Source organism: Herbaspirillum frisingense GSF30 (assembly GCF_000300975.2).
GTDB classification, from domain to species: Bacteria; Pseudomonadota; Gammaproteobacteria; order Burkholderiales; family Burkholderiaceae_D; genus Herbaspirillum; species Herbaspirillum frisingense.
The window spans coordinates 1-56,541 of sequence record NZ_AEEC02000013.1; the positions used below are offsets into that span (position 1 = coordinate 1).

Consider the following 56,541-nt stretch of genomic DNA (forward strand, 5'->3'; position numbering starts at 1 on the left):
CTTGGCGCTATTTGCATCGCCGCGAATCGTTGTGTTCGTCAGCAGCAGAGAAACGAGATTATGTAGCAGTTAGTTCATCGCGTCAACTACTTTTTTGCGATTCGTTTTAAATTTTTTCGTCTTCGCTTTTGCTACCGCTCGACTACTTCTACTTAAAACGCCCTTCAAACTACTTCACTACTCACCTGCCTCGCCCACCTTCGTCGCTCTGTTTTTCAACTTCGCTTCGTGTGTCGCGTCAGCAGGGGGCGAACTATAGCAACGCCCTCCACACCACGCAAGCACTTTTTGAAAAAAATTCGAAAATAATTTAGCCAATCCAGAAAGCCGACCGGGACAATCGCCCGCAAACCCAAGCCCATCATGGATTACAGGACCTTCGCGGCGCGAATTGATGAATCCAAAAGAGAGCGGGCCATCCCTGACGGGACGGCCCGCTCTCTTCTTGATTGGGACTCGGCAAAGGCGCTCGTCTCAATTGCGCCCCTACCTGGCGCGCTTATCCGGCCTTCACGATGAGGTCGCTCTTGACGTCGCGTACGCCTTCAATGCCGGCTGCCAACTGCAAGGCATGTTGCCCCAGCTCGGCACTGGGCACCGCCCCCTTGAGGGTGACAACGCCATCCTTGGTAGTGACGCTGATCTTCATGGCTGAAATCTGCTTGTCCTCGACCAATGCTGCCTTGACCTTGGCGGTAACAACTGAGTCATCTATATATGTCCCGGCCTTCTGAACGCTGGGCGCGGCGGCCCGCGAGGTATCCGCAGCATGGACAGCAGGCGCGGCGGTCATCACCAGCAGGCTGGCGGCCAGCAGATGGGAAGCGAAGGTCTTTTTCATGGCGTTCTCCTTGTAGTCAATTCACTCATTCCGACTCTGCTCTGAAAGTCTCTATATAGAGCAGCACTTGCAGCCCTAGTCGCAAAGGCCATGCCAGCAGAAGATCTTCCTTTTAAATCAATCACTTAGAAATTCAAGTGGGTGGAAACAGGCTCAAACCATGCAGCAAACCCCTCGTTTCCGTCGGCTTGCCACGACGTGCCACCGGCCTCTTCCACGTAAGCCCTTGTTTTCAAAGGATTCCATCCTGTCGCTCTATGGCGACGGGCTCCTCCCCGCCGCGGAAGCGCCGCGGATCAAGTCCGTTCTTCTGCAGCAAGCGATAGAACTCGGTGCGATTGCGATCAGCCAGCCTGGCCGCATCCGAGACATTGCCATCGGTCAGCTTCAGCAGGCGGACGAGATAATCACGCTCGAATTTCTGCTTGGCCTCGGCATAGCGCAGCAGGTCCAGGGTCGGCACCCTCAATGCCCGCTGCACCAGCGTGGCGGGGATCAAGGGTGCTGTCGACAGCGCGCACACCTGTTCCACCACGTTGTAGAGCTGCCGCACGTTACCCGGCCAGTGCGCCAGGCTCAGCACCTCCAGCGCATCCGGCGCAAACCCGGTCAGGCGCTTGGGATACTTGGCAGCGATGCTCTTGAGGAAATGATTGGCCAGCAGGGCGATATCCTCGCGCCGCTCTTCCAGAGCGGGCAACTGCAAGGTCACCACGTTGAGCCGGTAATACAGGTCTTCGCGGAACTGACCTTCGGTCATGGCCGCCTCCAGGTCGCGATGGGTGGCGGAAATCACCCGTACGTCCACCTCGCCGGACTGGTTGGCGCCCACCTGGCGCACGGTCTTCTCCTGCAGCACGCGCAGCAGCTTGACCTGCAATGCCATGGGCATGTCGCCGATCTCGTCCAGGAACAGGGTGCCGCCGTCGGCCGCCTGGAACAGCCCTTCCCGATGTTCAACCGCTCCGGTGAAGGCACCCTTGACGTGGCCGAACAGCTCAGACTCCAGCAGTTGCTCGGGAATGGCGCCGCAATTGACGGCGATGAACGGCTTGTCGGCCCGCGGGCTGGCCCGGTGGATGGCACGGGCCAGCAGCTCCTTGCCGGTGCCGCTGTCGCCACGGATCAGGATGCTGGCATCGGACGCTGCCACCAGGCGCGCCTCGGCCAGCAGCTCATCGACCCGCTGACTGCGGCTGATGATATCGGCGCGCCAGGCCTCATCCGGCGCTTCCTGGGCCGGTGCGGACAGGCTCAGCGCCTGGGCCACCTTGTCCAGCAGCACATGACCATCGAAAGGCTTGGTGAGATAGGCGAAAGCGCCCTTGGTCGTCGCATCGACCGCATCGGGGATGGTGCCGTGCGCGGTCAGCAGGATCACCGGCAGGGCCGGATAGCGGCTGCGGATCTCCGCAAACAGCGCCAAGCCGTCCATCCCCGGCAGCCGTACATCGGTGATCACCAGTGCCGGCAATGCAATGGCCAGCTGCGCCAGGGCAGCCTCGGCACTTTCCACGGCCAGGATGCGGTAACCGCTGGCGTTGAGGCGCAGGGTCAACAGGCGCAGCAGGTCGGGATCATCATCGACCAGCATCAGGGGGGCAGTTTTTCCCATCGGGACTCCAGTTCCAGTAAAAATGGAACGGGCCCCGACGGCGCTGGCCTTACTTGCCGCCGGCCGGCAGGGTCCGTTCGATGTTCTTCAGCGCTTCCAGCTTGTCATTGAGCTGGTCTACCTTGCGCTGCGCTTCCTTGAGTTGCACCGAAGACTTCTCGGCATTGTCGGCCACCCGGCGCAGATCGGCATAATGACCTGCCAGCAATTGCGCCAACGGCTTGAGCTTCTCCGCTTCGACGCTGCGATCGGCCATGACGTTCCATAGCTGGGCTTCGGCCTTGGCCAGATCGATGGGGTCCCGGGTGAGCGAAAGCGCCATCGCACGGCGTACCGTCGTGGCAGGGCCGGCCGGATAGGCGTTCAAACGCTGCACTTCGCGCCCCAGTTCGGCCGGCGACATCTTGCGCAACTGGGCGTTATAGGCCAGCAGTTCGTCGATGTTGCTACTGGACTGGATGAGCTGGACGGTCGAGGTGGGTGCTTGCGGCTGCGCCGTACACGCCGCCAGCACCATGCAGGAAGCCAGGATCAGGATCTTATTTTTCATCAGGCAACTCGATTCGGAAATGCGCCCCGCCCTCACGCGGGACCAGATAGACCTTGCCACTATGGGCTTGCACATACTCGCGCACCACCGACAGGCCGATACCGTTGCCACGGCGCGCGCCCGGAGGCTGGTGCAGGCCCTGATAGAACGGTTCGAAGATGCGGGCCGCGTCCGTCGGCGCCACGCCCGGCCCCTGATCGATACACTCGACCCGCACCAGGCCCGGCGCCTCAGTCAGCATGAAACGGATAAACCCGCCCTCGGGGCTGAAGCGTACGGCATTCGAAAGCAGATTGGCCAGCACGATGGCCATCTTCTCGGGGTCCACCACCACGGTACGTGCCGCCCCTTCGATCTCCACCTTCAGCTGGCGCGCCAGCCATTGCAGCCGCTGGTCATCGATCACCTTGTGCAGCAAGGCACGCAGGTCGACCGGCACCGGATGGATGCGCTGGGCATCGAAGGACACCTCGTTATAGCGCAGCAGGTCCTCGATCTGCGTCTGCAGCGACTGCGTATTCTGGCGCAGGATGCGGGCAATCTCGCGCTGGTTCTCGCTCAACTGGCCGGCCACGCCGTCATCGAGCAGCGCCGCACCCTCGCACAAGGCCGACAGGGGCGTCTTCAGTTCATGCGAAACATGCCGCAGGAAGCGCGACTTCTCGGCCTCCAGATCGGCCAGGCGCTGGCGCAGCCAGTCCAGTTGCTGACCCAGGCGACGGATGTCGGCCGGGCCGCGCACGTCGATAGGCTGATCGAAGCGATTGTCGCCCAGCCGGCCGATGGCCTGCTCCAGCCGTGCCATCGGCCGCGACAGCCACAGGCCGAAGCAGAATGCCAGCAACACCGCCAGCACGATGGCGCCCACCACCTGGGCAGTAAGCAGCTGGCGCTGCTGTTCCAGGGCCGCGGACAGGGCATTGTTGCGACGATCGACCTCGCGCCGGCTTTCCAGCGCAATGCGCTCGTTCAGTGCCGGCAGGCGGGCAAAGTCCTGGAACAGCTTGGCCTGCTCGCCCTTGTCCTTGCGCGAATCGGCTTCCAGCACGGCCGCCGCTTCATCGACATACAGGCCCCATTGACTGAACATTTCCCGCGGTGCCATCGGCAACGCGTCGGACAGCTCACCCACCGCCTGCCGGGCCTGGTCGCGCGCTTCGTTGAAACGGTCGTGGAAAGCGGCGTCATCCAGCACCAGATACTGGCGCGCACTGCGCTCCATGGCCACGGTGCGCTCGGCCAGGCGCTGTGCCGCCTCGGTCAGTTGCACCGCCTGCCGGGCGGTGTCCCGGCTGTTGGCCGACATGCGGTCCAGCGTGAACAGGGCGTGGATGGAGGTACCGCTGAGCAGGGCCGCAATCAGCAGGAACGCCGCCAGCAGCAATTGCCGGAACGACAAGCCGAGATAGCCGGGCTTGCGCGTGGCTGCCGATGGGGGCGGATGGGTGTGCTCGATGGCGTTCAACATGCGATTGATCTCGGTCCCTCAAGACTTGCTTCGTTACCCGGGCAAGCAGGAAGCCTCCCGGCCCGGAAGATGCCGACAGGAAATGTCGGCCATCAGCGCGCGGGCACACATTGTAATCATTTGTCGATCCGGCGGCGATCCGGCCAACTTCCCGGCGGGCAACTTCAATTCACGCCCGCCAGGCGTCGCACTCAGTCCTGCGGCCCGAGGAAGTCCAGCAGCATCAGCGCCACCACCTTGGTGGCCTTGCGCAGGTCGTCCAGGGCCAGGTTCTCGTCGGCCTGCTTGGCGTTGGATTCCATCAGCGTGCGCGGACCCGCGCCGAACAGCACCACCGGGATGCCATGCTCGCCGTACAGGCGGGCGTCCGTATAGAGCGCCGAGCCGTTGGTGGTGAGCGTTTCGCCCATGACCGTCTCGGCATTGCGCAGCAGGCTCTGCACCAGCTTCTCGTGACCCGGCAGCGGGCGCAGTGCACGCGCCAGCAGCAGGCGGCGGATTTCCACGCGGATGCCCGGCAGCCCCGCCACCGCATCCTCGATCAGCTTGCGTACGCCGGCCTCGACCTGCGCCGGGTCTTCCTCGGGGATCATGCGACGATCCATCTTCAGCACTACCTTGCCCGGCACCACATTGGTATTGGTGCCACCATCGATGCGGCCGACGATCATGGTCGGATGGCTGATGCCGGGGATGGAGGAACGGATGTCCTTCAGGCCAGGCAAGGCGCCATAGATGGCATTGAGGACGGCATTGGCGGCCTGCAGCGCATCGTGGCCGGTCTCCGGCATGGAGCCGTGGGTGGCGCGCCCATGCACGGTCACCTCGAACTGCAGGCAGGCATTGTGGGCGGTCACCACGTTGTAGCTGAAGCCGGCCGCCAGCACGTAATCCGGCTGGGTCAGCTTCTGCTCCAGCAGCCAGCCGGGGCCGAGCAGGCCACCGAACTCCTCGTCGTAGGTGAAATGCAGCTCCACCGCACCGCGCAGCGAAGCGCCCAGCGCCTCCAGCGCGCGGGTGGCGAAGATATAGCTGGCGAAGTCACTCTTGGAGACCGCCGCCGCCCGGCCATAGATGCGGCCATCGGCCACTTCACCGCCGTAGGGGTCATGCGACCAGCCCTCGCCCGGCGGCACCACGTCGCCATGCGCATTCAGGGCCAGTGTCGGGCCGCCCTCGGCATAGGGGCGGCGCACGATCAGGTTGGTGATGCTCTGCATGCCATAGTCACGCACCTGCTCTTGCGGGACCGGAAACTTCTCGGCATTCCAGCCCCAGGACTGCACCAGCTCGGCCACCACATCGGCGTGCGGGGCATTGTTGCCGGGGGGCGTATCGGTGGGGATGCGGATCAACTGCTGCAGCACGCCGACCTCCTCGTCGAAATGCTGATCGATCCACGCGCACAGGCGCTCCGACAACTGCTGTTTGGACATGCTGATGACTCCGTGATCAAAACGCGCCAGCCACGCCAGCGCAAACCGCCATCATAGCGCAGCCGCCCCGCTCGTGACCGCCGCCAGCGCGCTTGCACGTTCCCCGCTATCATTGTGCGGCGCTGCCCAGCCGGGCCGCACCTGTCTTCATTGCAGGATTCCAAGAGCAAACAAGCGGCGGCAGAGCTCCGGCATCCGGTGCCACGCCAGCACGCACACCTTCGCCAGATACCCAAGACCCATGTCCACGCTGCCCTCCTCCCCCGGCGCCACTGATCCCAAACACCACATCGTCATCGCAGGGGAAGGCTTGCCGCCCGACCAGCGCGGCCGCGCCATCCTGGCGCTGGGCATCGCCGTCGGCCTGGCCACGCTCGACACCGCCATCGCCAACACCGCCCTGCCAGCCATGGCGCTGGACCTCAACACCACCCCGGCCGCCTCGGTCTGGATCGTGACCGCCTACCAGCTGGCGATGATGGTGTCGCTGCTGCCCCTGGCGGCGCTGGGCGAGATCGTCGGCTATCGCCGTATCTACGTCTGGGGACTGGTGCTGTTTACCGCGGCCTCGCTGTTGTGTGCAGTGGCGTGGTCGCTGCCTACGCTGGTGATGGCGCGCTTCCTCCAGGGCCTGGGCGGGGCCGGCATCATGAGCGTCAACACCGCGCTGATCCGCTTCATCTATCCGACCCGCTCGCTGGGCCGCGGCGTGGGACTGAACACGCTCATCGTCGCCATCGCCTTCACGGTCGGTCCCTCGGTGGCCTCGGGCATCCTCGCCATCGCACCATGGCCATGGCTGTTCGCCGTCAACGTGCCGCTGGGTGTGCTGGCAGTGGTACTGGCCCTGCCCTCGTTGCCGCATACCACGCTGTCCACCCATACCTTCGACCTGCGCAGCGCAGTGCTCAACGCCGCCGCCTTCGGCCTGCTGATCCTGGCCATCGGCGAAGGCGCGCACCAGGCCCAGGCCAGCGTGGTCGGACTGGAACTGGCGGCCGCCATTGTCTGCGGCCTGTTCCTGCTCAAGCGCGAACTGTCGCATCCGGCGCCGATGCTGCCGGTGGACCTGTTCCGCCATGCGATGTTTTCGCTCTCGACGGTCACCGCCATCTGCTCCTTCGCCGCGCAAGGCCTGGCCTTCGTCTCGCTCCCCTTCTTCTTCCATCATGACCTGGGACGCAGCCAGGTGGAGATCGGCCTGTTGATGACGCCCTGGCCGGTGGCCGTGGCCATCATGGCCCCCATCGCGGGACGCCTGTCGGACCGCTATCCGGTCGGCATCCTCGGTGGCGTCGGTCTGGCGCTGCTGTGCGCCGGGCTCTTGTCGATGACCTTCATGCCGGCCGCACCCACCGTCTGGGAAATCAGCTGGCGCATGCTTCTGTGCGGCATGGGCTTTGGCTTCTTCCAGTCACCCAACCTGAAAGCGCTGATGACCAGTGCGCCCCCCCATCGCAGTGGCGGCGCATCCGGCATCGTGGCCACAGCCCGCCTGCTCGGTCAAAGCGTGGGCGCAGCGCTGGTCGCGCTATGCTTCAATCTTTCCGAAACGCAAGGCTCGCGCCTGGCATTGGGCTTCGGCGCCGCCTTTGCAGGGGTCGCGTGCATTGCCAGCTTCCTGCGTCTGCTGACCAAGAATCCCTACGCACCACCGTTGAAAAAATAAGTTTTTCTCACCATTCCTCACGGCCGCGGCCTGCCGGATTCTCAGGCGGCGGCTATCTTTCCTCAGCATTTTGTCAGCTTCGGCGGGCGCTGCATTCTCACTCTTTTCCACACACCAACATTGGCGAGCGCAAACGGAAATTTCGACCGTTAATCCCCGCTTAATCGACCTCAAGCAAAACGCATTCTGTTACGATAATTTCAGCTAGCTTAGCCATGCAAGCGAGTTCTGCCACGTGGGAGACACTACCAATAATAGGCGTCATTTCATCAGGGAAATCGAACCGCTTTCAAAGCGGGAAACAGTGACAGGCACAGACCTGAATTCGATATGTTGAAATCCATCGCCTTAGAACAATTGCGTTTGGGCATGTATGTCCACTCCATCCCCGGGGGATGGATCAGTCATCCTTTCTGGCGCAAATCCTTCAAGATCGAGAGCCTGGAAGACCTGCAGACGCTGCGCGACTGTCCGATCGACCAGGTCACCATCGATACCGCCAAGGGCCGCGACATTGCGCCGGACCACCTGGAAGACGACCCGGAAGATGCTCACGAAGAGCATGACCCTACCGCAGCGGTCGCCGTGGCCGTACGCAAGCCGGCCCAGCGCACCGAGTCCGCGGTCGAACGCGAACGTGCGGCACGCATCATTTCCTCTTCCAAGTCCACCGTGCTCAACATGTTTTCCGAAGCGCGCATGGGCAAGGCGGTGGACGTCAAGGATGCCGCCGAGCTGGTCACCGAGATCACCTCCTCGGTCTCCCGCAACGCCGACGCCCTCATCAGTCTGGCCCGCCTGAAGACCACTGACGATTACACCTACATGCATTCGGTGGCCGTCTGCGCCATGATGATTTCCCTGGCCAACCAGCTGGGCATGACGCAGGAGCAGACCAAGCAGGCCGGCATGGCGGGGCTGCTGCATGACGTGGGCAAGATGGCCGTGCCGCTGGACATCCTCAACAAGCCGGCCAAGCTGACCGAAGAGGAGTTCGCCTCCATCCGTTCGCACACCGTACAAGGCCACAGCATCCTGCAGCAGATCGAAGGCATCGGCGAGGTTCCGCTGGATGTCTCGCTGCACCATCACGAGAAGATCGATGGCAGCGGCTATCCCTTCAATCTCAAGTCCGACGGTATTTCCATCATGGCCAAGATGGGGGCGGTATGCGACGTCTACGACGCCATCACCTCCAATCGTCCCTACAAGGCGGGCTGGGACCCGGCCCGTTCGATCCGCCACATGGCCAGCAGTGCCGGGCATTTCGACCCGGTGACGATGCAGGCCTTCGTCAAGGCCATCGGCATCTACCCGACCGGCTCCTGCGTCATCCTGCAGTCGGGTCGCCTGGGCGTGGTGGTGGACCAGCGTCCGGACCAGTTGCTCACGCCGCGCGTGAAGGTGTTCTACTCGACCACCAGCCGCATGCCGCTGAAGTCCGACATCGTCGACCTCGCGCACGGCAGCGACAAGATCGTCGCCTACGCCGACCCGGCCAAGTGGGGCATCCGCAGCCTGCCCAGCATCGACCTGCTCTAGGGCCCGCCCAAAAAGAAACGGCGCCAGTTTCGTCCCTGGCGCCGTTGCTATGTCAGTGCTGCCGCAAACCCCGTTCAGTCACGTTGCGCAAATGCCGCCGTCGAGGCCAGTTCATTCAACAGTGCCACGGTGGAACAGCAGGACACCTCGTAGGGATTGAGCTCACCGGTGACCGAATACTTCAGCAGCAGGGAACGATTGATCTTGTCCAGCCGGATCTTGCCCATGGTCCAGGAGGAATACTGGCGTTCGTCGATCGACTCATAGGCCAGCAGGATCACATCCTGATGTCGCGCATCGCCCAGCAGCCGGCCGTACAGTCGGTTGACCTGATCGCGTCCGCCTTCGAGCACCTGCACGAAGATGGTATCGCTGTAGCACAGCACCCCGGTGATGCCCTGTTGCGGATTGCGCTGACGCGACGCCGCCAGGATGCCTTCGATGGTCTCGTGGGTGATGGTCTCGCGTGCGCGGCTTGCATAGATCAGACGAACCAGCATGATTAACCTCGTTGACGTTGGGAAATCAGCGCCAGGAATTCACGGCGCAGGTTGGCGTCACGCAGGAAAGAGCCGCGCATGACGCTGTTGATCATCTTCGACTCCACGTCCTTGACGCCGCGCCAGTGCATGCAGAAGTGGTCGGCTTCCATGACGATGGCCAGGCCGTCCGGCTGCAGCTTCTGCATCAGCAGGTCGGCCGCCTGCGAGACCGCCTCTTCCTGGATCTGCGGACGGCTCATCACCCACTCCAGCAGGCGCGCATACTTGGACAGGCCGATCAGGTTGGAATGCTCATTGGGCATCACCCCCACCCACACCTTGCCCATGATCGGGCACAGGTGGTGAGAGCAGGCGCTGCGCACCGTGATGGGGCCGACGATCATGAGCTCGTTGAGGCGCTCGATGTTGGGAAACTCGGTCACCGGCGGCGCCACCTGGTAGCGGCCCTTAAAGACTTCATTGAGGTACATCTTGGCCACGCGCTTGGCGGTGTCCTGGGTGTTGTGGTCACTCTCGACATCAATCACCAGGCTCTCCAGGACAGCGGCCAGCTTGGACTGCACCTCGGCCTGCAACTGCTCCAGTTCACCCTCCTTGATGAAGGCGGCGATATTGTCGTTGGCGTGGAAACGCACGCCGGCCGCCTTGATGCGCTGGCGAATACGGGCCGAGACCAACTGATCATGCATCGTCGGTGCGGCTGCGGCTGCCTCGGCGCTCACCGCGGCCTGGTTTTTTTCTGTTGCCATGATGGTATGCGATCACGCACGACGGGATCGCAGAGTTGGGGGTGGCGCCATTATGCACGGAAATGCGCGAGCGCATTGCCGCCCAACCTGCGTCAAGCCCGGGTCAATCCACCGGCTCGCAAGGTCTGCACTTAACTCTCGTTGAAGATTGTTTGCCGCACTTTACAAGGACCTAACCGCTGCTTACACCGTTACCCACCATCATCCCTGCCAGTGCCGCCACGCCTGCAACGGCGTCGGTGGCCACGCGCGCCGGGCATCCAGCCAGGCCGTCCAACGGGGGGATCGTCATGTCATTCCAGTTTCGCCTTGCCGGCGCCTGCGCGCTGGCCGTTTCGCTGTCGGCCTGCAACAGCCCGGCACCGATGGTCAACGGACCTACCAGCGTACGCCCTGCCTATCAGGTGCCCAACGTGGAAAACAATGGCGCCATCTTCCGCGTCTCCAGCGCCCAGCTGTTCGAGGAGCCGACCACCTACAACGTCGGTGACATCATCAAGATCGACATTTCCGAGTCGATCAGCAGCAGCAACAAGGCCGCCACCAACAACAGCCGCGACAGCTCCCTCACGCAGAAGGGACCCGGCTCGGGCGCACCGCTGGGCGGCCTGTTCACCCAGCTCTACGACGCCAACTATTCGGCCTCCGGCAACAACACCTTCAAGGGCTCGGGTGACAGCAGCAATACCAACACCATGAGCGGCACGCTGATGGTCTCCATCGTCGAAGTGCTTCCCAACCGCAACCTGGTGGTGGCTGGAGAAAAACGCATCGGCGTCAACGGCAACATCAACACGCTGCGCTTCTCGGGCGTGGTGCGCACACGCGATATCCGGGGCGGCATCGTGGCCTCCTCCAACGTCGCCGATGCCCGGCTGGAACAGGTCGGCGGCGGCTCCATTGCCGACGCCAGCACCGATGGCAACTTCTTCCGCCGCCTGCTGACGATCTGGTAAGCACGTTGACAGCGAAGGCAACAAAAGACAAACGGCAAGCCTGGCTTGCCGTTTTTCATTGCGTACTGGATAGCATTGGATGTACGGGCCTGATGAACGCCCAGCCGCTTCGTCTCAGAATCCGTTGGCGGCACCGCGCATGTTGTCCGGCGAATTGTCCGCCACGATGGGATTGCCCGGGAACAGCGCATCGATCAGGGGCGCCAGCTTGTCACCGGCAGACGCCCACTTGTCCTGGCCGAAGGAGCCAAGCCGGTATTGCGCCGTACCCAGTACGCGACCATCGCGCCGCAGGGTCAACGCGGCATAGGTGAGATAGGGGGTATAGGCATCGGTGAAGACCTTAGTATCCCATTTGACGTAACCGACGTAACTCAAGGTCACCGGGCAGGCCAGCGCCTGGGTACCGGCATCATAGACCCGGCTTTGCACCCCGTGCTTCTGCAGCTCGCCCTGCAGGCCCGGCACGAAATCGCTCAGCGCCACCGAGCCATTCCACTCGATGCAGACATCGCGGATCGGATCCTTGCTGTAGACGATGGGATTCTGGGTGGTGTTGGGCGTCATCGCCTTGACGCTGGACGCCGCCGAGCCCACCAGGCCCACGGCATCCACCAGGGCATTGCCGGAAGTGACGACGCAACCCGCGAGCGATGAAACCAGCAAGGTGGCAGTGATGATGGTGCGCATGATGCTCTCCCCCGAGCGCAATCCGATGTGCCGCATCCCGCATGGCGCGGGTGGCCGGATCACAGGCTGCCCATCATAGCGGCGCACGGCAGGGCGACTGTTCCGTTTTACCTGTATTTACGCTGGCCGCTTGCGCGCTTTACAGCAGGCAGCAAGACGCAAAGCCGCGCCGGCACGAACGGATGCAACATGGCCCACGGTGCTGGCACAATAGCCGGCTGTGGCCACCTGTGCCATGCCCACAAGGAGATTTCCATGTCCGCTTTCATCCCCCGCACCCTGCTGGCCGCGCTGGCCCTGGTCGTGCTGCCGGCCGCTCAGGCCGATACCCTGAAGTCCGAAACCGAGGTGCGCGCCCTGACCGACAAGATCATGGCCCAGGCCGGTGCCGGCCGTACCGACGACGCCTACGGCATGCTCTCGCCATATGCGCTGGTCGACATCCGCGCCTTCGAAACCGCCCGCACCAACGCCCGCAGTTCGCGCATGGCCATCGAAGCCCTGGTCGGCAATTCGGTCGGCTATGAATTCATCCGTTCGGAAAAGGTCGGTGAATCCCTCATCAAGCTGACCTACATCGAAAAGACCGAGCGCCAGGCCATCCCCTGGATGTTCATCTTCTACAAGGCGCCGGCCGGCTGGGCGGTCAGCACCTTCAGCAACGGCGCCGACGTCGACGCGCTGTTCGATCGCTGACGGCAGCCCGGCGACGCTCCACTCAGATCACGCGCTGCGGCTCCAGGTCGGCACTCTCGATCTCGCTGGCCACGCCCGATATCTTGTCGGCGATCAGACGCGAGGAACCGCAGGCCGTGGTCCAGCCATTGGAACCATGGCCTGCGTTGAGCCACAGATTCGGATAACGGGTCGCGCCGATCAGCGGCGCGCCATCCGGGGTCATCGGTCGCAGGCCGGCCCAGTATTCCACCTTGGCCAGGTCGGCGCCCTGTGGATAAAGATTCTTCAGCGACTTCAGCGCGGTGGCGCAATCGCGCGGCGTGACGCGTGTGTCCCAGCTGCCGATCTCGGCCGTGCCGGCGGCGCGGATATGCTGGCCCATGCGGGTGATGGCCACCTTGTAGTATTCGTCCATGACGCCACTGCGCGGCGCGCTGGCAGGGTCGGCCACCGGCACCGTGATGGCATAGCCCTTGACCGGATAGATGGGCAGGTCCAGGCCCAGCGGCTTCAACATCGGCACCGAGGCACTGGCGCAGGCCACCACGTAGGCATCGGTGCGCAGCGTGGCGTTCCGGGTGCGCACGCCGCTGACCTGACCACCGGCCACCTCGATGGCCTCTACCTCTGTGGACAAGTGGAACTCCACCCCGTGCGCCTGCAGCCAGGCCGCCAGGGCGCGCGCGAACAACGGGCAGTTGCCGGTCTCGTCCAGGGGCAGCAGCAGCCCCCCCTTCAGTTCGTGACGCGCTGCGTGCAGGCCGGGATCGAAGGCCACGCAGCCATCGGCATCCAGCAATTCGAAAGGCACGCCGGCTTCGGCCAGCACCCGGGTCGACAGGCCTGCATTGTCCAGTCCCTCCTGGGTACGGAACAGCTGCAGGTTGCCGCCGGTGGTCTGTTCGTAGCGGATGTCCAGGCGTTCGCGGATCTGCTTCAACTGGCCATGGCTGTAGCGCGCCAGACGCCCCATGCGGGCCTTGTTGATGGCATAGCGCTCAGGCGTGCATTGCGCCAGGAAGCGCTGCAGCCACTTCCACTGGTGCGCATCCAGGCGCGGTGTAAAGCGTAGCGCCGCCTCGATGCCCAGCCAGCTCTGTACCGACCACTTCAGCGACTTGGCCGGCATGCCCGGTGCGGCCCAGGGCGTAGCATAGGACGGACAGACGTGTCCGGCATTGCCCACACTGGTCTCGGCCGCCACTTCGGCGCGGCGCTCGACCACGACCACTTCATGGCCGCGCTCGCGAAGGAAATAAGCAGTGGTGACGCCGACGATGCCGGCGCCCAGCACGATGATGCGCATGGTTTGGACTTCTCGAAGAAAGTTGAATGACGTAAATCTTATAAATTATTTCGTGGATGACAGCATGTGCACTACAGCGTCAGGCCACCATCCACATGCCACACCTGGCCGGTGACATAGGACGCCGCCGGACTGAGCAGGAAGCCGATCACATTGGCGATCTCCTGCGGCTGGCCCAGGCGCTGCATGGGAATGCGCGCCAATGCCGCCTGCCACGCTGCCGGATCGATGGCCGACTTGGCCGGATCACTCTTCTGAACGTAACCCGGCGCCACCGCGTTGACCGTCACGCCTGCCGGCGCCAGTTGCACCGCCAGTGACTTGACCAGCGCCTCGATGCCGGCCTTGGCCGCCGCCGACGCCGGGAAGCCCGATTCGCCCAGCCGATACACATGGGCCACGAAGGAACTCACCGCCACCACCCTGCCCTGTCCACTGGCCATCAACGGCTCGCGGCAGGCCGTGACCAGACGGAAGAAGCCGCTCAACAAGGCATCCAGCGAACGCGACCAGTCCGCCTCGGAGAGCTCGCCGATGCGCTTGCGATCGGCAAAGCCGGCATTGGCCACCAGCGCGTCGAGCCGACCGTGCTGCGCCAGCGCCGTATCACGCAGATGTACAGCTGTCTGCGGATCGGCCAGGTCGCCCAATGCCAGGGTGCAGCGCGCACCCAGAGCGCGGCAGTGTTGCGCCACCGCCTGTAGCTCGGGGGAGTCGCTGCGCGCATGGAGGATCAAGGCCACGCCGGGCGCGGCCACGGTGGTGGCGACCGCCGCGCCAATGCCACGGGCAGCGCCCGTGATGAGAACGGTACGGACGGTTTCGCCATCGATGGCGGGGGAAGATGCGCTCATGGTCCTGAAGAAAAGAAGGCGCGTTCCCGGATGCCGGGAATTGACGTGGATGCACGTCAGCGCAATCCCGCCATTTTAGCCAAAGCCAGTCGCGGCGTGGGCTTGCGGGCTGTCGATTGCCGTCCTGCGCGATGTGCCGGCCGACCGTTCTCCATTACAATGGCCGGATTTGCAGGATTCACGGCATGCGCCACCGGCCATGCTGGTCCATGTGATGACGCCCCTTCCCATGTCCGACCTTCTACCTGACCCATGCCAGCATGCGCCCCGGGCGCACAGGGCATGGTTCGTGCATGCGATGCGGGCATCCCTCTTCCACGGAGCCGGCCCCCGCCCTTCGCTGGAATCACGCGTTTCGTAACCAAGGAAAAACACAGATGTATCAATGGGACTTCGGCTCGCTCTGGCAATTCAGGAGCATCATCGGCATCGGCTTCGTCTATACGCTGAGCTATACGGTTGCCTGTATTGCCCTTGGCTTGCTGGTGGGCCTGGTGGTCGGTCTGGGTCGGCTGTCCACCAACCCCTTCATCTCCGGTCCGCTGCGCGCCTTCGTCGAAGTGTTCCGCTGCACCCCGGTGCTGGTGCAACTGGTGTGGTTCTACTACGCGCTGCCGGTGCTGCTGGGCATCGAGATGTCGGCCGGCACCGCCGCCATGCTGTCGCTGGCGCTGTACGGCGGCGCCTTCTATTCCGAGATCATCCGCGGCGGCATCGTCTCCATCGACCTGGGCCAGTCCGAAGCCGGCTGGGCACTGGGCATGACGCGCTTCCAGCTGATGAAACGCGTGATCCTGCCGCAAGCCTTCAAGCGCATGACCCCGCCGCTGGTGAACCAGTCCATCATGCAGTTGAAGAACACCTCGCTGCTGTCGGTGCTGGCCGTGCCGGACCTGCTGTACCAGGGCCAGATCATCGCCCACGAAACATATCGTCCGCTGGAAATCTACACGCTGGTGGCGATCATCTATTTCATCATCCTGCTGCCGGCCACCATCTTGGCCAAGCGCCTGGAAAATCGCCTGTCGGCGCAGCATGGTTGAGGAGAACAGGATGAACACCCAGGTCAACAACAACGCCAACGCGATGATCCAGATCAGCAATCTCAAGAAGGCCTTCGGCGAGCACGTGGTGCTCAAGGACATCTCCATCCAGATCGGCAAGGGCAGCGTGGTCGCCATGATCGGGCCATCCGGCTCGGGCAAGTCCACCCTGCTGCGCTGCCTGAACCTGCTGACCGTGCCCGACCAGGGCGCGGTGCGCATCGGCGAGCGCCACTTCGAATTCGACGGCCGCAAGTCGCGTCTGCCCAAGGATCGTGAACTGGCCGCCTTCCGCGCCCGCACCGGCATGGTGTTCCAGCACTTCAACCTGTTCCCGCACATGACGGCGCTGGAGAACGTGATGGAAGGCATGGTCACCGTGCTGCGCACGCCCAAGGCGCAGGCCCGCACGCAAGCCATGGAACTGCTGCAGAAGGTCGGCCTGGCAGACCGTGCCGACATGTATCCACAAAAGCTCTCGGGCGGCCAGAAGCAGCGCGTCGCCATCGCCCGCGCCCTGGCCATGCAACCGGACGTGATGCTGTTCGACGAAGCCACCTCGGCACTGGACCCGGAACTGGTGGGCGAGGTGCTCAACGTGATCCGCAGCCTGGCCGCCGACGGCATGACCATGATCCTGGTCACCCACGAAATCGCCTTCGCCCGTGAAGTCGCGGACCAGGTGGTCTTCATGCGCGACGGTGTGGTGGTGGAAGCCGGACCGCCGTCACAGGTAATCGACAATCCGCAGCAGGCGGCGACCCAAGCCTTCCTGTCACGTTTCAATGCTTGATTGCTAGGGCCTGTTCACATTTAATCTACGAGTGCGAGAGGGCGCCAAGCGTTGACTGCCTAGGCGCAGCGACGCGCCGTAGTGGTGCTACGGCAAGGAGCTGCAACAACGGCAGGCGACGCTTGGCGGCCTCTCCCGGAGGGTTGGCCCCAGAAGGCGCGCTAGCGGCGTTGCACGTCAGGGCTGGTGGCACCACCACCAGCCCTGACGCGCGCCTTGCCACCACGCCTTCTGGGGCCAACGCATCTCGCAGATTAAATGTGAACAGGCCCTAGTTACACTGAATTACGTTCAACGTAACTCATGAGAATGGCGTGTCACCTGTTTCGGTGGCGCGCCATTTTCATTTCAGGTGCCATCGACAGGCGGGAGGGGCGCTGAAAAAAATCGAGTTCTTGTGCAGTTTAGCCAGTGCCGACTCGACATGGTTATCCGGATCAGGCAGCGTACCGCTTTCCCGCAACCGTCCTCTCAGGAGAAACGCAATGAAAACGTCTGCCAACGAAACCATCGTGGTCAGGGCGACCACCCGTGAAAAGCTGGTCATCTCCGCCAAGGCGCGCAGGCTCGGCCTGGATGTACCGGACCTGATGTGCAAGGGCGCACTGGCCTACGAAGGCGGACAGATGGATGAGGCGCTGGGCGAACTGGCCAGCCTGGCCCGACAGGCTGCCGAGCGGGCTTGTGCCGCCATCGATGAGACGCTGGACTTTGTTGCCGCCAGCAACGCCCGCCTGGCGGCACTGGAGGCGCAACGGCAGGTCAGCGCGGCGAGGTCCTGATGTTCGGTCTCACCGGGCGGCTGTGGACGGCATTGACCGCCATCATCAAACTGGAAGACAAGGTCACGCGACAAAGCGAAGCGATCCGCCAGCAACAGGCCAGGATAGAAAATCTGACCGAGCGCATGATCAGGCTCGAGACCCTGCTGGAAGTGGTGATCCGCTCCAGCGAATTCAAACGCCTCAATTGACGACAAACGCCCGGCCTTCGACGGGCAGTTCCACCCCTCCCCCGAATCAAGCACAGTTCTCAACCCGGTCCTGCACAGGAAAAAAAAACCGCACCATCGCTGGTGCGGTCCGAGTGCAGGCGCGCGGGGACGCCGACCTGTACTTACAGCGGAATCTGCGGCGGCACATCTTCCGGCTTCACGCCGGAGAGCTTTTGCAGGTTGCCCAGCACGGTTGGCTTGATCTTGCCGGCAGCGCGCTCGGCCACGATCCACTTGTTGATGGTCTCGACCCAGGCCTTGTCCTCTTCCTTGGGGACGCCGATGTTGGTGGAGGTTGCTTCCAGCGGTTGCGGCACGTACATCTTGCCCAGCGCCGGGTTCTTCTTCAGGATGTTCAGCGCCAGCAGCCACACCAGCACCTGCGCGTCGACACGACCGGTCTGCAGCGCCAGGGTGGCATCGTCAGCCTTTTCCAGGCGCACGATGGTGGCGTTGGGACAGACGCGGCTGATCATCTGGTCGTGCGAAGAACCGATGTCCACGGCGATCTTCACTTCCGGCTTGTTCAGGTCGGCCCAGGTCTTGAATTCCTTCTTGGAGACCACGGTGAAGGCATTCAGGAACAGCGGTTCGGTAAAGCCGATCACCTCGCGGCGTGCCGGGGTCGGGTTCATGCCGAAGAACAGGTCGATCTTGTGGGTCTGCAGATCCAGCACCGAGTTGCCCCAGGTGGTTTCGGTGATGTCCAGCTTGACGTTCAGGCTAGCCGCCAGGCTCTTGGCGAAATCGATCATGAAACCGCCCCACTCACCGCTGGCCAGATCCTTGTTGTAGTAAGGCGCAGCACCACGCACGGCGCCGATACGCAGGGTCTTGGTACGCTGCACGCGGGCCAGGGTCGGTTCGGTCGAGCCGGTCGCAGCGGCGGCCTGGGCGAAGACATTCGGAATGGCGCTGGCAGCGGCAAGGCCGGCCACGCTGGTGATGAAACTGCGACGGTTGGTCATTTCTCTGTTCTCCCTGATTTGGCGGATGGCGCGGCCGCCGCGTGGACGGCAGCGTTGCGCAAGTGGTCTGCGCCCGGCCCACGCCGGACGGCGTCGACGATTTTAGCCCAGCCGCAGGCGGCCCGCCCGGGCAATTGCCGGCAGCAGGGACCCGAGTGGGGCTGCCTCCCAGCAGGCAGGAAAAATTTCCCGGCTACCGCACAAACAGTGGCGGACTCACACCGTTGAACGAAATCTGACAGCCTGCGCATGCGTGCAAGCCGGGTTGAAGATTTTCTTACAGCCACGCCATCCGGGTAAAACCGGGTAAGGCCGACGCTCCACGGAAACCCGTGCGCTTAATCTGGGACATCTCGCATCGATGCCGCACGGCAATGCCACGATTGCCATGCACACACACGCGAGGACCAGTCAACGGGGGGATTTCATGCGTATTGAACAAACCAGCCAGCATAGGGGCGGCATCGTGCTCGCCTGCCTGAGCGCCGTCGCCCTGGGTGGCTGCGCCAACTTCAGCGAAGTCAGCGCCGGGCAGGACGAGCTCTATCAGGTCTCGGCCACGGGCGTGAGCTACACCATGTCCATCCCTGCCCTCACCGCGGCAGCGCGTGAAAAGGCCCGCGACTTCTGCGGCCGGCAGCAGATGCAGGCCGACCTGCGCCAGCTGGTGCGCGGTTGGCGACCGATGCAGGTGGACCTGTATTTCCGCTGCCAGCCCACGGGCGTGAGCTTGCAGGCGCTGCTGGACTAGGCCTTCGGGAAATCGCGCTCGCGCAGCGGCTGGCCATCGGCATCGATCGCCTCGGCCAGCTTCACTGCGGCTACACCCAGCGAAGCGACGGCATCGGCAGCATCGAACAGGGCGACCTGCACATCCCCGTCGACAGGCTGTACCGAACGCGCCAGGAGTCCCTGCGCACCCCGCAGCACGACCTGCAGCTGGATCTCGCCCTCTGCATCGTCGATGGCAAAGAAGGCGCTGGCCTGCGCGGCCTGCACACCTGCCTGCGCCAGTCCAACCTCCAGTTCCGAGAGCATCTGCAGCGTGCGATATTCCGCATTGCCGGTCTGCTTGGCGCCGTGGAACAGGTCCTGGTACAGGAAGTGCAGCTGGCACTGCGCCGCCTCGCCGGATTGCCCGGTCAGGCATTGCTGCATCAGCGGCGTGATCTGCTCGCTCCACTGGCGGAAGCGCTGCGCGCGCGCTTCGAAATAGGCATCGGCTGCCGCCTCTTCCGCCGGAATGGCATAGAAGGGATCGTCCACATCCTTCAAGGCAAAGCCCAGCAGGAAGCGTAATTCGAGCGCCTCATCGTCAGCCCCGAAGGCGCCCTCCGGCCAGCCGCGCATGCTGCGCTCGATGGCCGGCACGCTCAGTATCTTCTTGTCGGTGAGCGAGGCGAAGGCGTCGCGGTTCATGGCCTCGACTTCGCTGAAGCTGAGCGCATTGATTTCTTCAGGATGATAGAGATGGTGCACCAGCACCACGCGCGCGCCGGGGCTTTCCAGGCCGGCCTCCTGCAGGCTGGTGCGCAGCGCATCGAAGGCATCGCCATCGGCCAGCGCCAGCGCTTCCTTCAGGCCGCCACGGGTGCGCACCAGCAGCGGGATCAGGAAGGCGTTGATCTCCAGCTCCTTCTCTCCCCGTCGCAGCACGATGATGTCCGCGCCCTCTTCCACCACCTCGCGCAGGAAGGCATGACCACGCTGATCGTCGTAGCGCAACTGTTCCAGTGCTTCGTAGAGGGTATCGTCGTCGCGCTCGCGCAGGGTATTGCGCACCATGCGCTCCAGCTCATCCTGGCCGGTACGGCGACCGCGACGGTCCGGCGCACTGGCGGCCACGGCGCTGGCCAGGGCCACCATCTGCTGCACACGCAGTTCGTCTTCGTCCAGGCTCTGCGAGGCCGCGTGGGCCTGATGCTGGCGCCGACGTGCCGCCTCGGTGGAGACGTGGGTGCGGGGCTTGTCGCGGACCGGGCCCTGGGCGGCCGGCTTGGCCGGCGGGCGGGACTGGCCGGCAGCCGGTTTCCGGGGTGCGTTCGAGGGTGATTTGCCGGAGGGGCGCTTGGCTTGATTCATGTCTTCCTCGCTCAATGCAGCGGTAATTTTTCAGAACTGGAACGGCCAGGCAAGGTCGCCAGGAACATTCCCGCCAGGGCCACCGCAAAGGCCGTGGCCTGCAGCGCCGACAGGTTCTCGCCCAGCGCCAGCACACCGACCACGGCAGCCGATATCGGCAGCATCACCGTGAACACGCCCGCGCGCGCGGCCGGCACCACCTTCAGGCCGGTCATCCACAGCCACACGGTCCACACACTGGCCGCCAGCGCGTAGAACACCAGCAACAGCCAGATGTTGGCCGGCACCGAGATGAAGTCGAACTGCAGAGCGGTATAGAGGCCCATGGGCGTCATCAGCAGCAGTCCCCACAGGTTGATGACGGCGCTGATGCGCTTGGGCGTAAGCACGGCGGTCAGCTTCTTGCCGATGACGGCATAGGCGGCCTCGCACAGCACCGCACAGAACACCAGCACATTGCCCAGCCACGCGTATTGGCCGTGGCTGGTTGCGGCCGCTGCTCCGTGATGATCCTTGGCCAGCGACAGCAACCCGATACCGATGGCGCCGCAGGCCACCGCACCCCAGACGCGCAGGCTGATCTTCTCCTTCAGGAAGACCCAGCTCATCACCGCCACCACCGCCGGAATCGCCGACATGATCACGCCGGCCGAGACCGCGTTGGTCATCGACACACCGGTGATCATGCACAGCGTGAAGAGAAAATTGCCGAGGAAGGATTCGAGGAAGACCAGCCAGCGCGATTGCGGGCTCAGCGGCTTTTCATCGGCCGGCTTCTTCAGCCAGCGCAGCATGGCGATGGCGCCGATGCCAAAGCGCAGCCAGGCCAGCAGGAACACCGGCAGCATCGCCGCCAGCGGTTTGGTCAGCGCCACGTAGGCGCCCACCATGGACATGCTCAGGATCAGGCAGCCGTAGCCCATGGGGCGGCTGGGGGTGTAGCTCATGTGCGGTTTGATGTTTGTCTCGGGACCAGGCGCCATGAAATGTGGCGCGCTGGGGGAGCCAGCATTTTACCCGTTCAAGAGCAATGACCGAAACGCGAGGGCGCGACTTGTCCGGCGGTCAGTGCAACAGATAGGCCACCAGCCGCTCCGCACCGACAAACAGGGCGATAAGCAATAGCAGTCCGATACTGAATACCTCCCACGCCACAGGTGCGGAGTGGATTTCACCTTTGCATAAATCCCGCCAGAGTTTCCGAAAGAAATTCCTCATGTGCCTGCCTTCCGATGTGATTGTCGATGTTGGCGTCATCCTGGGGTTCGACGCGCCATCGGAAAGGTAAGCGAATATCTGCTGGAAAAAGGCAAATCCTCTTGGAAAGGCCGCGGTGTCAAAACATTTCGCACCGCGTCCAAAATTACTGCGAGATCGATCCTGCCGATGTCACCACGCCGCCAGAATCCCGCCCTTGAATTCCGTCTCGATGTACTGCTTCACCTCCGGCGACTGATAGGCCTGCACCAGCTTGCCCAACCATGGCTGGCCGCGATCCTTCTCGCGCACGGCGATCAGGCAGGCATAGGGGCTGTCGCCGCTTTCCACCACCAGGCTGTCGCGGGCGGGATTGAAGCCGGCCTTGGAAGCATAGTCGGCGTTGATGGCGGAGGCATCGAGGTCGTCCAGCGTGCGTGGCAGTTGCGCAGCGTCGATCTCGACGAACTTCCACTTCTTCGGATTTTCGGTGATGTCGATGGGGGTGGCGTTGGTGCCGATGAGCGGGTCGATGCCGGCGCGCAGCTTGATGACGCCATGCTTCTGCAGCAGCAACAGCACGCGGCTTTCGTTGGCGGGGTCGTTGGGGATGCCGATCTTGGCACCAGTGGGGACGTCCTCAAGTTTGCGGTACTTCTTCGAATAGATCGCCATCGGGCCGATCATGGTCTTGCCCTCGGCATACAGTTTGTAGCCACGTGCCTTGATCTGGGCATTGAGGAAGGGGCGATGCTGGTAGCTGTTGGCGTCGAGTTCACCCGCATCGAGGGCGGCGTTGGGCTGGATGTAGTCGTTGAACTCGATGATCTTGACCTTGTAGCCTGGGTTGTCGCGTTCGAAGACGCGTCGTGCCTGCTCAAAGATCTGTGCGTGCGGTCCACTGGTGACGCCGACGCGGATCACCTGATCCGGTGCGGCCTGTGCCGTCCCGCCGATGCTGGCGAGCGCGCACAGGGCGATGCCGGAAATCCATTTCGCTGCGTTGAACTTCATTCTCTTCCCCGATTGAAAAAGGTCCAATGTAGCGACCGCTCAAGCGGGGCGGAAGGAATCATTTCCGCTTTGCATATGTGCTGCGCGCATGTGCCAGCACGTGCCAGCACGCGCCAGCACCCGGGGTGGAATCAGGCGTGTTCGACCGCAGCGGCCCTCCGGAAGCCCGCGCCTACATGCTCTTGCGGCAGGGTCGCGGCACGCTGGAAGAGTTTTTCGCGCAGGCTGCCCTGTGCGTATTCGCGCTTGTAGGAGCCGCGCTCCTGCAATACCGGAATGACCAGGTCGACGAAGTCTTCGAAGCTCTCCGGCGTCACCGTGCGGGTCAGGTTGTAGCCGTCGATGCCGGTGTCGGCGACCCAGCTTTCCAGTTCGTCGGCGATGCGATCCGGGGCGCCGACGATGCTGGCATAGCGGCCACCCAGTTCGAGTTGCTGCAGCAGCTTGCGCTTGGTCCAGTTCGACTCCGGTTGCGTGACCGCCTTGGTGAGCGACTGGATGGCGTTGGTCTTGGCAGGGCGGATCGGTTCATCCAGGTCGTAACGCGAAAAGTCGATCCCGGTGCCGGCCGAGAAGTGGGCCAGGCCGGCTTCCGGGCTGGCGTAACTGGCGTATTCGCGATAGCGGTCCTGGGCTTCCTGTTCGGTGCGGCCGGTGACCACGGTCAGGCCCATGAAGATCTTGATTGCATCCGGATCGCGCCCTTCGCGCACGGCGCCATCGCGGATGCTCTGCACCAGCTTGCGGGTGGCATCCTTGCTCTGGCTGGAGATGAAGACGCACTCGGCATGACGCGCGCCGAAGGCCTGACCACGCCCGGAAGAACCGGCCTGGTACAGCACCGGCGTGCGCTGGCGCGAGGGTTCGCTCAGGTGGATGCCTTCGACGTGATAGTAGTCGCCATGGTGGGCGATCTTGTGCACCTTGGCCGGGTCGGCATAGATGCGGCGCGCGCGGTCGCGCAGCACGGCACCGTCTTCCCAGCTGCCTTCCCAGAGCTTGTAGACGACTTCCATGAATTCGTCGGCGCGGTCATAGCGCTGATCGTGTTCCAGCTGTTCGTGCAGGCCCATGGCACGGGCGGCGCTGTCCAGATAGCCGGTGACGATGTTCCAGCCCACGCGTCCCTTGCTCAGGTGATCCAGGGTGGACATGCGGCGTGCGAACAGGAACGGGGCTTCGTAGCTCAGGTTGGCGGTGATGCCGAAACCCAGGTGCTCGGTCACGGCAGCCATGGCCGACACCAGCATCATGGGATCGTTGACCGGCAACTGGATGGTTTCGCGCAGGGTGAGGTCGGTATTGCCCTGGTAGACGTCATAGACGCCGACGATGTCGGCCAGGAACAGGCCATCGAACTTGCCGCGTTCCAGCAGGCGCGCCAGGCCGGTCCAATAGGCGATATCGGTGTAGTCCTGCGAGCGGTCGCGAGGATGCGTCCACAGGCCGTGGTTGATGTGACTGACGCAGTTCATGTTGAATGCGTTGAGGCGGATTTCCTTCCTGCTCATGATGGCTCCCGGATGGCTCAGAGCGCGCCGTGGCGCGGTGGCTTCTGGCCGTTGAGCACGTAGTTGCCGATGGCGTGGTATTTCCAGCGCACCGGATCATGCAGGGTGTGGGTACGGGCATTGCGCCAGTGGCGATCGAGGTTGTGCTCCGCCAGGGTGGCCTGCGAACCGGCCAGTTCGAAGAGCTTGCTGCCGGCGGCCAGCGAGACATCGGTGGTCAAGACCCGCGCTTCGGCCACGGCGATGGAGGCAGCGGCCACACTGTCTTCGGTCGGCTCTGCCGCAGCGGTGTCGAGCCGGTCACCGGCACGCTGCAGCAATGCCTCGGCGGCATGCAGCTGGATGGTCAGGTCGCCCACTTCGCGCAGGGTCAACGGATCGTCACCGGCACGTTCGACACCGCTGTCGATCCAGGGACGCGAACGGGTACGCACGAACTCCAGCAGGTCGGCATAGGCGGCGCGGGCGATGCCCAGGTCGATGGCGGCGTGCAGGATCTGCGCCAGCGGGCCGATCTGGGTCGGGCGCGTGAAGGCCGAGGCAAACCCGATCACGGCGTCGGCCGGGACCTGCACGTTGTCGAATACGGCACTGCCGCTGCCGGTGGTGCGCTGGCCGAAGCCGGACCAGTCATCGATGACGGTCAGGCCGGCGGCATGGCGCGGGACGATGGCCAGTTGCTGCACGCCCTGTTCGTCGATCACCGAGGTCGGGACCCAGTCGGCATAGAGTGCGCCGGTGGCGTAGAACTTGCGACCGTTGATGCGGTAGCCCGGTCCGTGCGGGTTGCGTGTGAGGCTGGTCTTGCGCTCGTGCGAGGTACGGGTGCCCAGTTCGGCCAGGGCATTGCCGAAGCGGTCGCCCTGCAGCACGCGCTCGAAGAAGAAGCGTTTCTGCGTTTCGTTGCCGTTGACGCGGATGAGCTCCACCGCATAGAAGTGATTCTGCGGAATCTGTCCGAGCGAGCCATCGGCAGCGGAGATGATGGCGATCACCTCGGCCAGCGTGCCATAGGACACACCGGCACCACCGTATTCACGCGGCACGCTGATGCCCCACAGGCCGGAACGCACGTAGCGCTCCAGCTCGTCCCAGGGCAGCTTGCGTTCACGGTCGCGCAGGCCGGCTTCACGGCGGAAATCCTCGGCCAACTTGCGGGCAGCGGCCAGCGCCTCGGCTTCGTCGCGGATGCGGGCGACCAGGCGGGTGGAGGTCGCCGAGGGCGGCGGCAGGGTATCGAGCAGGGTGGCGGAAGCAGCGGCAGTCTGGGTCATGGCGGGCGATCAGGTTCGGGGGAAGTCAGGGCAGGGTCGGGGCCAGCTCAGTAGAAAATGGGAGACCGGTGGCGCAAGCCTTGCGTCAGCAGACGTTCATTAGAGCAAAGCGACCTGTGAATCCGAACGAAGCATTACGCATGTGCTTGTTTGCTTTTCGCATGCTGCCACTGGCGCAGTCAGCGCCCGCCCCCGGGGTTGATGCCCTCCGGCAAGCGCGTCAGCACTGTATTTCCAACCAGTATTCGGGGGCGAAATGCGTTAGAATGCGCCGACGTTTCAGCTTAAGTCTTTATCAAGAATCACCGCCATGCTCACCCTCACCGAACTCGAAGATGCAATCAACTACTGGCGCCAGCAGCGTCCGGCCAGCGGAGAGGAGTGCGCACTATCCCCCGAAGTCAATGCCCTCGCCGGGCTGTACGCGCTGATGATCTTCCATCGCCGTCATGAGGTCGACCTGGAACAGATCGATGCACAGGCACGTCAACTGATCGAGGCCTGGCTGGCCAGCTGATCGGTGCCGCCGGGCATTTGCCGGCACTTGCATATTGGTCCGGTCACGTTCCCGTAAGCGCGCTATCCTAGACTCCTTGACGATGTGGTCGCCCTGGCGGTGACAGGCACTCCCTGAAAGGATGAACGATGCGCAAGGACCCCGAACAGACAGCTCCGTCCGCTCCCCGCAAACCCGCCAGCCGGTCCGCCGTGCCGGCGGTCAAGCCGCGCGTGGCACTGGTGCTGCAGGGCGGCGGCGCGCTGGGGGCTTACCAGGCCGGTGTCTATCAGGCCTTGCACGAGCACGACCTCACGCCGGACTGGGTGGTGGGGACCTCGATCGGTGCCATCAATGCCGCCCTGATCGCCGGCAACCCACGCGAGACCCGCATCGCCCGTCTGCGCGAGTTCTGGGAAACGGTGGCCCACCCCGACCTGTTCGACCTGCGCCAGGTGCCCGATGCACTGCGCCCCTGGGCCACCCGCGTGACTACGCTGGATACCTTCCTGCGGGGTGCACCCGGCTTCTTCCGGCCGCGCCCGCTCAATGCCTTTTCGCTGGGCCTGCCGGTGTCACCCGAGGACGCCAGTTTCTATAGCACCGCCGAGCTGGGCGAGACCTTGTCGCGGCTGGTGGATTTCGATTACCTCAACAGCCAGTCCGGCATCCGCATGACGGTGGCGGCGGTCAAGGTCACCTGTGGCACGCTGGTCAACTTCGACTCCCGCGAACAACCCCTGGGGCCGGAACACGTCATGGCCAGCGGCGCCCTGCCCCCGGGTTTCGCACCGGTGCGGGTGGACGGCGAGCTGTACTGGGACGGTGGCCTGTATTCCAACACGCCGCTGGAAGCCGTGCTCAACGATGAGCCCCGCACCAACCTGCTGTGCATGATGGTGGACCTGTGGCATGCCGACGGTCCCGAACCGCGTACCCTGGAAGAGGTGCAGACGCGCGAGAAGGACGTCACCTTCGCCTCGCGTTCGCAGCGCCACATCGATGCCTACCTGCAGCAGTACCACCTGCGCCGCGCCGCCCATGCGCTCTACAAGCGGCTGCCGCGTGAAATGCTGACCCAGGAAGACAAGCAGATGATGGCCGAGCTCGGCGCCGACAGTACCATTCACATCGTGCGGCTGGCCTATGCAGGACGTGACTGGAACATGGCTTCCAAGGATGTCAATTTCGCCCGTGGCTCCGTGTTATGGCGCTGGGAACAGGGTTATCAGGATGGCTTGCGCGCCATCGCCCTGGGCAAGGGCTGTGCCTTTAGCGAGACCGATGCCGGCATCGTGGTGCATGACCTGCCCAGCGGCCATACGCAGGTGCAGCCGGAGAAAACGACCGAACGTTCGGCTTGATCGCCCGCAAAGCCGCTGCGGGCGCGGCGTGGCATAATTTCAACGACCTCGCCACTATTTTTGTGCGTCGCACAAAAAACACTTGATTTCACCAAAGAAGTGCATAAAATAGGAATTGTTGCGGCGCACAAATCATGATTGTTTGTTGATTCTGGTCGAAAGCCGCTCTCGAAAGCCGATTGTTTGATCGTCACGCTCGTCGGCAAGCTCATTTGTCATATCTATCACCTAGGAGATGAACATGTTTTCGTACCAAGATCAGTTTTCCGCCGCTACCAAGGCCAACCTGCAAGCCCACCTGGACCTCATCAACAACCTGACCGCCAAGGCCTTCGAAGGCGTGGAAAAGATCGTTGAACTGAACCTGTCGGCCACCAAGGCCACCCTGGAAGAAGCCACCGCCGCCGCCAAGCAGCTGGCGGCCGCCAAGGACCCGCAGGAACTGCTGTCGCTGGCCGCTGCACAAGCCCAGCCGGGCGCCGAGAAGGCCACCGCCTACAGCCGTCACCTGGCCGGCATCGTGTCCTCGACCCAGGCTGAATTCACCAAGGCGGCCGAAGCCCAGATTTCCGAAACCAGCCGCAAGCTGTCGGCCCTGATCGACGAGATCAGCAAGAATGCGCCCCCGGGTTCGGAACAGGCCGTGTCCATCCTGAAGGCCACCCTGACCAACGCCAACGCTGCCTACGAGCAACTGTCCAAGAACTCCAAGCAGGCTGTGGAAACGCTGGAAGCCAACCTGGCCAACGCCACCAAGCAATTCACGGCTGCAGCTGAAAAGACCGTCGCCTCGGCCCGCGCCAAGAAGTAAGCCAGACAGCAAGCCAACGCGTCAGGCAATACGCAGCAAGGCAAACGAAAAACGCCGCTCCGGGCAACCGGAGCGGCGTTTTGCATGGGCGGTCCGACAATCAGGCCTGCGCCACCATGTCCAGCGCCAGCGCCTCGGCCACACGGATACCGTCGATGGCGGCCGACATGATGCCCCCGGCATAACCGGCACCTTCACCGGCCGGATACAGACCCTTGGTATTGAGACTCTGCAGGCTATGGTCGTCGCGCTTGATACGGATGGGCGATGAGGTGCGCGTTTCGATACCGGTCAGCACGGCATCGTGCATGGAATAGCCGCGGATCTGCTTTTCGAAGGCCGGCAGCGCTTCGCGGATGGCCTCGATGGCGTAGCTCGGCAACGAAGGATTGAGGTCGCCCAGCTTCACGCCCGGCTTGTAGGAAGGCTCCACGCTGCCCAGTTGCGTCGAGGGACGATTGGCGATGAAGTCACCCACCAGTTGCGCCGGCGCGTCGTAGTTGCTGCCACCCAGATCATAGGCGCGGCTTTCCCACTCGCGCTGGAAGGCGATGCCGGCCAGCGGATGACCGGGATAGTCGGCCGGCGAAATGCCCACCACGATGCCGCTGTTGGCATTGCGCTCGTTGCGGGAATACTGGCTCATGCCGTTGGTGACCACCCGGCCTGGCTCGGAGGTGGCCGCCACCACCGTGCCACCCGGGCACATGCAGAAGCTGTACACCGAACGTCCGTTGGAAGCATGGTGCACCAGCTTGTAATCGGCCGCGCCCAGGATGGGATGGCCGGCCCCGGGACCGAAGCGGCACTTGTCGATCAGCGACTGCGGGTGTTCGGCGCGGAAGCCGATGGAGAACGGCTTGGCCTCGATGTAGACACCGCGCTCGTAGAGCATCTCGAAGGTATCGCGGGCGCTGTGGCCGATGGCCAGCACCACATGGTCGGCCTCGATCTGTTCCCCGGTGGCCAGGGTCAGGCCACGGATGCGGCCATCCTCGATCAGTACATCCTCGACCCGCTGTTCGAAGCGGAATTCACCGCCCAGCTTCTCGATCTTGTCACGCATCAGCTGGATCATCTTGACCAGACGGAAGGTGCCGATGTGGGGCTTGCTAACGTACATGATCTCCGGCGGCGCATCGGCGGCGACGAATTCGGACAGCACCTTGCGACCGTAATGCTTGGGGTCCTTGACCTGGCTGTAGAGCTTGCCGTCGGAGAAGGTACCGGCACCGCCTTCGCCGAATTGCACGTTGGACTCGGGCTTGAGCTCGCGCTGGCGCCACAGGCCCCAGGTGTCCTTGGTACGCTCGCGCACGGTCTTGCCGCGTTCCAGGATGATGGGGTTGAAGCCCATCTCGGCCAGGATCAGCGCGGCGAACAGGCCGCACGGCCCGAACCCGATCACCACCGGGCGCTTCTTCAGGGTCGCCGGGGCGCGGGTGACGAAATGATAGGAAGTGTCGGGCGTAGGGCCGACATTGGTCTTCTTCGCGTTGCGCTGCAGGACTTCGGCTTCGTTCCTGAGCGCGACGTCGATGGTGTAGTTCAGGGTGATGGCCGTCTTCTTGCGGGCATCGTAGCTGCGCCGAAACAGCGTGAAGGACAGCATCTCGTCGGCCTGGATGCCCAGGCGGTCGAGGATGGCGGCGTTCAGTTCATCTTCCGTATGATTCAACGGAAGGCTTAGCTCAGAGATGCGCAACATGTGCGGAGACTTTCAACAAGGCTGGGGATGCAGGAGGTGGCGCGCCACGGCGGCCGGTAGGGTCACGGCGGGCGGGCTGCGCGAAAGGCGACATTCTACTCCAGCAGGCTGGCCGCCCCCAACCCGACGCCGCCCAACGCCAGTTGCGCGCGCGAGACAGCCTGGCGGGCGGCCCGCAAAACTGGTTGCACTACGCAATCATCTGGTCGTACATTGATTGCATATCGCAACCATATGACTGAACCGGGAGAACACCATGGACTACGACGGCCTGCAGCTACCGTCACGGGAACACACCATCCGCCAGTTGCGGGAGCTCTCCCGCAAGCTGGTGCGCGAGCTGGGCTTCATGCGCAGCACGCTGGCCGGCAGCGACATGGCGCCCTCGGCGGTGCACGCCATCATCGAGATCGGGCTCAATCCCGGCATCCAGGCGCGCGATCTGGGCGAGCTGCTGTATCTGGACAAGTCCAACACCAGCCGCCAGCTGGCCAAGCTGGAAGCCCTGGGCCTGGTGCGCCGTACGCCACTGGAAGCTGACGGGCGGGCCTTCAGCCTGGCGCTGACCGAGGCCGGGCAGGCCCTGCGCAAGAAGATCGACAAGTTCGCCACCGACCAGGTCTCCGCAGCGCTGCGGCGGATCGTGCCGGAAGACCAGCAAGGCCTGCTACGCGCACTGGCGCTGTATTCGCAGGCCCTGTCGCGTGAAAACCCGAACGCCGCAGCCTCGCAAGAGAAGCAGCCGATACCGTTGTGCCTCGGCTACCAGCCCGGCTGCATCGGCGACATCGCCAGCCTGCATGCGCGCTATTACGCCGAGGCGGCCGGTTTCGGCGTGTTCTTCGAGCACAAGGTGGGTAGTGAACTGGGGGCCTTCGCCCAGCTGCTACCGGTCGCCGGCAAGCAACTCTGGACGCATGTGGAGCAGGGACGCACCCTGGCGTCGATCGTCATCGATGGTGATCCCGCCAGCGGGGTGGCCCACCTGCGCTGGTTCATCGTCGATGACAGCCTGCGCGGCGCCGGCGTGGGCCGGCGCCTGCTGGAGGAGGCCATGGCATTTGTCGATGCGCACGGATTCGAATGCTACCTGTGGACTTTCCAGGGGCTGGATGCGGCGCGCCACCTGTATCTGGCGGCAGGCTTCACGCTGGCCGAGGAGTCGCCCGGGGAGCAATGGGGCAGCCGGGTGGTGGAGCAGCGCTATGTGCGGGCAGCACGTGGCAAGGTGGCTGAAGTGACTGAACCGGCCCGGCGCTGATCAAGCCGGTATCGCAAAGTATCAATCTGCCCGGAGTTGTTACGGCAGCCGGATGCAGTGCTGCGCCCGCGCCCATGCCGGCGCAGCGCACACCCACACCAGGAAACAACTGGAAACACAACATTACAGTCTTAAAGAAGAGCGGCTCCTACAGTGGCTTCACGGCGCGACCACAGCGACGCGCTGCATCCACCACCATGCTGTCCATTACAGGAGTCCATGATGAAAACCACAACAAGTCGCATCGCCTTCGCCTTTGTCACCACCCTCTCCGCCTTGGGCGCCACCCTGGCCGCCGCCCCCGCCGCCCAGGCGCAGGTGGTGGGCGTGGATGTGCGCATCGGCACGCCACCACCGGCCCCGCGCTATGAAGTCGCCCCGCCGCCCCGCCACGGCTATGCCTGGGCACCGGGCTACTGGGCCTGGAACGGTCACCGCCACGTCTGGGTGGGTGGCCACTGGGAACGCGTGCGCCGCGGTTATGCGCGCTATGAGCCGGCCCACTGGCAACAAGGCCCGGGCGGCGGCTGGCACTTCATTCCGGGTCACTGGGCGCGTTGATCGCGTCGAACGCACCGGCTGACAAGCCCGCAAAACGAGCCGGGTCCAGCGCCGCCACCAGATCACGCGGCAGCGGCAAGGGCTCGCGCTCGATCATCGACGCCAGCAGTTCCGCCATCAGCGGTGCCCAGATCAGGCCCCGCGACGCATAGCCCAGCAAACCGTAGAGCCCCGGATCCTGCCCCGGCAGTGCTCCCACCAGCGGCAGCCGGTCGGGCGCGATGCAGCGCTGACCGACCCGCCCGCCCAGATCGGGATCGGCGGCATCCGGCAACCCCGGCTGCCCATGGTGCTGGTCGATCTGCGGCAGCATGTGGCGCAGACGGTCGAGATTGTCGGCATGACTGTCGACCCGCAAGACGGGATCGTCGAAGCGGTCGTAGCTGGCACCCATGCAGACTTGCCCGGCGTAGGGCCGGGTCAGGTAGCCGTCACCGCACAGGGCGTACGGCAGGTCGGGAAATCCTTGCGCCGGCAGATGCGTGACCTGGCCGCGCACCGCGTTCAGTGGCAGGTCGGCCGCCTGGGCCAGCGCCCTGGCCTGTGCCCCGGCAGCCAGGATCACCAACGGCACCTGGGCGATCACGCTGCCCGCTGCATCCAGCGCCTGCCATTGCGCGCTCGCCTGCTCGCGCTGCAGGCGCGCCACGGCGCGACCGAAGTGGGTGGCAAGCTGTCCGTGTGAACTGGCCTGCGCCAGCAGGCGGCGGCAGACCGAGGGCGGATGCAACCAGCCTGCTTCCGGAAAGAAATAGCCCCCGCCCATGGTCGGCATGCCCAGCGCAGCAGCCGTTTCGGCAGCCGACATCCAGCGTGCATAACGGGCGGGGTACTGCCATTGCTGCGCCCCCTGTTCGAAGGACCAGGCCTGCTTGGCATCGCGCCCGAACTGCAGGATGCCGCAGCATTCACCGGTGATGGCCGCGCCCTCCTCCAAGCCCACGCCCCCCAGTGCCTGCCAGCGTTGCGCTGCGAACAGGAAGGCCGCACGCGTCAGGCGCGCCAGCGGACTGTCGTCGCGTGCCAACGCGGGCATGAAGAGACCGCCGTGATTGCCGGAGGCACGCGTGGCTACGTCCGGCCCGGCATCCACCAGATCGATGCGCCAGCCACGTGCGGCCAGACGTTCGGCGATGGCCGTGCCGGCCAGGCCGGCGCCGATCACCAGTGCATGACGGGGCTGGCGCGGGTGACGCTGCAACGGGGTATCGCTGGTGGCCACATGCGAAGCCGGACGCGCCCACATCGGCGCGTAGCGCAAGGTCAATACGTCGTCACCAAGCGGGCCACGTGGGTGAACGGAAAAGCCGACCTGGCGCATTGCCGCCGTCAAGGCCACTGATGCCGCCTCGTCAATCCCCCACACCATGGCCTGAGCGCCGGTCCAGGCCAGGCGCGCCAGCCGTTTGCAAGCGTGCGCATGCCAGGGCGGAGCAGCGGCGTCGAAGCGCTGCGGATCGGCATGCAGGTAGAACAGATCGACTGGCGCCTCCAGCCGCGCCAGCTCTTCTTCCAGTGCGCCCCAGATCAGTGTCAGCACCACCCTGCCCTCGTCCAGCAGCAGCCGGTGCGTGCCGGGCAGCGGCAAGGGCCAGGCTTCGCGCAAGGCCTGTGCATAAGTCAAATCTGAATGGAGGGCGTCCGCCGTCGGCGGGTGCGGCAGGATGGCGATGTAATGCAGGCGCTGCACTGGCCCCTGCGCCCGCTGTCGCGCGAAGGCATGCCAGGTGGCGAAAAAGGCATGGCCCAGACCGAAATGCAGGTCCAGCACCACGGCCGTGGACTGCTCGCTCAGGCAATCAGGGATCGCCACCGGGCCGGGCGCAGCTTGCGCGGCGTCGGCACGCCAGGCGGCCAGCAATTCCGGGGAGGCAGGTTGGAGGGGGCAGGCAGGCATTCTCGGGGCATCCAGGAGCGGGATCGATCAAGGCCGCCATTCTACGCCGCCCGCCTGCGCAGACCTTGCGCCTTGACAAAGCCCACCGCTCTCCATAATCTGCATACAGAACACAGAAAAAGCAAACCTACACGCAATGCTCAAGATTGCCGCCCCCGCCCAGCTCATCGAACAGGTCTACCACGCCATCCTGGATGCCATCTGCACCGGCACGCTGGCGCCCAATAGCAAGATCACGCAGGAAGGCCTGGCCGAACAGTTGGGCGTGTCGCGCCAGCCCATCCTGCAGGCGTTCCAGATCCTGCGGCGCGAGGGCTTCATCACTGATGCCGGTCGCAAGGGGGTGATGGTGACCGCCCTGGATCCGCAGCGGCTGCTGCAGCTCTACCAGGTGCGTGCGGTCCTGGACGGCCTGGCCGCACGCGACTGTGCCGCGCACTGCAAGCAGGATGCGGCCCGCCGCACCGCCACGGCCAGCGAGGGCCTGGCCCTGATCGCGGCGGCCCGCGCCCTGCCGGACATGGACGACCTGTCGGCGCGCATCCGGGCCGACATGGATTTCCACCAGTTCCTCTATCGCAGCAGCGGCAATCCCGTCATCGCCGAGACCACCGCCCTGCACTGGCAGCACATCCGCCGCGCCATGGGTGCCATCCTGGCCGGAGATGTGCGCTCGCACCAGATGGTGTGGGACGAGCATGAGGCGATCCTGCAGGCCGTGCTGGAGGGCAAGCCGGCGCTGGCCGACAAGCTGGCGCGCGAGCATGCCGAAGGCGCGGCCGGACACCTGGCGCGGGCGCTGGATGGCGCACAACAAACTGAACAAAGAGAACAAAGAGAACAGACAGGCCAGGCCGGCAGGCAGGCCTGACCACTTCACCCTCACCTTCATTCGCTCGCAGCACGGCTGCGCCCAGCCATGCTTGCCATCTTCAATATCGTCTTTCCGATCTTTTCACTGATCTTCCTGGGCTGGATCTGCCGTCGCCGCAACATCCTGTCGGCCGGCGCGGCCAGCGAGCTGAACCGCTTCGTGATCTGGCTGGCGCTGCCGGCCCTACTGTTCGATTCCATGTCGCGACTGACAGCGGCCGACTTCGCCAACCTGCGCTTCATCGGCGTCTTTGCGGCGGGCGTGGCACTGGTGTTCCTGCTGACCGCATGGTTGCGCCTGCGGCAGAAGGCGGCGGCGGCCGACGTCATCATCGACAGCCTGGGCAGCTCCTACGCCAATGTCGGTTTCATCGGGATTCCCCTGTGCTACCTGGCCTTCGGCCGCGATGGCCTGCCGCCCTCGGTGATCGCAATGATGATGACAGCCTGCCTGCTCTTCGCAGTGGCCATCGTGTTGCTGGAGACCTGTCTGCATGCCCAGGCCGGGCTGGGGCAGACGGTGCTCAAGGTGGGTCGCTCGCTGCTGCGCAATCCCATCATGATCGCGCCGGTGGCGGGGATTGCAGTGGCCCTGAGCGGAGCCACCATCCCCAGCGGGGTGCAGCAGTTGTTCAAGATTTTGGGGGGCGCGGCCAGCCCCTGTGCACTGGTGTCGCTGGGGCTGTTCCTGGCGCAGCCGGTACAGCGTGGCGAGGGCGCGCCGGTGTGGCTGCTGGTGGCCTTCAAGCTGCTGCTGCAACCGGCGGTGACGGCCGTGCTGGCCTACTGGATCTTGCCCCTGCCCCGGGTGTGGGCAGACAGTGCGGTCTTGCTGGCGGCCATGCCGATCGGCACCGGGCCGTTCATGCTGGCCGAGCTGTATCAGCGGGAAGTGACGGCCATGTCGCGCGCCATCCTGATCTCTACCACGCTCTCGCTGCCGACCATCGCCGTGATCCTGGCCTGGATCGCACACCACTGAAGGTGATGCGCAGTACCGGCCACGACAGCGCCGGCGCGCTTACAGCATCACCCGTTCCTCGCGCAGGATCTGCTCGAACTTGTCGGCCGGCACCGGCGGGCTGAACAGGTAGCCCTGGATCTCGTCGCAACCGTAGTGGCGCAGGTAATCCAGCTGTTCGTCGGTTTCCACGCCTTCGGCGATCACGCGCAGCTTCAGGTGGCGTGCCAGCGAAATGATGGATGCGGTGATGGCGGCATCGTCGGCGTCGATGGTGATGTCGCGCACGAAGGAGCGGTCGATCTTGAGTACGTCGATGGGGAAGCGTTTCAGGTAGGCCAGCGAGGAATAGCCGGTGCCGAAGTCGTCGATGGACAGGCGCACGCCGAGCTTCTTCAACCCCGCCAGGATGCCGATGGCGTGCTCGACATCGGTCATCATCAGGCTCTCGGTCAGTTCCAGTTCCAGCGAGGCCGGCGGCAGGCCGGTGTCTTCCAGCACGTCGGCAATGGAGGAGACCAGGTCCTTCTGCAGGAACTGGCCCACCGAGAGGTTGACCGAGACGCTGATGTCCTCATGCCCCTTCAACTGCCACTGGCGGCACTGCACGCAGGCGGTACGCAGGACCCAGGCGCCGATGGGCAGGATCAGGCCGGTCTCCTCGGCCAGGCCGATGAAGCGTGCCGGCGAGACCATGCCCAGTTGCGGATGCTGCCAGCGGATCAATGCCTCGCTGCCGATCACGCGGCCGCTGGCCAGGTCCACCTTGGGCTGGTAATGCAGCAGGAATTCGCCGTGGTCCAGCGCATTGCGCAGGTCGCCTTCGATGCGCAGGCGTTCCAGCGCCTGCTCGTTCATCGCCGGGGTATAGAACTGGAAATTGTTGCGACCGGTCTGCTTGCCGCGATACATGGCGATATCGGCATGCTTGATCAGGGTCTCGCCATCGGTGCCGTCGTTGGGATAGCAGGCCACGCCGATGCTGCAGGTCATAAAGAGGGTATGCCCGCCCAGCGTCACCGGTGCCGCCACCGCATCCATGATGCGTTGCAGGCTGCGCGTATCCAGTGACAGCTCATCCTGCTCGGGCAGGATCATGATGAATTCGTCACCCCCCAGGCGTGCCACGGTATCGGCTTCGCGCACCGCCGCGCGCAGTCGCCCGGCCACCGTGCGCAGCAGGGTGTCGCCGGCCTTGTGGCCGAGGGTGTCGTTGACGAACTTGAAGCGGTCCAGGTCGACGAACACCACCCACAGGGCCTGCTTTTGTCGCTCGGCCACGCCGATGGCCTGTTCCAGATGGTGCCGCAGCATATGGCGGTTGATCAGGCCGGTGAGCGTATCGCGACTGGCCTGGAATTCCAGTTCGGCTTCGTAGCGCTTCATCGAGGTGATGTCGTAGAGCGCCGCCACGAAGTGGGTGACCTCGCCGCTCTCGTCGCGCACCGGGGCGATGTAGAAATCGTTCCACAGCTCCGAACCGTCCTTGTGATAGTTGCGCAGGACCACGTTGTGCTCGCGCTGCTCACGCATGGCGATCCAGACGGTCTCGAAACCTTCGGGATCGCTGTCGCGTCCCTCCAGGAAGCGGATGCTCTTGCCCACCGCCTCGGCGCTGCTGTAGCCGGTGATGCGGGCAAACGCCGGGTTGACGTATTCGATGGTGTAGTCAGGCTGTTGGGCCGACAGGATCAGGATGGCATTGGCACTGGCCTCGATGGCCTGATGGCGCAGGCGCAATGCGCGCTCGGCCAGCCGGCGCGCCTTGATGTCGTCCGACAGCAGGGCATTGGTGGTGCGCAGCTCGGCGGTCTTGTCTTCCACCAGTTGCTGCACCCGGTGTGAACGCATCGACAGAGCACGCATGTAGGCCGCGCCCAGCAGCGAGGCGATCACCCCCACCAGCAAGATCAGCAGCGAACCGTAATGGTCAGCGAAGACCGAGCGCGGGGGGATGCTGATCTCCATGTGCCAGGTCTGGCCGGCGATGTCGAAACGGGTGACGGTGCTGGAAGGATGGCGAAACAGGGTACCGGGCTTGAGCAACTGGTCCAGCCACTGCGTCTCCCGCGGCGTGCTGTCGTGGCGATACACCAGATTGCCCGGCTCGGCCTCCCGGCCGACGTAGATACGCAGGCCGATCTCGTGATCCGAGGTCAGGCCGGCACCGTCGAGGATCTTCTGCACCAGGCCATTGAGTTCCAGCACCGCCGTGGTATCGCCCACCAGCAGGGCGCGCCGCGCCGCGTGGTCGGTGGGCTGCACGCCGCCCCGGTAGACCGGCTGGATCACCAGCAGGCCGCGCTCGTCGGGACCGGACTGGGCCAGCTGGAGCGGCAGCGTCGAGGCCGGCCGGCCGCTGACCAGGGCCGCATCCAGGGCATGCCGGATGGCGGCGTTGCCGGAGACGTCCAAGCCCAGCGCGGCTTCATTGCCGGCGGTAGGTTCGACATAATCCACCACCAGATAGGAAGCCTGTTGCGGCGCGCTTTGCAGACGACCATCCTGCAGGGTGGTGATTTCGAATCCCGGCTTGGCCCCCTGGCGCAGGGCCTCGAAGACCGGCCGGTCTTCGTCGGACACGAAACGCTGCACGCTGAAGGCGCGCACATAGGGATAACGTTCCAGCAGCGGACGGGTGAAGCTCTCGAACTGCTCGCGGCTGGGGTCGCCCACAGTGGCATAGAAGTGATTCACCACCGACTGCACCTGGACCGCCTCTTCCAGCCCGCGCTGGATGGTAAAGGCGCGCAGACCGGCCCGGCGCTCGAAGTCCAGGTTGACGGCATCCTCTTCCAGGTGGCTGGTGGCGACGAAGACCGTCACGGTGGCGCACAAACCCAGCATCAGCGTGAGCGATGCCGACAACGTTGCCCCCAGCTTGTTGATCACACGCTGCATAAACGAATCGTTATATCTCTAGTGAGCCCGATCATAATCCGGACTATCCCTCGTTATCGGCCGTAGCGGATTTATTTTTAATCGGCACACTCCCGGCGGGCGCTGATCCCATCGCCGGGTCGTTTTCATGTTTCCTCGCGGGAACATGCGGCCGCCTGCGCGGCCGGTCCTGCTCAATACGCGGCCGGTGCCGCATTGCGCTTCTGCTGCGCCTCGCGCGCCTCCCGCTCGATCTGCTGGGCCTGCATGAAAGCATCGAAGGAGCGCTCGATGGTGGCGCGCTCGACGTCGCGGGTGATGAAGACAATGCGGCTGCGGCGGTCTTGCGAGGGCCACTGCGGCAAGGTGGCGGTGGGATGGAAGATGTGCTGCACGCCATGGATCACGGTCGGCAGTTCCTCGCCCTTGAGGTTGAGGATGCCCTTGATGCGCAGGATGTTGGGCCCCTTGAAGCCCACCAGCAAGCTCAGCCATTCATCGAAGAGCACCGGATCGATGGGTTCGTCGAAGGTAAAGCAGAAGGCGCGGATATGGTCGTCGTGACGGTTCACGTCGTGGGCGTGATCATGCTCGTGCTCATGCTCGTGATGCGCGTGTGCATGCGCATGGCCGTGATCATCATGTCCATGGTCATGATGACCGTGGTGATGGTGGTCCTGCCCGTGATGGTGATGCTGGGCCGCTTTCTCGGCGAAGGCTTCCTCGTTGAGCCAGCGCGCCACGTCGGGCATCTTCTCGCCCGGCTTGAACAGGCCCGCATCCAGCAGCTCGCCGGCAGCGATCTGGCCCACCTGCGGCTGCAACTGGCGCGCACCGGGGTTCAGCGTACGCAGGCGCGCCTGCAGGGCCGACAGCGTGGCAGCGTCGGCCAGGTCAGTCTTGGTCAGCAGCAGGCGGTCGGCGACCGCCGCCTGTTGCACGGCTTCCGGATGATTGTCCAGGGTCGACATGCCATTGACCGCATCGACCGTGACGATCACGCCATCGAGACGATAGCGCTCCGAAATGAAGGGGTCCGTCATCAGCGTGTGCAGGATGGGCGTGGGCGAGGCCAGGCCGGTGGTCTCGATGACCACCCGGTTGAACTTGCGCTGGCCGCCTTCGGCGAAGCGCCAGGTGATGTCCTTGAGCGTCTTCTTGAGATCGCCACGGATGGTGCAGCACAGGCAGCCGCTGCTCATCTCGACGATGGTTTCTTCCTGGCTGTGCGCCACCAGCAGGTGATCCAGCCCGATCTCGCCGAACTCGTTGATGATGACCAGCGTGTCCTTCATTTCCGGCTGGGTGATCAGGTGATTCAATAGCGTGGTCTTGCCGCTGCCCAGGAAGCCGGTGAGCAGGGACACGGGAATCGGCGCAGCGCCGGCGGGTACGGATGGGTTCATGTTGTAAAGACGGAATGAGAATGGACAGTCCAGTCACCATGCTAACCGATGCGTCAAGGGGGCAGGCCGGAACGGGAAAAAAAAAGACGGACCGTATCGGCCCGTCTGGTGTTGTGCGATTCCCTCGCGCTGCTTACCCGTGCGGTTCACTCATTGTCGTGCGCATCCAGCGGCACCTTCTCCGGCTGCGGCTGGGCCTCGCCCTTGCCCAGGCCCGGCAGCAGGTGCCCCAGCTTGCGCGCCTTGGTCCCCAGGTAGCCGATGTTGAAAGGATTGTGGTTGGCGATCAGGGCAATGCGCTCGGCCACGGTGATGCCGCTCTCTTCCAGCGCCTTCACCTTGCGCGGATTGTTGGTCATCAGGCGCAGGCTGGTGATCTTCAGGTGGGCCAGCATGGGCAAGACGATGGTGTAGCGCCGCATGTCCGCCGGGAAGCCCAGGCGTTCATTGGCTTCCACGGTATCGGCGCCCTGGTCCTGCAGATGGTAGGCGCGGATCTTGTTCAACAGGCCGATGCCACGGCCTTCCTGGCGCAGGTAGAACAGCACGCCACGGCCTTCCTTGGCGATCTTCTTGAGGGCGGCCTCCAGCTGGGCGCCGCAGTCGCAGCGCTGGGAGAACAAGGCGTCGCCGGTGAGGCACTCGGAATGCACGCGGCCCAGCACCGGCACGCCGTTGCCGACATCGCCCAGGGTCAGGGCCAGATGTTCCTTGCCGGAAACTTCATCGTAGAAGGCGTGCAGCTCGAAGGTGGCCCAGGGCATGGGCAACTTGCACGAACTGACGAAGACCAGTTTTTCTTCCGGCGCGGCGGCGGCCGGGGCGATGGATGAGGACATGACAACCTGCTTTCGAATCGAATGCTCAGAACCGCGTATCTTACCTTGCGGCTGGGTTTCTTTCAGCGCCCCGCTATCCCATACAAGCCACCTGAGCGACTTGTATGGAGAATTTGAATTGCTCTCAAACAAGAAAAAGCCCCGCACACGGCGGGGCCTTGCAGTGCGAAGCCGGCCGGCTTACACCAGCCCGTGTGCCTGCTGGTCGGCGTGATAGCTGGAGCGCACCATGGCGCCCACGGCGGCGTGCACGAAGCCCATCTTGTAGGCCTCTTCCTCGTACATCTTGAAGGTGTCGGGGTGCACGTAGCGGCGTACCGGCAGGTGGTCGCCGCTGGGCATGAGGTACTGGCCGATGGTGAGCATGTCGACGTTGTGGGCGCGCATGTCGCGCATGACCTGCAGCACTTCCTCGTCGGTCTCGCCCAGGCCGACCATGATGCCGGACTTGGTCGGCACTTCCGGATGCAGGTCCTTGAAGCGCTTCAACAGGCTCAGCGAATATTCGTAGTCGGAACCGGGGCGGGCTTCCTTGTACAGGCGCGGCGCGGTTTCCAGGTTGTGGTTCATCACATCCGGCGGGGCCATCTTGAGGATTTCCAGGGCGCGGTCCATGCGGCCGCGGAAGTCCGGAGTCAGGATCTCGATGCGGGTCTCGGGCGACAATTCGCGTACACGCTGGATGCACGCCGCGAAGTGGGCGGCACCGCCGTCGCGCAGGTCGTCGCGGTCCACGCTGGTGATGACCACGTAGGACAGGCGCAGTTGGGCGATGGTCTTGGCCAGGTTTTCCGGCTCGTTGGGGTCCAGCGGGTCGGGGCGACCGTGGCCGACGTCGCAGAACGGGCAGCGGCGGGTGCACTTGTCACCCATGATCATGAAGGTCGCAGTGCCCTTGCCGAAGCATTCGCCGATGTTGGGGCAGGAGGCTTCCTCGCAGACCGTCACCAGGTTGTTGGCGCGCAGGATGTCCTTGATCTCGTAGAAGCGCGTGGTCGGCGAGCCGGCCTTGACGCGAATCCAGTCCGGCTTCTTCAGCTTTTCGGCGGCCACCACCTTGATGGGAATCCAGGCCGTCTTGCCGGCGCCCTTCTGCTTGTCCAGCGGGTTCACGCGGGCCGCACCGGCGGCATTGGCATTGGAGGAAGAATCTGCTGCGGGAGTGATTTCGGTCGTCATGTCGGTCGTTCCGGCCCCGGGCGCGCTCAGCGCGTGAGGCTCAAGCCATGCCCGCGAAGCGGGCGATCAGTTGGTCGGCAAGCAAGTCCTGGACATCGGCCAGGCGGGCCTGTCCGGCCCCCAGGGTCTGCATGTCCACGGTGGCCAGGCCTTCGTAGCCACAGGGGTTGATCCAGGAAAACGGCGCCAGGTCCATGGCCACGTTGAGCGATACCCCGTGGTAGGTGCAGCCGTTGCCCCGTATCTTCAAGCCCAGCGCGGCCACCTTGGCGCCCTGCCAGGGGCCGTCGGCGGCGTAGATGCCGGGCGCCCCTTCCTTGCGTACACCGGCGAGATTATACGCCGCCAGCGCGGCGATCACCGCCTCTTCGATGTTGTGCACGAATTCGCGGGCGAACAGGCGCGCCCCGCTGCGGTTGCGGCGCAGGTCCATCAGGAGGTAGATGACCACCTGTCCGGGACCGTGGTAGGTGACCTCGCCTCCCCGGTCGGTCTGTACCACCGGGATGTCGTGCGGATTCAACACATGGGCGCGGTCGGCGCCCAGGCCCAGGGTATAGACGGGGGGATGTTCGACGATCCAGAGCTGATCGGGGCTGTCGGCGGTACGCGCATCGGTGTAGGCGCGCATGGCGGCGAAGCTGGTCTCGTAGGACTCGACGCCGCGCCGTACGATCTCTGGACGGCGGGCCGTGGCGGCGGGCGTGGTGCTGGCGCTGGCGGGGGGTAGTGCGGTTTGCATGCCCGCCAGTGTAGCGAAATTCGGACAGGGCCGTGTCAGAACCAGCGGATCAGTCCGTGCGGCAACAACTTGCTGATACTGCTGATACGCACCGTGTCGTCACCCTCAGCCACCGGCAGCAGCGGCGCCTGGGGAGCGATGCCAGCACCGGCACCGGACAGCCAGCTGCGCCAGCCCGCGACGCGCAGGGGCGACACCGTGAACTCGGCCGCGCCGTGCACCGCTTCGAGGATCGCCAGCCCGCGTCCGTGGTAGTCGAAGCAACGTCCGGCCGTGAGCCAGATGTCCTGCCGGCAGCCGGTAATGGTCAGCCACACCAGGCCGCTGGTGACGCGGATGCGCACGCCACCGCGCAGGCGGCGGGTCTGCGTCTGTCCTTCCAGAAGCCGTTCCGGAATCGTCTGATCTGCGAATGAAATTGCCATGGCGGGTACTCCCTTGCGAAAATCCAGACAAGCCGCGTCCCTGCCGCACTGCCCGATCGGGTGCGGCTTTCAGAGGGAAAATGCCTGGAGTGATGGTGAATGAGTCACCATTGTAGGAAAACCCTGCAGGCCGACAAAACGATATATATTGCGTTTCTTTGCGAATGGAATTCACAAGGAACCCACCATGGCCGATCTCAGGAAACTGCCCAACCTGGCCGCCCTGCGCGCCTTCGACGCGGCTGCCCGCCACGAATGCTTCTCGCGCGCGGCCGAGGAGGTGCATGTCACCCCCGGCGCCATCAGCCACCAGGTGCGTGCGCTGGAAGAAGACCTGGGCCTGCAGCTCTTCAAACGCCACGGCAAGCGCATCGCCATCACCGAGACCGGCCAGCGCTTCGCCGCCACCATCCGCAAGTCGCTCGGCGAAATCGCCCAGGCCGCCGAACATCTGCGCAGCCTGAACCGCCAGCAGCGCCTGGTGATCTCGGCCACGCCCTCGTTCGCCTCGCGCTGGCTGGCGCCGCGCCTGTGGAAGTTCATCGATGCCCATCCCGAGATCGAGGTGGTGCTGCAATCGGGCAGCCATCTGGCCGACCTGCGTCTGGACGGGGTGGATGTGGGCATCCGCTTCGGTCGCGGGCAGTACAGCGGCGTGGTCACCGAAAAGCTCAGCGACGATTACTACTACCCGGTGGCCGCCCCCGGCTATCGCGGTGACGGTGGCCGTAGCCGCAAGCTCACGCGCCCGGCCGACCTGGCCCATTGCACCCTGTTGCGCATGGATACCCGCGAGTCCTGGCAACCCTGGCTGACCCTGGCCGGGCTGGATCTGCCGGAACCCAGCGGCACGCTGGTGGTGGAAGACTCCTCACTGACCCTGCGCCATGCCGTCGAGGGCAAGGGCGTGGCGCTGTCGCGACACACCATTGCCTGGCAGGAAATCGCAAGTGGCACGCTGGTACGCCTGTTCGACGTGGCCCAGTTGTGCGAGGAGGCGCATTACCTGGTGCACCTGCCGGAAGGACTGGAAAAGCCCGGCGTGGTGGCCTTCCGCCAATGGATCTTCGAGGAGATGCAACGCTTCCAGGCCATCCCTGGCTGGCCGGGCGATGTGCCGAAAACGCCAGCCCGCAAAAAAGCGAAAAGCCCATGAAAAAACCGGCGCATCCCGAAGGACTGCGCCGGTCTTTGCCGACCTTGCGACACCGCGAACCGGATCAGAGCACGAACTTGACCATCTCGTGCGTGGACAGCGCGCGATAGATGTTGTCGAGCTGGGTGCGGCTGGTCGCGCGCACGGTCAGCGTCAGCGACAGGTACTTGCCCTGGGTGGACGGCCGCATCTCAACCTTGCCCGCATGAAACTCGGGATCGTGCTCGATGACCATGGCGACGATGGTTTCGGCGAAATCGTCATGGGTGATCCCGACCACCTTGATGGGGAAGTCGCTGGGATATTCGATCAGGGATTCTTCAGGGGAAATAGTGGGCATAGTCATGGCAAACCGCCTTGGCGTTGTCCGCTTCGGCGCTCCTGGTTTCAATGCTCCCAGATGGGGATGAACCGGCGCGCTTCAAGCGGAGGGTCAGGTGAATACGGGTGGGGGATACCTGCATTCTACGCCATGCCGGCGACCCGACGTGCAGAAAACGTCAGGGTCGCCATTGACCACATTGCCGACACGTTTACAGACGGGCCTTGGCTGCCTGGTAGGCCGCATAGACCTTGCCGAACACCGGACCCGGACGTCCGCTGCCTACCGGCTGGCCGTCCAGCTTGACCACCGGCAGCACTTCCTTGCTGGCCGAGGAAATGATGAGCTCGTCGGCGGCCAGCACTTCCTCGCGGGTGATGCGACGCGACTGCAACACGATGCCCTCTTCGGCGCACAGCTCTTCCATCAGGCCGTAGCGGATGCCTTCCAGGATCAGGTTGTCCTTGGGCGGCGCCGATATCTGGCCATCCTTGACCACCCACACATTGGAGGACGACGCCTCCGACAGGAAACCGTCACGGAACTGGATCGCCTCGGTCACCTGGTTTTCGGCGGCGAACTGCGCGGCCAGCACATTGCCCAGCAGCGAGGTCGACTTGATCTGGCAATTGAGCCAGCGGCGATCTTCCATGGTCACGCAGGCCACGCCCTGCTCGATGGCCGCGGCCGGTGGCAGTGCCATGGGGTTGGTCATGATCAGTACCGTCGGCACCACTTCCTTGGGGAAGGCGTGGGCGCGCTTGGCCACACCCCGGGTGACCTGCAGGTAGATCATCTGGTCGTCCAGACCGTTGGCCTGCACGACCTGGTCGATCAGGGCGTTCCAGCCGGCCTCGTCATGCGGATTGGGAATACCGATGCTGTCCAGGCTGCGGAACAGGCGCGCCAGGTGCTGGCGACCACGGAAGGCCTTGCGGCGATACATGGGGATCACCTCGTAGATGCCATCGCCGAAGATGAAACCGCGATCCAGCACCGGGACGCGGGCTTCGGACAGCGGCGTGAGTTCGCCATTGAGATAGACGATGGGATCGTTCATGGTGGGCTTTCCAGTAATCGTGGGTGAGCGGGTGGATGCGGCGAACCGTGCCGCGATGAATCCATTCTGTCACGCCCTCTCTGCCGAGCTTATGCAAAAACGGTATGGTCGCACCAACCGGTGAGGTCACGACGCGATGGGCTGCATCTGTACCCGATGCCCCGCGCCCTCACCCTCGCCCGCTGCCGCCGGCACGAACTTCCAGCGCACATCGTGGAAGCGCGCCAGCGTCTCACGGTGCGCGATGCTGATCACGGTCACGCCCGGCAGCTCGCGCGGCAAGGCGGCATAGAGCACCTCTTCGGTCTCGCCATCCATGGCGCTGCTGGCTTCATCCAGGAACACGATGCGCGGACGATTCAGAAACACCCGCACGAAGGCCAGCCGCTGCTGCTCGCCCGGCGACAGTGCCTGGCTCCAGTTGGCCGCCACATCCAGCCGGTCGGCCAGGTGTGACAGGCGGCACAGGGCCAGGTAACGGGTGATGCGGGCATCTTCGAAACTGCCTTCGGCCGCCGGATAGGAGAGCGCGGCCCGCAGGCTGCCGATGGGCAGGTAGCTGCGCTGGGGCAGGAACATCACCGGCGCATCCTGCGGCAGGCCGACCTGGCCATGACCATAGGGCCAGACATCGGCCATGGCGCGGATCAGCGTGGACTTGCCACATCCCGAGGGGCCGCTGATGAGCACGTGCTCGCCCGACTCCACCCGGGCATCGAGGCTGCGCATCATCGGCGCACCATCCGGGAAGGACAGCTGCAAACCCGACACCGTCACCGCACTGCCCGCATGCGGCGTGACCTCGATGGTGCGCGCCATGCCGGCCGCACGCTCCACATCGGCATGGAAGCCCGCCAGCCGGTTGATACTGGCCTTCCAGCTGGCCAGCGTGGTGAAGGCATTGATGAACCATGACAGCGCATCCTGCACCTGGCCGAAGGCATCGCTGATCTGCATCAGCACACCCAGCGAAATGGCGCCCGAGAAGTAGCGCGGCGCCGATACCAGCATGGGGAAGATCACGGCGAACTGGCCATAGAAATTGACCGCCACATTGAGCTTCTTGGTCAGCCGCATGATGTCCCACCAGTTGCGGCGGATATCGTCCAGGCGTGCCGTGAGCTGCGTGCGTTCCTGCGCCTCGCCGCGATACAGGGCCACCGCCTCGGCATGCTCGCGCACGCGGATCAGACCGAAACGGAAGTTGGCCTCGAAGCGCTCCTGGTTGAAGCTCAGTCCCACCAGCGGACGACCGATCCACCACACCAGCCCGGACCCGACGGCGGCATAGGCGATCACGAACCAGACCATGTAACCGGGAATGACCCAGCTGTGACCACCGGCCGAAAAACTCAGCGGGCCACTGACCGACCACAGGATATGGATGAAGGAAAACAGGGTGACGCTGCTGGAGATGAACCCGAGCACCAGCGACAGCGTGTCGGAGGTCAGTGCATGCAGGTCCTCGGCAATGCGCTGGTCGGGGTTGTCCGAGAGCCGCCCCTCCTGCCCCTGCTCGATGCGGTAATAGGCGCGATGCGCCAGCCACTGGTCGAGATAGCGGGTGCTCATCCAGTAGCGCCAGCGGATCTGCAGCGCCTGCTTCAGGTAGACGCTGTAGATGGCGATGGCCACGAACACGAAGGCCAGGCCCGAGAACTGCCACAGCAGCGATTTGAACTGCGGATAGTCGCGCGATTGCAGCACGTTGTACATGTCGCGGTTCCACGAGTTCAGGCGCACGTTGATGTAGACCATGCCCAGGTTCAGGGCAATGATGGACAGCAGCAGCGCCCAGGCCTTCCACTTTTCTTCGGACACCCAGAACGGCCGGATGAGCCGCCATATCTGGGCGCGGGTGGCACGGTTGGCGAGATGGCTGGGATCGGCCGGTGGCGTGGAAGCGACTGCAGGGGACGGGTGTTCGGTCATGTCGTGGTCCTGGCGGTTGTTTTGCTGCCCAGCTTGCCGCAGAAGACTTAACGCAGGCTTAAGCCCCCTCTCTCGCCCATCCCGTGGGACTGCGCAGAGGCTATCGCTTCCATCGGAAGATTCAATCCAGGGCCGTGGCGATTGCCGCTAGACTGCCCTCTTCGCACCATGTTGCCGGTCATCAACGCCGTGTCCGAAGGTGGACTAATACCATCGTCTGGTAGGCGCCTGCGGGCTGACCCGCAATAATCGGCAACATCGGCAGCATCGGTCACAAGTCACTGTCGCGTCACCAGTCCATCATTCCAGGGAGCCTGTCATGCATCCACTTACCCCCAAGCGTCGCTCACTGAGCGTCGCCGCCCAATTGTCACTGAGCTTTGCGCTGGTACTGGCGATGATGCTGGTGCTGACCGTGGTCAGCATTACCAAGGTCAATGCCATCGAAGGCAGCCTGGCGCGGGTCAGCGAAGACAACAACGTCAAGCAGCGCTACGCCATCAACTTCCGCGGCAGCGTGCATGACCGCGCCATCGCCCTGCGCGACCTGACCCTGGTGGGCGATGCCGAGGTCAAGGACGTGACGGCCCAGATCGACAAGCTCGACGCCGATTATCAGCAGTCGGCCAAGCCGCTCGATGCGGTCTTCGCCAGCATGAGCGTGCGTCCCGACGAGCGCGCCAGCCTGGAACGCATCAAGGCCATGGAAGCCCGCGCCATGCCGCTGGCCGCCAAGGCCATCGCGGCACGCAAGGCGGGTGACATCGAGGCTGCGCGCCAGTTGATGCTGGGCCAGGTCAAGCCGGCCTTTGTCGAATGGCTGGCCGCGATCAACCAGTTCATCGACCTGGAAGAAGGCATGAGCCAGGCGGAATCAGCCAAGGCCCGCAGCACCGCACGCGGCTTCCAGGCCTTCATGCTGATCCTGCTCAGCGCCGCGCTGGTGGCCGGCGTGGTGCTGGCCACGCTGATCACCCGCTCCATCCGTGGCGCACTGGGCGCCGAACCGGACGAGGTCAAGCAAGTGGCGCTGGCCGTGGACCGTGGGGAGCTGTACCACGAGGTGACGCTGCGCCGTGTCGGCAATGCGCGTCGCCAGAGCATCATGGAAGCCCTGGCCGAAATGAGCGGCAACCTGCGCAACACCGTCAGCGAAGTGCGCGATGCCGCCGCTGGCGTCGCCACCATCAGCGCCCAGATCGCCGCCGGCAACAGCGACCTCTCGGCCCGCACCGAAGACCAGGCCGCCTCGCTGGAAGAAACCGCCTCGGCCATGGAGCAACTGACCGCGACCGTCAAGCAGAACGACGGCCATGCCCGCGAAGCCAACCAGCTGGCACGCAATGCCTCCGACATCGCCAAGCAGGGTGGCGCCATCGTCGAAGAGGTGGTCGATACCATGGCCGCCATCAACACCTCGTCGCGCAAGATCGTGGACATCATCGGGGTGATCGACGGTATCGCCTTCCAGACCAACATCCTGGCCTTGAATGCCGCAGTGGAAGCGGCCCGTGCCGGTGAACAGGGACGCGGTTTCGCCGTGGTCGCCACCGAGGTGCGCAGCCTGGCCCAACGCAGTGCGGCGGCCGCCAAGGAAGTCAAGCAACTGATCGACGCCTCGGTCAACAACGTCGAAGCCGGGACCCGCCTGGTGGAACGTGCCGGCGAGACCATGGAACAGATCGTGACCAGCGTGCAGCAGGTCACCGATGTGATGGGTGAGATTTCCACCGCCAGCCATGAGCAGAGCGTGGGCATCGAGGAAGTCAACAAGGCCATTGCCCTGATGGATCAGGTGACCCAGCACAATGCCGCGCTGGTGGAACAGGCCAGCGCCGCCGTGGCCACGCTGCAGGAGCAGGCGGTGAACCTGAACCAGGCGGTGGGCGTATTCCAGCTGGAAGCACCGGACGCGCTGGTGCCGGCACCGGTGGCGGGGGTGTCCACGGCAAGGGCTGCACAAACCGCGCCGCTGTTGCGTACCGTACAGGTCCCGCTGCAAGTGGCACCGGCACTGCCGATGGAAAAACTGGCAGCCTGATGCTTAAGTGATCCGATGATCAGGTGGCCTCGATCCGGGGCCACCTGGTCTTCCCCTCGCGAGCGGGCAGGCGCTGCTGGCGCTACCCTCTGTGCACCACCCTTCCCCTCACAACTCTCCCAGGAAGTCCTCCACGAACGCGCGCATGCGTGCCTGCCGTGCGCTGGCCATGGCCGCTCCGCTGGCGGTCTGGAAGCCCTCCTGCAAGCGCAACAGCTTGGCCGGGAAATGGTCCAGCGCGAAGCGACGATCCTCCAGTACCCGCCCGTGCGCCTGTGGGTCCAGCGGTTCATAGAGCGCCGACCCCATCCGCCCTGCCACATAGAAACAACGAGCCACACCAATGGCGCCGATGGCGTCCAGCCGGTCGGCATCCTGCACGATCTTCGCCTCCAGCGACTGCGGCGTGATCTGCGCGGAGTAGCTGTGAGCCTGCACGGCATGGGCTACGCGGTCGGCGTCTTGCGCGGTCCACCCCAGTGCGTCCAGGATTTCCCGCGCACGTTGCGCCGAGAGCGTCGAGGCCTGGGCGCGCAGGGACGAATCCTTCTCCACCCGCACGCAGTCATGCAAGAGCACGGCGGCCAGCAGGATGCGCAGGTCACCACCCTCCTCCTGCTGGAGGCGGCGTGCATTGTTCCAGACCCGCAGCAGATGCGAGAGATCATGCGAACCATCACCGGCGTCATCGAGGACATAGGGCAACAACGATAGGGCCAACTGCTCCTGTGGCAGGAAGGCGACGGCGGCTTGAGAGAGATTCATGGCTGCAACAGATGAATGGATGGCAATTCATCAGTATCGCCGATCAGGGAACTTCAAGCGCCGGCCACCATTCCGATTTTCCGACAAGTGTTTTTGTCTTGTCCGATACACCTGGGCCCCACGCCTATGAGATGATGCGGCTTCCATGGCGTCCACCCTATCGCGGGCCAGCCCCCGGATCACGATAGCGGCCCTGCTGCCGCAACGATCTGCCAGCCACGCATGAAGCCGCGCCGCAGGCCAACCTGTCCTGCGCCCGCCGCAGTATCGCCGTCGCCCGCCGCCCCCCTTTTTGGAGTTTGTTGCATGTTCAGCTGGTTCGAAAAACTGGTCCATCCCTACCCGGAAACACATCCCCTGCCGCCGCCACGCGGCTTCATGCGCTTCATCTGGTTCTGTACCCGGGGCGTACGCCCCTACATCGCCGCCATGACGCTGATGACGGCCATCATCGGTGTATTCGAGGCACTGCTGTTTGCGGCGCTGGGCCGCATCGTCGACTGGCTGGCCAAGGTCGAACCGGCACACCTGTGGGCGCAAGAGGGACACACGCTGCTGTGGCTGTTGCTGATCCTGGCCGCCAGTCCGCTGCTGATCGCACTGCAGACCATGTTCAAGCACCAGACCCTGGCCGGCAACTTCCCCATGCTGCTGCGCTGGAATTTCCATCGCCTCATGCTCAGCCAGAGCATGAGCTTCTACCAGAACGAATTCGCCGGCCGGGTCGCCACCAAGGTCATGCAAAGCGCGTTGGCGGTGCGTGACTTCTGCATGATCGTGGGCGACATCCTAGTCTTCATCACCATCTACTTCGCGACCCTGATCGGCGTGGTCGGCAGCTTCGACATGTGGATGCTGGCGCCCTTCTTCGTCTGGCTGGCAGCCTTCGCGGTGGCACTACGCTACTTCGTGCCGCGCCTGTCGGCGGTGGCACGCAACCAGGCCGATGCGCGTTCGCTGATGACCGGTCGCATCACGGACGCCTACACCAACATCGCCACCGTCAAGCTGTTCTCGCATGCCGGCCGCGAGGCTGATTACGCCCGCAGCGCGATGCGCGAATTCCTGACCACGGTGCATCGCCAGATGCGGCTGGTTTCGGGTTTCGAGGTGGTCAACCACATCCTGAACATGATCCTCATCATCGGAGCCAGCGGGGTATCGCTGTACCTGTGGACCCAGGGCAAGGTGGGCATCGGTGCGGTGGCCGCCAGCACCGCCATGGCGCTGCGCCTGAACGGCATCGCCCACTGGGTGATGTGGGAAATGTCGGCCCTGTTCGAGCACGTCGGTACGGTGCAGGACGGCATCAATACGCTGGCGCTGGCGCATGACGTCAAGGATGCGCCGGATGCCAAGCCGCTGAAGGTCGCGCAGGGCGAACTGCGCTTCGAGGGCGTGAGCTTCAGCTATGGTGGCGCGGCGCCACGTCCGGTGGTGGACCGCCTGGACCTGGTGATCAAACCCGGCGAAAAGATCGGCCTGGTCGGCCGCTCCGGTGCCGGCAAGTCGACCATCGTCAACCTGCTGCTGCGTTTCTACGATATCGAGGGTGGCCGCATCACCATCGATGGCCAGGACATCGCCCACGTCACCCAGGACAGCCTGCGTGCGCAGATCGGCATGGTCACCCAGGACACCTCCCTGCTGCATCGTTCGGTGCGCGAGAACGTGATCTATGGCCGCCCCGACGCCAGTGATGCCGAGATGGTCCGCGCCGCCGAACAGGCCGAGGCGCATGACTTCATCGGCACCCTGGCCGATGCCAAGGGCCGTACCGGCTACGACGCCCATGTCGGCGAACGCGGCGTGAAGCTGTCCGGCGGCCAGCGCCAGCGCATCGCGATTGCCCGCGTGATGCTCAAGGATGCGCCCATCCTCCTGCTGGACGAGGCCACCAGCGCGCTCGATTCGGAAGTGGAAGCGGCCATCCAGACCAGCCTGTACAAGCTGATGGAAGGCAAGACCGTAGTCGCCATCGCGCACCGTCTGTCCACCATCGCGGCCATGGATCGCCTGATCGTGCTGGACCAGGGGCGCATCGTCGAGCAAGGCACGCACAGCCAGCTGCTGGCGGCCAACGGCTTGTATGCGCGGCTGTGGGCGCACCAGAGCGGTGGCTTCCTGGGCGAAGAAGAAGACGAAGCAGCAGCGGCCTGATGCCGTCGCTGTATAAATGATTTATATCATTTATGCAAAGCCGGGCCGGAAATGAAAATGGGCACACTCTGTTGAGTGTGCCCATTTTTCTTTGCCTGACGAAGATCCGCATGATCATCCATGGCGGTTCCCATCTCATACCGTTCGGACTGAGTAGCGGCAACGCCGCGTATCGAAGGCGCGCCGTCAGCGTTCATTTCAACAGGCCGGGGAGCGCCTTCGTTACGGCCCCACAGGGCCTACTCAGTCCGATCGGAAGTCCGACTGATGGGAGACCTATCGCCCTTTCCGCAGACCCTTACTGCAGATTGAACGAAGCCGTCTTCACCTCCTTGGAATCCAGGCCCACCTGCACCTGGAATTCACCCGGCTCGGCCACGTATTCCAGCTTGGCGTTATAGAAGGACAGCGCCTTGCGGTCGATGCTGAAGCGCACCTGCTTTTCTTCTCCCGGCTGCAACATCAGCTTGCGGAAATCCTTCAGTTCCTTGACCGGGCGCACCACCGAGGCCGCCACGTCGCGGATGTACAGCTGCACCACGGTCGCACCGGCGCGACGGCCGATATTCTTCACGGTGACGCTGGCCTCCACCTTGCCATCGGCCTGCATGGTCGGCTGCGACAAACTCACCTCGGAGAGCTTGAACTCGGTATAGCTGAGGCCATAGCCGAAGGGATAGAGCGGGCCATTGGGCTCGTCGAAGTATTGCGAGGTGTAGTTGCCGGGCTTGCCTTCGGTAAAGGGACGACCGACACGCGGATGGTTGTAGTAGCTCGGGATCTGCCCCACCGACCGCGGGAAGGTCAGCGGCAGCTTGCCGGAAGGATTGACGTCGCCGAACAGCACATCGGCAATCGCATTGCCCCCCTCGGTGCCGGTGTACCAGGTCTCCAGCACGGCCGAGGCGTTCTCGCGTGCCCAGTTCAGGTCCAGCGGGCGGCCATTCATCAAGACCAGCACCAGCGGCTTGCCGGTGGCCTTGAGCGCCTTGAGCAGATCTTGCTGGCTCTGCGGCAGCGACAGCGAAGTGCGGCTGGAGGATTCATGCGACATGCCACGCGACTCACCCACGGCGGCCACGATGACGTCGGCATTGGCGGCCGCCTGCACGGCTTCGGCGATCATCGCCTGCGGGCTGCGCTTGTCCTGCACCACCTCCGGATCATCCCAGTTCAGGAAGTTGAGGTAATCGACGATATGCTTGTCTTCGGTGATGTTGGCGCCACGGGCATAGACCAGCCTGCCCTGCGTACCCACCGCGGCCTGCAGGCCCTGGCGCACGGTGATGGTCTGCTTGTCGCGGCCGGCGGCCGACCAGCTGCCCAGCATGTCGATGTGCGAATCGGCCAGCGGGCCGACCAGCGCGATGCGGGCATTCTTCTTCAGCGGCAGCGTGGCGTTGCGGTTTTCCAGCAGCACCATGGACTGCTGCGCCACTTCACGGGCAGCGGCGCGATGCAGGCGTGCATCGGCATAGACATCGGCCGGATCATCGGCAGCACGGCCGATGCGCACGAACGGGTCCTTGAACAGGCCCAGGTCGTACTTGGCGCCGAGGATGTCGCGCACGGCGTTGTCCAGTTCCTGCTGCGAGACCTTGCCCGAGCGCACCAGCTCCGGCAGTTGCTTGATGTAGACCTGGTCGGCCATGCTCATGTCGGTGCCGGCCTTCATGGACAGGCGCGCCGCTTCGCTGTCGTTCTGCGCCACGCCGTGGTTGACCAGTTCGGTGATGGCACCGTGGTCAGACACGGTCAGGCCCTTGAAGCCCCAATCGCGGCGCAGCAGGTCCTGCAGCAGCCAGGTGTTGGAGGTAGCGGGGGCGCCATTGATGGAATTGAGCGCCACCATCACCGCACCGGCGCCGGCATCGATGGCGGCGCGATACGGCGGCAGGTAGTCGTTGTACATGCGTTGCGGGTCCATGTTGACCACGTTGTAGTCGCGCCCGCCCTCCACCGCCCCATACAGCGCGAAGTGCTTGACGCTGGCCATGACGCGATTGGCGGCGATGGGCCGGGTCTCGCCCTGCAGTGCGCGCACCGAGACATCGGCGATGCGCGAGACCAGGTAGGGGTCTTCACCGAAACCTTCCGAGGTGCGGCCCCAGCGCGGGTCGCGGCTGATGTCCACCATCGGCGCGAAGGTCATGTCGATGCTGTCGGCCGCGGCTTCCTCGGCAGAGGTGCGCATGGCCTTGGCAACCAGGTCCATGTCCCAGCTGGAGGCCAGGCCCAGTCCGATCGGGAAGGTGGTGCGATGGCCGTGGATCACGTCGTAGGCGAAGAACATCGGGATCTTCAGGCGCGAGCGCATCGCGCCTTCCTGCAGCGGCCGGTTCTCGGCGCGGGTGACCGAATTGAAGGTGCCACCGACGCGGCCGGCGGCCAGTTCCTCTGCCAGCTTCTTGGCGGGCATTTCCGGGCCGATGCTGATCAGGCGCAACTGGCCGATCTTTTCTTCCAGCGTCATCTGGCGCAGCAGGTCGTCGATGAAGGCGGTCTTGTCACCCAGCAAGGCGGGGTTGGCTTGCGCATGGGCCGCGGGGCCACTGAGCGCGGCGCTACAGGCCAGCGCGCACAGGGTCATGGCCAAGGCCAGGCGGGGGCGGCGCACGGGCGCGGCTTGCCGCTCGGTAAGCTTGTGGGACACGGGTTTCCTCTCTTTTTCTAAACTTTGGCGGCGCGCTGCTCTCTACAGGGTGCAGCGGCCCGTCGAAGGCGGTCTGGCCGGCGGGATCAGTTATTGCTTGTCTTCTATGATGCTTAGCCGGTCGGACGGTTCGCTATATTATTCTGTTTTGATGCCTGTAGGACAGACAGGACCATGGCGGTGACCAGCCCGTTTGTGCTGGAATGCCGCCTCTTTGTGGAGAGATGCATTGATCAAACGTGGATTGAAATGGAGTTTCCTGCACGGCATGGTGCTGACAGCCTCGCTGCTGGCAGCCTCGGTGCAGGCGCAGAGCAACCAGGGCTTCGACCTCAACCAGGCCGTGGCACGCGCCAGGGCGCTGGCTGACAAGCCTTACCAGAAACCGGCGAGCAATCTCTCGCCGACCTTTGCGGCGATGCAGTTTGCCGACTACATGAAGATCCAGCCGAAGAGCGAGAAGTTCGAATGGCGCGACCAGAAGACGCCCTTCAAGCTGGCCTTCTACCACCAGGGCATGCAGTTCAACGCGCCGGTGGCGATCCACGAGATCATCGATGGTCGCGTGCAGGATGTGGGCTACAGCACCGACCGCTTCAACTTCGGTGACCTGGCGCTGGCCAAGGACAGCACCGCGCACCTGGGCTATGCGGGCTTCCGGGTGGTCTATCCGCTCAACCGCGATGACAAGGAAGACGAGGTCATGAGCGTACTGGGCGCAAGCTATTTCCGCGTGATCGGCAAGGGCCAGGTCTATGGCCTGTCGGCGCGCGGCCTGGCCATCGATACGGCCATGCTGAGCGGCGAGGAATTCCCGCACTTCACCGAATTCTGGATCCAGCGTCCAGCCCCGGGGGAGAAGCAGCTGACCTTCTATGCGCTGCTGGATTCGCCACGCGCCACCGGCGCCTACAAGTTCACGTTGACCCCGGGCCAGGATGCGCTGCTGGATGTGCAGGCCCGCGTGTTCCTGCGCGGCGAAGTGGGCCGCCTGGGCATTGCACCGCTGACCAGCATGTTCCTGTTCGGCCCCAACCAGCAATCCTCGCGCCGCAACTTCCGCCCGGCCATCCATGACTCCAACGGTCTGGCGATCCACACTGGCAATGGCGAATGGCTGTGGCGTCCGCTCAACGATCCGCAGAACGTGGAAGTGAGTTCCTTCGAGGTGACCAATCCACGTGGCTTCGGGCTGCTGCAGCGGGGCCGCGAGTTCTCGGCCTTCGAAGACCTGAAGGACCGCTACGACCTGCGTCCTTCGGCCTGGATCGAGCCGCGTGGCGACTGGGGTCGTGGCGCGGTGCAACTGGTGGAAA

The 56,541-nt window shown here is 64.2% G+C and carries 49 protein-coding genes (1 of these 49 only partly in view); 20 read left to right on the forward strand and 29 right to left on the reverse strand.

Annotated features, from left to right (window positions below):
- Positions 1–499: 499 nt before the first annotated feature.
- The 5 genes from HFRIS_RS10815 to HFRIS_RS10835 form a co-directional block, all read right to left on the reverse strand.
- The gene (locus HFRIS_RS10815) at positions 500–841 is read right to left on the reverse strand and encodes a BON domain-containing protein (protein ID WP_006463376.1); all 342 of its coding nucleotides are present in this window, start codon (positions 839–841) and stop codon (positions 500–502) included.
- A gap of 232 nt (positions 842–1,073) precedes the next feature.
- Entirely contained in the window at positions 1,074–2,456 is a 1,383-nt protein-coding gene (locus HFRIS_RS10820; protein WP_039875301.1) for a sigma 54-interacting transcriptional regulator, read from the reverse strand.
- Positions 2,457–2,505: 49 nt separating this feature from the next.
- Positions 2,506–3,006 carry a hypothetical protein gene (locus HFRIS_RS10825; protein WP_006463378.1) on the reverse strand — a complete coding sequence of 167 codons (501 nt, stop codon included), beginning with the start codon at positions 3,004–3,006 and terminating at the stop codon, positions 2,506–2,508.
- Positions 2,996–4,474, reverse strand: coding sequence for a HAMP domain-containing sensor histidine kinase (locus HFRIS_RS10830; RefSeq protein WP_006463379.1), 1,479 nt, complete (start codon positions 4,472–4,474; stop codon positions 2,996–2,998). Before HFRIS_RS10830 ends, HFRIS_RS10825 begins: the two co-directional genes overlap by 11 nt.
- Positions 4,475–4,665: 191 nt before the next feature.
- Positions 4,666–5,910, reverse strand: coding sequence for an ArgE/DapE family deacylase (locus HFRIS_RS10835; protein WP_006463380.1), 1,245 nt, complete (start codon positions 5,908–5,910; stop codon positions 4,666–4,668).
- Positions 5,911–6,151: 241 nt separating this feature from the next.
- Between HFRIS_RS10835 and HFRIS_RS10840 the strand changes: the two genes are divergently transcribed.
- Together HFRIS_RS10840 and HFRIS_RS10845 are read left to right on the forward strand one after the other, a co-directional pair.
- Complete coding sequence (locus HFRIS_RS10840) at positions 6,152–7,579, forward strand: MFS transporter (protein WP_006463381.1); 1,428 nt, start codon at positions 6,152–6,154, stop codon at positions 7,577–7,579.
- Between the two features lie 330 nt (positions 7,580–7,909).
- Positions 7,910–9,121 carry an HD-GYP domain-containing protein gene (locus HFRIS_RS10845; protein ID WP_039875303.1) on the forward strand — a complete coding sequence of 404 codons (1,212 nt, stop codon included), beginning with the start codon at positions 7,910–7,912 and terminating at the stop codon, positions 9,119–9,121.
- 74 nt (positions 9,122–9,195) lie between these two features.
- On the opposite strand, the gene HFRIS_RS10850 is transcribed toward HFRIS_RS10845, so the two are convergent.
- Positions 9,196–9,621: a BLUF domain-containing protein gene (locus HFRIS_RS10850; RefSeq protein ID WP_006463383.1), complete on the reverse strand. Its 426-nt coding sequence runs from the start codon at positions 9,619–9,621 to the stop codon at positions 9,196–9,198.
- 2 nt (positions 9,622–9,623) lie between these two features.
- Positions 9,624–10,373: a GTP cyclohydrolase I gene (gene folE / locus HFRIS_RS10855; protein WP_039875305.1), complete on the reverse strand. Its 750-nt coding sequence runs from the start codon at positions 10,371–10,373 to the stop codon at positions 9,624–9,626.
- 290 nt (positions 10,374–10,663) lie between these two features.
- Between folE and HFRIS_RS10860 the strand changes: the two genes are divergently transcribed.
- Positions 10,664–11,329: a flagellar basal body L-ring protein FlgH gene (locus tag HFRIS_RS10860; protein ID WP_006463385.1), complete on the forward strand. Its 666-nt coding sequence runs from the start codon at positions 10,664–10,666 to the stop codon at positions 11,327–11,329.
- 114 nt (positions 11,330–11,443) lie between these two features.
- On the opposite strand, the gene HFRIS_RS10865 is transcribed toward HFRIS_RS10860, so the two are convergent.
- Positions 11,444–12,019, reverse strand: a complete 576-nt coding sequence (locus HFRIS_RS10865) for a hypothetical protein (RefSeq protein ID WP_006463386.1) — start codon at positions 12,017–12,019, stop codon at positions 11,444–11,446.
- A gap of 255 nt (positions 12,020–12,274) precedes the next feature.
- On the opposite strand from HFRIS_RS10865, the gene HFRIS_RS10870 reads away from it, so the two are divergent.
- Positions 12,275–12,715 carry a hypothetical protein gene (locus tag HFRIS_RS10870; RefSeq protein WP_006463387.1) on the forward strand — a complete coding sequence of 147 codons (441 nt, stop codon included), beginning with the start codon at positions 12,275–12,277 and terminating at the stop codon, positions 12,713–12,715.
- A 22-nt stretch (positions 12,716–12,737) separates the two neighbouring features.
- On the opposite strand, the gene HFRIS_RS10875 is transcribed toward HFRIS_RS10870, so the two are convergent.
- Both HFRIS_RS10875 and HFRIS_RS10880 read right to left on the reverse strand, forming a co-directional pair.
- Entirely contained in the window at positions 12,738–14,003 is a 1,266-nt protein-coding gene (locus tag HFRIS_RS10875; RefSeq protein ID WP_006463388.1) for a D-amino acid dehydrogenase, read from the reverse strand.
- 71 nt (positions 14,004–14,074) lie between these two features.
- On the reverse strand, positions 14,075–14,857 hold the full coding sequence (locus tag HFRIS_RS10880) for an SDR family NAD(P)-dependent oxidoreductase (protein WP_006463390.1): 783 nt from the start codon (positions 14,855–14,857) through the stop codon (positions 14,075–14,077).
- Between the two features lie 377 nt (positions 14,858–15,234).
- Between HFRIS_RS10880 and HFRIS_RS10885 the strand changes: the two genes are divergently transcribed.
- From HFRIS_RS10885 to HFRIS_RS10900, 4 genes are all read left to right on the forward strand, one after another.
- Complete coding sequence (locus HFRIS_RS10885) at positions 15,235–15,900, forward strand: amino acid ABC transporter permease (RefSeq protein ID WP_006463391.1); 666 nt, start codon at positions 15,235–15,237, stop codon at positions 15,898–15,900.
- Positions 15,901–15,910: 10 nt separating this feature from the next.
- Positions 15,911–16,693: an amino acid ABC transporter ATP-binding protein gene (locus HFRIS_RS10890; RefSeq protein ID WP_006463392.1), complete on the forward strand. Its 783-nt coding sequence runs from the start codon at positions 15,911–15,913 to the stop codon at positions 16,691–16,693.
- A gap of 485 nt (positions 16,694–17,178) precedes the next feature.
- Positions 17,179–17,475: a hypothetical protein gene (locus HFRIS_RS10895; protein WP_006463393.1), complete on the forward strand. Its 297-nt coding sequence runs from the start codon at positions 17,179–17,181 to the stop codon at positions 17,473–17,475.
- Positions 17,475–17,666, forward strand: coding sequence for a hypothetical protein (locus HFRIS_RS10900; RefSeq protein WP_006463394.1), 192 nt, complete (start codon positions 17,475–17,477; stop codon positions 17,664–17,666). Before HFRIS_RS10895 ends, HFRIS_RS10900 begins: the two co-directional genes overlap by 1 nt.
- A gap of 143 nt (positions 17,667–17,809) precedes the next feature.
- On the opposite strand, the gene HFRIS_RS10905 is transcribed toward HFRIS_RS10900, so the two are convergent.
- A complete protein-coding gene (locus HFRIS_RS10905; RefSeq protein WP_006463395.1) occupies positions 17,810–18,655 on the reverse strand; it encodes a transporter substrate-binding domain-containing protein in 846 nt (281 codons plus the stop codon).
- A 427-nt stretch (positions 18,656–19,082) separates the two neighbouring features.
- On the opposite strand from HFRIS_RS10905, the gene HFRIS_RS10910 reads away from it, so the two are divergent.
- Positions 19,083–19,406, forward strand: a complete 324-nt coding sequence (locus tag HFRIS_RS10910) for a hypothetical protein (RefSeq protein ID WP_006463396.1) — start codon at positions 19,083–19,085, stop codon at positions 19,404–19,406.
- On the opposite strand, the gene HFRIS_RS10915 is transcribed toward HFRIS_RS10910, so the two are convergent.
- The 5 genes from HFRIS_RS10915 to HFRIS_RS10935 all read right to left on the reverse strand — a co-directional run bounded on the left by HFRIS_RS10915 (position 19,403) and on the right by HFRIS_RS10935 (position 25,733).
- Complete coding sequence (locus tag HFRIS_RS10915; protein WP_006463397.1) at positions 19,403–20,737, reverse strand: DUF2863 family protein; 1,335 nt, start codon at positions 20,735–20,737, stop codon at positions 19,403–19,405. The two genes, HFRIS_RS10910 and HFRIS_RS10915, sit on opposite strands and share 4 nt — an antisense overlap.
- A gap of 11 nt (positions 20,738–20,748) precedes the next feature.
- A complete protein-coding gene (locus HFRIS_RS10920) occupies positions 20,749–21,684 on the reverse strand; it encodes a DMT family transporter (RefSeq protein ID WP_039875308.1) in 936 nt (311 codons plus the stop codon).
- Between the two features lie 442 nt (positions 21,685–22,126).
- Positions 22,127–22,948, reverse strand: a complete 822-nt coding sequence (locus HFRIS_RS10925; RefSeq protein WP_006463399.1) for a MetQ/NlpA family ABC transporter substrate-binding protein — start codon at positions 22,946–22,948, stop codon at positions 22,127–22,129.
- Between the two features lie 131 nt (positions 22,949–23,079).
- Positions 23,080–24,459 (reverse strand): LLM class flavin-dependent oxidoreductase, encoded by a 1,380-nt coding sequence (locus HFRIS_RS10930; RefSeq protein ID WP_006463400.1) that lies wholly within the window; start codon positions 24,457–24,459, stop codon positions 23,080–23,082.
- A 17-nt stretch (positions 24,460–24,476) separates the two neighbouring features.
- Positions 24,477–25,733, reverse strand: a complete 1,257-nt coding sequence (locus tag HFRIS_RS10935; RefSeq protein ID WP_006463401.1) for an SfnB family sulfur acquisition oxidoreductase — start codon at positions 25,731–25,733, stop codon at positions 24,477–24,479.
- A 310-nt stretch (positions 25,734–26,043) separates the two neighbouring features.
- Between HFRIS_RS10935 and HFRIS_RS10940 the strand changes: the two genes are divergently transcribed.
- The 3 genes from HFRIS_RS10940 to phaP all read left to right on the forward strand — a co-directional run bounded on the left by HFRIS_RS10940 (position 26,044) and on the right by phaP (position 28,404).
- Entirely contained in the window at positions 26,044–26,250 is a 207-nt protein-coding gene (locus tag HFRIS_RS10940) for a DUF3717 domain-containing protein (protein WP_006463402.1), read from the forward strand.
- 128 nt (positions 26,251–26,378) lie between these two features.
- Positions 26,379–27,593, forward strand: a complete 1,215-nt coding sequence (locus HFRIS_RS10945) for a patatin-like phospholipase family protein (protein ID WP_006463403.1) — start codon at positions 26,379–26,381, stop codon at positions 27,591–27,593.
- Between the two features lie 241 nt (positions 27,594–27,834).
- Positions 27,835–28,404: a TIGR01841 family phasin gene (phaP, locus tag HFRIS_RS10950; protein WP_006463404.1), complete on the forward strand. Its 570-nt coding sequence runs from the start codon at positions 27,835–27,837 to the stop codon at positions 28,402–28,404.
- 100 nt (positions 28,405–28,504) lie between these two features.
- On the opposite strand, the gene HFRIS_RS10955 is transcribed toward phaP, so the two are convergent.
- Entirely contained in the window at positions 28,505–30,112 is a 1,608-nt protein-coding gene (locus tag HFRIS_RS10955; RefSeq protein WP_006463405.1) for an NAD(P)/FAD-dependent oxidoreductase, read from the reverse strand.
- A gap of 256 nt (positions 30,113–30,368) precedes the next feature.
- Between HFRIS_RS10955 and HFRIS_RS10960 the strand changes: the two genes are divergently transcribed.
- Positions 30,369–31,373, forward strand: a complete 1,005-nt coding sequence (locus HFRIS_RS10960; protein ID WP_006463406.1) for a helix-turn-helix domain-containing GNAT family N-acetyltransferase — start codon at positions 30,369–30,371, stop codon at positions 31,371–31,373.
- 222 nt (positions 31,374–31,595) lie between these two features.
- The gene (locus tag HFRIS_RS10965; protein WP_006463407.1) at positions 31,596–31,934 is read left to right on the forward strand and encodes a YXWGXW repeat-containing protein; all 339 of its coding nucleotides are present in this window, start codon (positions 31,596–31,598) and stop codon (positions 31,932–31,934) included.
- Here HFRIS_RS10965 and mnmC1 read toward each other — a convergent pair.
- Positions 31,909–33,831, reverse strand: coding sequence for an FAD-dependent 5-carboxymethylaminomethyl-2-thiouridine(34) oxidoreductase MnmC1 (mnmC1, locus tag HFRIS_RS10970; RefSeq protein WP_006463408.1), 1,923 nt, complete (start codon positions 33,829–33,831; stop codon positions 31,909–31,911). The genes HFRIS_RS10965 and mnmC1 overlap by 26 nt on opposite strands.
- A 136-nt stretch (positions 33,832–33,967) precedes the next feature.
- Here mnmC1 and HFRIS_RS10975 point away from each other — a divergent pair, with 136 nt between their 5' ends.
- The gene (locus tag HFRIS_RS10975) at positions 33,968–34,702 is read left to right on the forward strand and encodes a GntR family transcriptional regulator (protein ID WP_006463409.1); all 735 of its coding nucleotides are present in this window, start codon (positions 33,968–33,970) and stop codon (positions 34,700–34,702) included.
- A 48-nt stretch (positions 34,703–34,750) separates the two neighbouring features.
- Positions 34,751–35,686, forward strand: a complete 936-nt coding sequence (locus tag HFRIS_RS10980; RefSeq protein WP_006463410.1) for an AEC family transporter — start codon at positions 34,751–34,753, stop codon at positions 35,684–35,686.
- Positions 35,687–35,725: 39 nt separating this feature from the next.
- On the opposite strand, the gene HFRIS_RS10985 is transcribed toward HFRIS_RS10980, so the two are convergent.
- The 6 genes from HFRIS_RS10985 to HFRIS_RS11010 form a co-directional block, all read right to left on the reverse strand.
- Positions 35,726–38,566, reverse strand: a complete 2,841-nt coding sequence (locus HFRIS_RS10985) for a bifunctional diguanylate cyclase/phosphodiesterase (protein WP_006463411.1) — start codon at positions 38,564–38,566, stop codon at positions 35,726–35,728.
- Between the two features lie 173 nt (positions 38,567–38,739).
- Positions 38,740–39,951 (reverse strand): CobW family GTP-binding protein, encoded by a 1,212-nt coding sequence (locus HFRIS_RS10990; protein WP_039875314.1) that lies wholly within the window; start codon positions 39,949–39,951, stop codon positions 38,740–38,742.
- A gap of 146 nt (positions 39,952–40,097) precedes the next feature.
- Positions 40,098–40,790 (reverse strand): GTP cyclohydrolase II, encoded by a 693-nt coding sequence (gene ribA / locus HFRIS_RS10995; RefSeq protein ID WP_006463413.1) that lies wholly within the window; start codon positions 40,788–40,790, stop codon positions 40,098–40,100.
- Between the two features lie 180 nt (positions 40,791–40,970).
- The gene (lipA, locus tag HFRIS_RS11000) at positions 40,971–41,969 is read right to left on the reverse strand and encodes a lipoyl synthase (RefSeq protein WP_006463414.1); all 999 of its coding nucleotides are present in this window, start codon (positions 41,967–41,969) and stop codon (positions 40,971–40,973) included.
- 40 nt (positions 41,970–42,009) lie between these two features.
- Positions 42,010–42,711 (reverse strand): lipoyl(octanoyl) transferase LipB, encoded by a 702-nt coding sequence (gene lipB / locus HFRIS_RS11005; RefSeq protein WP_006463415.1) that lies wholly within the window; start codon positions 42,709–42,711, stop codon positions 42,010–42,012.
- A 35-nt stretch (positions 42,712–42,746) separates the two neighbouring features.
- Entirely contained in the window at positions 42,747–43,136 is a 390-nt protein-coding gene (locus tag HFRIS_RS11010; protein WP_006463416.1) for a DUF2917 domain-containing protein, read from the reverse strand.
- A 187-nt stretch (positions 43,137–43,323) separates the two neighbouring features.
- Here HFRIS_RS11010 and gcvA point away from each other — a divergent pair, with 187 nt between their 5' ends.
- Positions 43,324–44,292, forward strand: a complete 969-nt coding sequence (gene gcvA, locus HFRIS_RS11015; RefSeq protein WP_006463417.1) for a transcriptional regulator GcvA — start codon at positions 43,324–43,326, stop codon at positions 44,290–44,292.
- A gap of 64 nt (positions 44,293–44,356) precedes the next feature.
- On the opposite strand, the gene HFRIS_RS11020 is transcribed toward gcvA, so the two are convergent.
- The 3 genes from HFRIS_RS11020 to HFRIS_RS11030 form a co-directional block, all read right to left on the reverse strand.
- On the reverse strand, positions 44,357–44,638 hold the full coding sequence (locus HFRIS_RS11020; protein WP_039875317.1) for an HP0495 family protein: 282 nt from the start codon (positions 44,636–44,638) through the stop codon (positions 44,357–44,359).
- Between the two features lie 187 nt (positions 44,639–44,825).
- The gene (locus HFRIS_RS11025) at positions 44,826–45,674 is read right to left on the reverse strand and encodes a D-amino acid aminotransferase (protein ID WP_006463419.1); all 849 of its coding nucleotides are present in this window, start codon (positions 45,672–45,674) and stop codon (positions 44,826–44,828) included.
- Positions 45,675–45,800: 126 nt separating this feature from the next.
- Positions 45,801–47,606 (reverse strand): ABC transporter ATP-binding protein/permease, encoded by a 1,806-nt coding sequence (locus HFRIS_RS11030; protein WP_006463420.1) that lies wholly within the window; start codon positions 47,604–47,606, stop codon positions 45,801–45,803.
- Positions 47,607–47,925: 319 nt separating this feature from the next.
- On the opposite strand from HFRIS_RS11030, the gene HFRIS_RS11035 reads away from it, so the two are divergent.
- Positions 47,926–49,647 (forward strand): methyl-accepting chemotaxis protein, encoded by a 1,722-nt coding sequence (locus tag HFRIS_RS11035; protein ID WP_006463421.1) that lies wholly within the window; start codon positions 47,926–47,928, stop codon positions 49,645–49,647.
- Positions 49,648–49,755: 108 nt separating this feature from the next.
- Here HFRIS_RS11035 and HFRIS_RS11040 read toward each other — a convergent pair whose 3' ends face one another.
- Entirely contained in the window at positions 49,756–50,412 is a 657-nt protein-coding gene (locus HFRIS_RS11040; protein WP_039875319.1) for an HD domain-containing protein, read from the reverse strand.
- 306 nt (positions 50,413–50,718) lie between these two features.
- On the opposite strand from HFRIS_RS11040, the gene HFRIS_RS11045 reads away from it, so the two are divergent.
- Positions 50,719–52,572, forward strand: a complete 1,854-nt coding sequence (locus HFRIS_RS11045) for an ABC transporter ATP-binding protein (RefSeq protein WP_006463423.1) — start codon at positions 50,719–50,721, stop codon at positions 52,570–52,572.
- Positions 52,573–52,870: 298 nt separating this feature from the next.
- Here HFRIS_RS11045 and bglX read toward each other — a convergent pair whose 3' ends face one another.
- On the reverse strand, positions 52,871–55,225 hold the full coding sequence (gene bglX, locus HFRIS_RS11050) for a beta-glucosidase BglX (RefSeq protein WP_006463424.1): 2,355 nt from the start codon (positions 55,223–55,225) through the stop codon (positions 52,871–52,873).
- A gap of 268 nt (positions 55,226–55,493) precedes the next feature.
- Here bglX and HFRIS_RS11055 point away from each other — a divergent pair, with 268 nt between their 5' ends.
- A protein-coding gene (locus HFRIS_RS11055; protein ID WP_006463425.1) for a glucan biosynthesis protein G crosses the window boundary here: on the forward strand, positions 55,494–56,541 show its 5' portion. Its footprint extends 497 nt past the window's final position; 1,048 of the gene's 1,545 nt are visible here — the first part of the coding sequence; its start codon is at positions 55,494–55,496; the stop codon falls past the right edge of the window.

Bases quoted from the DNA above. Each gene is read 5' to 3' on its own strand.
- HFRIS_RS10815 (WP_006463376.1), bottom strand. From the start codon at position 841: ATGAAAAAGACCTTCGCTTCCCATCTGCTGGCCGCCAGCCTGCTGGTG.
- HFRIS_RS10820 (WP_039875301.1), bottom strand. From the start codon at position 2,456: ATGGGAAAAACTGCCCCCCTGATGCTGGTCGATGATGATCCCGACCTG.
- HFRIS_RS10825 (WP_006463378.1), bottom strand. From the start codon at position 3,006: ATGAAAAATAAGATCCTGATCCTGGCTTCCTGCATGGTGCTGGCGGCG.
- HFRIS_RS10830 (WP_006463379.1), bottom strand. From the start codon at position 4,474: ATGTTGAACGCCATCGAGCACACCCATCCGCCCCCATCGGCAGCCACG.
- HFRIS_RS10835 (WP_006463380.1), bottom strand. From the start codon at position 5,910: ATGTCCAAACAGCAGTTGTCGGAGCGCCTGTGCGCGTGGATCGATCAG.
- HFRIS_RS10840 (WP_006463381.1), top strand. From the start codon at position 6,152: ATGTCCACGCTGCCCTCCTCCCCCGGCGCCACTGATCCCAAACACCAC.
- HFRIS_RS10845 (WP_039875303.1), top strand. From the start codon at position 7,910: ATGTTGAAATCCATCGCCTTAGAACAATTGCGTTTGGGCATGTATGTC.
- HFRIS_RS10850 (WP_006463383.1), bottom strand. From the start codon at position 9,621: ATGCTGGTTCGTCTGATCTATGCAAGCCGCGCACGCGAGACCATCACC.
- folE (WP_039875305.1), bottom strand. From the start codon at position 10,373: ATGGCAACAGAAAAAAACCAGGCCGCGGTGAGCGCCGAGGCAGCCGCA.
- HFRIS_RS10860 (WP_006463385.1), top strand. From the start codon at position 10,664: ATGTCATTCCAGTTTCGCCTTGCCGGCGCCTGCGCGCTGGCCGTTTCG.
- HFRIS_RS10865 (WP_006463386.1), bottom strand. From the start codon at position 12,019: ATGCGCACCATCATCACTGCCACCTTGCTGGTTTCATCGCTCGCGGGT.
- HFRIS_RS10870 (WP_006463387.1), top strand. From the start codon at position 12,275: ATGTCCGCTTTCATCCCCCGCACCCTGCTGGCCGCGCTGGCCCTGGTC.
- HFRIS_RS10875 (WP_006463388.1), bottom strand. From the start codon at position 14,003: ATGCGCATCATCGTGCTGGGCGCCGGCATCGTCGGCGTCACCACTGCT.
- HFRIS_RS10880 (WP_006463390.1), bottom strand. From the start codon at position 14,857: ATGAGCGCATCTTCCCCCGCCATCGATGGCGAAACCGTCCGTACCGTT.
- HFRIS_RS10885 (WP_006463391.1), top strand. From the start codon at position 15,235: ATGTATCAATGGGACTTCGGCTCGCTCTGGCAATTCAGGAGCATCATC.
- HFRIS_RS10890 (WP_006463392.1), top strand. From the start codon at position 15,911: ATGAACACCCAGGTCAACAACAACGCCAACGCGATGATCCAGATCAGC.
- HFRIS_RS10895 (WP_006463393.1), top strand. From the start codon at position 17,179: ATGAAAACGTCTGCCAACGAAACCATCGTGGTCAGGGCGACCACCCGT.
- HFRIS_RS10900 (WP_006463394.1), top strand. From the start codon at position 17,475: ATGTTCGGTCTCACCGGGCGGCTGTGGACGGCATTGACCGCCATCATC.
- HFRIS_RS10905 (WP_006463395.1), bottom strand. From the start codon at position 18,655: ATGACCAACCGTCGCAGTTTCATCACCAGCGTGGCCGGCCTTGCCGCT.
- HFRIS_RS10910 (WP_006463396.1), top strand. From the start codon at position 19,083: ATGCGTATTGAACAAACCAGCCAGCATAGGGGCGGCATCGTGCTCGCC.
- HFRIS_RS10915 (WP_006463397.1), bottom strand. From the start codon at position 20,737: ATGAATCAAGCCAAGCGCCCCTCCGGCAAATCACCCTCGAACGCACCC.
- HFRIS_RS10920 (WP_039875308.1), bottom strand. From the start codon at position 21,684: ATGAGCTACACCCCCAGCCGCCCCATGGGCTACGGCTGCCTGATCCTG.
- HFRIS_RS10925 (WP_006463399.1), bottom strand. From the start codon at position 22,948: ATGAAGTTCAACGCAGCGAAATGGATTTCCGGCATCGCCCTGTGCGCG.
- HFRIS_RS10930 (WP_006463400.1), bottom strand. From the start codon at position 24,459: ATGAGCAGGAAGGAAATCCGCCTCAACGCATTCAACATGAACTGCGTC.
- HFRIS_RS10935 (WP_006463401.1), bottom strand. From the start codon at position 25,733: ATGACCCAGACTGCCGCTGCTTCCGCCACCCTGCTCGATACCCTGCCG.
- HFRIS_RS10940 (WP_006463402.1), top strand. From the start codon at position 26,044: ATGCTCACCCTCACCGAACTCGAAGATGCAATCAACTACTGGCGCCAG.
- HFRIS_RS10945 (WP_006463403.1), top strand. From the start codon at position 26,379: ATGCGCAAGGACCCCGAACAGACAGCTCCGTCCGCTCCCCGCAAACCC.
- phaP (WP_006463404.1), top strand. From the start codon at position 27,835: ATGTTTTCGTACCAAGATCAGTTTTCCGCCGCTACCAAGGCCAACCTG.
- HFRIS_RS10955 (WP_006463405.1), bottom strand. From the start codon at position 30,112: ATGTTGCGCATCTCTGAGCTAAGCCTTCCGTTGAATCATACGGAAGAT.
- HFRIS_RS10960 (WP_006463406.1), top strand. From the start codon at position 30,369: ATGGACTACGACGGCCTGCAGCTACCGTCACGGGAACACACCATCCGC.
- HFRIS_RS10965 (WP_006463407.1), top strand. From the start codon at position 31,596: ATGAAAACCACAACAAGTCGCATCGCCTTCGCCTTTGTCACCACCCTC.
- mnmC1 (WP_006463408.1), bottom strand. From the start codon at position 33,831: ATGCCTGCCTGCCCCCTCCAACCTGCCTCCCCGGAATTGCTGGCCGCC.
- HFRIS_RS10975 (WP_006463409.1), top strand. From the start codon at position 33,968: ATGCTCAAGATTGCCGCCCCCGCCCAGCTCATCGAACAGGTCTACCAC.
- HFRIS_RS10980 (WP_006463410.1), top strand. From the start codon at position 34,751: ATGCTTGCCATCTTCAATATCGTCTTTCCGATCTTTTCACTGATCTTC.
- HFRIS_RS10985 (WP_006463411.1), bottom strand. From the start codon at position 38,566: ATGCAGCGTGTGATCAACAAGCTGGGGGCAACGTTGTCGGCATCGCTC.
- HFRIS_RS10990 (WP_039875314.1), bottom strand. From the start codon at position 39,951: ATGAACCCATCCGTACCCGCCGGCGCTGCGCCGATTCCCGTGTCCCTG.
- ribA (WP_006463413.1), bottom strand. From the start codon at position 40,790: ATGTCCTCATCCATCGCCCCGGCCGCCGCCGCGCCGGAAGAAAAACTG.
- lipA (WP_006463414.1), bottom strand. From the start codon at position 41,969: ATGACGACCGAAATCACTCCCGCAGCAGATTCTTCCTCCAATGCCAAT.
- lipB (WP_006463415.1), bottom strand. From the start codon at position 42,711: ATGCAAACCGCACTACCCCCCGCCAGCGCCAGCACCACGCCCGCCGCC.
- HFRIS_RS11010 (WP_006463416.1), bottom strand. From the start codon at position 43,136: ATGGCAATTTCATTCGCAGATCAGACGATTCCGGAACGGCTTCTGGAA.
- gcvA (WP_006463417.1), top strand. From the start codon at position 43,324: ATGGCCGATCTCAGGAAACTGCCCAACCTGGCCGCCCTGCGCGCCTTC.
- HFRIS_RS11020 (WP_039875317.1), bottom strand. From the start codon at position 44,638: ATGACTATGCCCACTATTTCCCCTGAAGAATCCCTGATCGAATATCCC.
- HFRIS_RS11025 (WP_006463419.1), bottom strand. From the start codon at position 45,674: ATGAACGATCCCATCGTCTATCTCAATGGCGAACTCACGCCGCTGTCC.
- HFRIS_RS11030 (WP_006463420.1), bottom strand. From the start codon at position 47,606: ATGACCGAACACCCGTCCCCTGCAGTCGCTTCCACGCCACCGGCCGAT.
- HFRIS_RS11035 (WP_006463421.1), top strand. From the start codon at position 47,926: ATGCATCCACTTACCCCCAAGCGTCGCTCACTGAGCGTCGCCGCCCAA.
- HFRIS_RS11040 (WP_039875319.1), bottom strand. From the start codon at position 50,412: ATGAATCTCTCTCAAGCCGCCGTCGCCTTCCTGCCACAGGAGCAGTTG.
- HFRIS_RS11045 (WP_006463423.1), top strand. From the start codon at position 50,719: ATGTTCAGCTGGTTCGAAAAACTGGTCCATCCCTACCCGGAAACACAT.